This window comes from Roseitranquillus sediminis (assembly GCF_016918935.1).
GTDB lineage: Bacteria > Pseudomonadota > Alphaproteobacteria > Rhodobacterales > Rhodobacteraceae > Roseitranquillus > Roseitranquillus sediminis.
This window is the reverse complement of the sequence record NZ_JAFFOB010000008.1, coordinates 1-57170: the sequence shown is the minus strand read 5'-3', so window position 1 is coordinate 57170 and position 57170 is coordinate 1. Positions and strand designations below refer to the sequence as shown.

The window sequence follows — 57170 nt, the reverse complement described above, 5'->3', positions numbered from 1 at the left end:
GAGATCGGCGAGCGCGAGCAGGGCACACCCTACAACCGCGATTACCTGATCGCCTGTTGCCTGCTCCACGACGTCAGCAAGATCGTCGAGACCGAACCGGATCTGGAAGGTCGGCCGACGGATGGACCGGCCCTCCCCGCCCGAAAGAGCGCGCTCGGCGCAAAGATCCAGCACGCCGCCTATGCCACCCACAAGGTGTTCGAGAAGGGTTTGCCGCTCGAGATCGCGCATGTCGTCCTGACACATACGCATGCCTCGAACATGCGCAGCACGTCCGTCGAGGGCGCATACCTGTTCTATGCCGACTACGCTGATTCCGATGCCGCAATCCACAAGGTCGGAGGACGCACCTTTGCCGAACGCTGGCATCTCGGCTGACAGGCGGACGGCGGCGGGAGAGCTGGCATGATCCGCATCCTGACACTCGTCGAGAACGTGCTGATGGCAGGCTGCCTTCTGGCGGCGCTGGCAATCGGCACGATGCAGGTGGTCTTGCGCTACGTGTTCAACACCGGGTTCGTGTGGAGCGAACTGGCGCTGGTGACCCTGACGATCCTGGCGGCGATGGCAGGAGGGAGCCGTGCCGCGGCCGACAATATCCACGTGCGCATCACCGCCCTCGTCGAGCTGTTGCCGGCCGGCGGGCAGCGCCTCTGCAACGTGCTCGCCCTGCTCTTCGCGCTCATCTACTCGGCTTTCATGGCCTATGCAGGCTACCTCTACGTCGAGTTCGTGCGCATGACCGGCCATGTCGCCGTCGAGGCGAATTTTCCCTCGTGGATCATCTTCTCGATCGGACCGCTCGCGATGATCCTTTTCGGTCTGCGCTACATCCAGCGGTTGCCGCGCGCCTGGCGGGACGAGGACATCGGCCGAACCGAGTTCACCGACTGATGGGCCGCCAGCGATGACCCTCGCATTTCTCTTCGGCGCCTTCGTCGTGCTGCTGGGTGTCGGAACGCCGGTTGCCGTCGCGCTCGGCGGGTCGGTGGTCCTGGCGGCCCTCTGGGCGGGCACCATTCCGATCCCGATCCTGGGCCAGAAGCTCTACGCCAACCTCGACCACTTCACCCTGATGGCGGTGCCGTTCTTCTTCCTCGCCGCGGCCTTCATGGAGACCGGCGGGATCGTCCGCCACCTCGTCAACTTCGCCAACCTGCTCGTCGGCCGGTTCCGCGGCGGACTCGGCATGGCGGCGGTGCTGACCTGCATGTTCTTCGCCGCCATCTCGGGGTCGAGTCCGGCGACGGTGGCCGCGGTGGGCGGCATCATGATCCCGGCGCTGACCCAGCGCGGCTATCCGATCAACTATGCCGTAGGCGCGGTCACGGCCGCGGGCGGTCTGGGCATCCTGATCCCGCCCAGCATCCCGCTGATCCTCTATGGCTTCGTCACCGCGACCTCGATCCCCAAGCTCTTCATGGCGGGGATCCTGCCCGGCCTCCTCTATGGCGGGCTGCTGATGGCGATGGCCCGTTTCCTGGCCGGTCGCTTCGACGTCGCCGCGCCCGAGGCGCTGACCGCGCACGAAAAGGCGCGGACGGTGCGCATGGCAGTGCCTGCGCTCCTGCTGCCGATCTTCCTGGTGATCGGCATCTACGGCTTTCCGGCCATGTCGATCGGACCGTTCAACTTCGACGGCGGCGCGATCTTCACCCCGACCGAGGCGGCGCTGATGACCGCGACGGCGGCGCTGCTGATCGGCTTCTTCGTCTACCGCCAGACCACGCTCCGCTCGATGGTCGAGACGGTACTCCAGGTGACGCCGCGGATCGGCATGGTCTTCTGGATCGTCACCAACGCCGTGCTCTTCGGCTTCTTCCTGGCGCAGCAGGGCGTGCCGGACGCGCTGGCGGAATGGCTGGTCTCGATGGACATGCCGCAATGGCTGTTCCTGCTGCTCGTCAACCTCATCCTCATTGCTGCCGGCATGTTCATCGACGGCGTGCCGATGATCCTGATGTTCATGCCGGTGCTCTTTCCCGCGGCGCGCGCGCTCGGCGTCGACCCGATCCATTTCGGCATCATGGTCGTGGTCAACATCGAGCTCGGTCTCCTGACCCCGCCCGTCGGCCTCAACCTCTTCGTGGCGAGCACCGTCTCCGGCGTGCCGCTCGCCCGAGTGATCCGCGCCGTCCTGCCCTGGGCGGCGGTGACGGCGGTGATGCTCGTGCTCATCACCTACCTGCCCATCCTCAGCACGTTCCTGCCGAGCCTGATGGCCGGATGACAAACGAACCAAAATCAAGGGAGGACTGAAATGAAAGGCCTTACATCGACGCTTGCCGGCGCCGCGATCGCCCTGTCGGGACTCGCGGCTGCACCGACCGCCGCGCAGACCCAGGCGACGGCGATCAACGATATCCAGCAGGACACCGTGAAGGGGCGGACCTGGGACCGCTTCGTCGAGCTCGTCGAGGAGAAGCTCGGCGACGGGATGGACATCCGCGTCTCCCACGGAGAGGCGCTCTACGATCAGAAGACCATCGTGCAGGCGCTGCAGCTGGGGGCGGTGCAGTTCATCTCGCCGGTGGTCGGCGTCTATTCCGGCACGTTCCCCAAGCTCTCGGTCTTCGTGCTGCCCTACCTCATGCCCTCGCCCGAGGCGATCCGTGCGGTGATGGACGACCCCGAGCTCGGCGGTGCGCTCCTCGACGAGATGCGCGCCCAGGGGATCGAGCCGCTCGCGATCTGGCTCAACGGCCCGCGGGACATCGGGCGGACCGGCAGCACGCCGATCCTCGAGCCCGGCGACATGCAGGGGGTCAAGATCCGCGTGCCGCCGGGCCGCAACTACGTCGAGGCGTTCGAGCTTCTCGACGCCAACGTCACCACGATGTCCTGGGGCGAGGTGCCGACGGCCCTGCGCCAGGGCGTGATCGACGCGGTCGAGCCGGTGCCGCATGCCTGGCTCGCCAGCTCGATGTACGAGACCGCCCAGCAGATCACCAAGACCGAGTACATCTGGGACTTCTACATCGTCGCCACGAACAAGCCGTGGTGGGATGGTCTCGACGCCGAGACCCGTGACGCCCTGAGCGCCGCGATGGACGAGGCGACCGCCTGGAACTGGGAGAACACCAACGCCGAGAATGCCGCGGCGCTGGAAGAGATGGCCGCCGCAGGCGCGACCATCCACGACCTCACCCCCGAGCAGCGTGGCGCCTGGGCCGAGGCAATGCGTCCGCTCTGGGACGATCTCGGGCGGGAGCTCGTCGGTGACGGGCCGATGGACCGGATCATCGAGATCACCGACGAGTATCGCTGAGACCTCTCCGCCGGGCCGGCCGGCCCGGCGGCACACGCAGCAGAAGAAGGGCAGACATGATGACCATCCCTGCGCTGAAGCTCGTGGTGATGAAGGGCGACGGCATCGGCCCCGAGATCACCGAGGCGACCCTCGCCGTCCTCGACGCGGCGGCCGAGACCGGCGGCCTCGCCTTCGACTACGAGGAGGTTCTTATCGGTTTCGACGCGCTGCACCGCGACGGCAGCACCATCCCCGAAGCGGCCATCGAGGCCGCACGCGCCGCCGACGGTGTTATCCTCGGCCCGGTCTCGCACAACGAGTATCCGCCGGTCGCGGAAGGCGGGCTCAACCCGTCGGGCGTGCTGCGCAAACGGCTCGATCTCTACGCCAACATCCGCCCCGCCCGGAACATCCCCGGCCTTCCGACACGCTGCGGCGACGGCATTGACCTCGTCGTCGTGCGCGAGAACACCGAAGGTTTCTACTCGGATCGCAACATGTTCGCCGGCAACGGGGAGTTCATGCCGACGCCGGACGTCGCGCTCGCCGTCCGCAAGATAACCCGCGACGGCGTCATGCGCCTTGCGGAGACGGCCTTCCGCCTTGCCATGACCCGCCGGCGCAAGCTCTGCTCGGTCCACAAGGCGAACGTCTTCCGCCTGTCGGACGGGCTCTGGCTGGAATGCACGCGCGAGGTGGCCAGCCGCTATCCCGACGTCGAATACGAGGAACGGCTGATCGACGCGATGGCCGCCCTCCTCGTCCGCGATCCCGGCCAGTTCGACGTCATCGCGACGTCGAACATGTTCGGCGACATCCTGAGCGACCAGGCCTCCGAGATCTCGGGCAGCCTCGGCCTTGCGGCGTCGCTGAATGCGGGGGACGAGCATGCCGTGGCGCAGGCGCAGCACGGATCGGCCCCCGACATCGCGGGCCGGGGCATCGCCAACCCCGCCTCGCTGATCGGCTCGGCGGCGATGCTCCTCGACCGGCTGGGCGAGCGGCGCGAGCTGCCGGCCCTGCGCGAGACGGCGACCCGGATCGCCGACGCGCTGGAGGCGACGATCTCCGATCCCGCGACACGCACCCGCGACCTCGGCGGCCCCCTCGGCACCGGCGACTTCACCGCCGCCGTGGCAAAGGCCGTCACGCAATAGGCAATCCATACGGCATGAACGAGGCCCCACCGACATGAGCGCCCACGAGATCATCGAAGAGGCCGAGCTGAAGACCCTGGCAGAGCGCGGCCTCCGTGCCCTCGGTGTGCCGGAGGGTCAGGCCCGCGACTGCGCCACGATCCTGGTGCTCGCCGACCTGATGGGCATCGGCACGCACGGCGTCGCCCGCGTCTCGGCCTACGGCTCGCGGCTCAGGACCGGCGGCATCAAGGCCGCGGCCGACATGGTGATGGAGCGCCTGGCGCCGGGCATGGCCCGCCTCGACGGCGACAACGGCCTCGGCCCCGCCATCGGCATGCGCGCCCTCGATGAGGCACTGGATCTCGCCGGAGAGACCGGCATCGCCGCCGTCTTCTGCCGCAACTCGAACCATTTCGGCCCCATCGCCCCCTACGCCTACCTCGCCGCCGAGCAGGGCTTCGCGAGCCTCATCGCCAGCAACGCCACGACGACGATCGCGCCCACCGGCGGGCGCGAGGCGCGGCTCGGCAACAACCCGATGGGCTTCGGCTTCCCGAACCCCGGCGGCGACCCCGTGCTGCTCGACATGGCGATGAGCGTCGTCGCCCGCGCCAGGATTCGCAATGCCGCCAAGGCCGGGCAGCAGATCCCCGACAGCTGGGCGACCGACCGCGAGGGCCGGCCCACGACCGATCCGAACGCCGCGCTCGCGGGCTTCCTCGCCCCGATCGGCGGCTACAAGGGATATGGTCTGTCGCTGGCGGTGGACCTGCTGACCGGGCTTCTCTCGGGCGGCTCGTATCTCACGCATGTCAGCTCCTGGCAGGACAACCCGGAGGCGCCGCAGGATTTGGGCCATACCTTCGTCCTGATGGACGCCAGGCGCCTCGGCGCCCAGGCGTGGCTGGCCGAGCGGATGAACGACTTCGCGGCGATCCTTCACGACACGCCCCGCGCCGAGGCCGAGGTGCCGGTGATGCTGCCGGGCGAACGCGAGCTGGACCGCATGCGCCGCCAGAAGGCCGACGGCATCGCCCTCGACCCGGCGCTACTCGAGGAACTGCGCGCCCTCGCAGCCTAGCGCGACCAATCTGCGGTGCGGTCCGCTCCGATAGAGCTTGCGTTGCGGTGCTTGCGGAACCGCAGGAGATCCGCAGCCCTGCGCGGCCCCTCCCTCAATCCGGAAGCGCGATCTCGACCAGCGGCGCGTGCTGCTGGCCGCCATAGGCGTCGCCGTCCTCGGTGTCGCACTGGATGTACGGCCTCGGGATCGAGATCTTGAATGCCTTGGCCGCGTCGTGCTCGAAGAACATCACATCCTCGACCGGCACCGAGTAGAGCGCGGCAAAGGATTCGCGGGTCAGCACCCCCGCCTTCTTGACGCGCTCGTAGCTCTCGTCGTCGTCGAACATCACGTCGAAGGTCAGGGTGAACGGCCCCGCATTCTTGGACCGTATCAGGCGTGCGAGCGAACCCAGTTCAGGCATGGGCGACCTCCCTCATCTCGGTGCGGAACATCTCCCCCGGGTCGTCCGGCTCGACGACATGGTTGAGATGAAAGCGATAGACCTCCCCCCGATCGACCTCGGGCGGGCTCATCGGAAACGCGAGCCCGCTGATCAGGCCGCGCCATTCCGGGATCGGGTAGTGCAGCGCGAAATGCGCGAAGGTCTTGCCGATCGAGTTCGCGATCGCCTGCGTCGGCGCCGTGACGGTGAAGAGCAGCCCGACCTCGTGACCCAGCTCGTCCCGCCGCGGCTCGAGCTTGCCCATCACGCCGTCGCGGCCGTAGACGCGCGCGTGGATCGAATACTCGTCGGGCCCGAGCGTGCCGGGAAACATCTCCTCGACCCGGACGGCGAAGCGCTCGCGCATCTCGGTCAGCCAGGTGTCGAGCTGGCGCAGGATGTAGGGCTCGCGCACGCCGGCGACGATGATCGTCTGGTACCCGGCAAGCTCCGCCCCCTCGAGCTTGATCGTCAGCCGGTCGGCGGGCAGGAACTCGGACCCGCGCACGCGCACTCTGCGGTCGTCGAGCGCCTCGTAGGTCGAGTTGCGCGTGTCGAGCGTTCCGCCGGGCTCGCGGATCAGGAACGGATCGGCGTTCTCGTACAGCGTATGCGAGGCGATGGATTGCGGCGTGCAGCGGCATTCCATGTCCATCGGCTCGATGTCGAAATGGTCGTCGCGGATCCAGGCAAAGATGCTGTCCGGCCGCTTGCGCTGCACCGTCGCCGCCGTGCCGCATTCAAGGATCTTGGCGGCATGCCAGGCCGGTCCGGGCCCCGCCCCCTGCATCAGCGGCACCGCGGCGAAAAGCGCCGTGTCCGAGGCGCGCCCGGCCAGCACCACGTCCGCGCCGTCGGCGACGGCGGCCGCGATCGGCTCATGCCCCATCATGCCCACGACGTGCGCGCTGCGGTCGATGGCGTCCTCGTCGATCGACGGCGCGGGATCGAGCGGGTGGATCTTCCCGTCGCGCAGCTTCTGCTTGAGGTAGTCCTTGTCTTGTTCGCTGCTGACCAGCGCGAGACGAAAGTTCAGGCCCTCCTCCCGCGCGATCTCGAGGGCGATGTCGCGCATCCAGGCGAGGCCGGCATCGCCGCCCGCCATGCCGCACGAGCCGATGACGAGGGGCACGCCCAGCCTGTCGCGCCCCTTGAGCATCAGGCGCAGGTCGCGCTTGGTCCCCTCGCGCGAGAAGTGCGGCTTGCCCGATCCGAGATGCGCAGGCCCCGCGTCGGTCGAACCGCCATCGCAGGCGATGACGTGCGGCTTCAGCGAGAAGCCGCGCTCGATCGAGCTTTCGAGAAAGCCCGAGCCGATCTGGCCCGAGGCGGACAGGACACGGATTTCGGGCATCAGGAGCGCTCCTTCATCTCGCCACTGGCATCGAGGGTGCGGATCGGCGCGCCGTCCAGGTAAGCCAGGACGTTCTCGAGCGTCTCTCCGAAGTAGATCCGGTAGTTCTCCTCGATCACGAAGCCGATATGCGGCGTGGCGAGGACGTTCGGCAGGTAGCGGTAGGGATGGTCGCGCGGCAGCGGCTCGATGTCGAACACGTCGAGCCCCGCGCCGCCGATCCTCCGCTCGATCAGCGCCGTCAGCAGGGCATCCTGATCGACAAGGCCGGGGCGGGAGGTGTTGATGAGAAAGGCGTCGGGCTTCATCAGCGCGATCTCGGCGGCGCCGACGATGCCGATGCTGCGCTCGCTCTCGGGCATGTGGATGGTCACGACGTCGGAGTCGCGGAAGAGCTCTTCCTTGCTCACGCGACGCGCGCCGGCGGCGGCGGCACGCTCGTCCGTCAGGTTGGGGCTCCAGGCCGCCACCTCCATGCCGAAGGCGCGTGCGATCTCGGCAACCGGCGTGCCGAGCCTGCCGAGACCGAGGATGCCGATTGTCTTGCCGCGGACGCATCGCGAAAGCGACAGCTGCCATCCACCCGCGCGCAGCGATGCATGCTCGCGGTGGATGCCGCGGAACAGCGACAGGACCATGCCCCAGACGATTTCGACGGTCGGAAAATGGTGCGAGCCCGTCGCGCAGACGGTGATGCCAAGCTCCTCGGCGGCGGCGAGGTCGATCGACCGGGAATTGCGGATGCCGGTGGCGAGCAGCAGCTTCAGCCGCGGCAGGCGCTCGAGGACCGAACGCGGGAACGGCGTGCGTTCCCGCACGCGGCAGACGGCGTCGAAATCCGACAGGCGGGCGACAAGCGCGTCCTCGCCACCCGCATGGTCGGTGAAGGAAACCAGTTCGACGTTGTCCGGCAGCCGGCTCCAGTCGGCCATGTCCAGCGCGACGGACTGGTAATCGTCGAGGAACGCGATGCGCATCTGCTGCTGTCCTTCGCTCATCTCGCGGCCCGCTTCGACTCGTGCCCGTCGCGGCGGAACAGGCTGCATTCCTCGGGCGTCAGGCTGACGCTGATCGTGTCGACGCCGTCGGGGATTTCCTCGGCGCCGTCGATCCGCACCTCGGCGCCGGCGATCTCGGCGAGGTATTCGTAGCGGAAGCCCATGTAGGTCCGCTGCAGGATGCGGCCGTGGATGGTCGAGCTGTCGTCCCGGGCCGCCACGCGCAGGCTCGCCGGGCGGGCGGCGATGAGCACGTCGTCGCCGACCCCGACGCCGTCGGGCAGGACGAAGCGGAACTCTGCGTCGGCCACGCGGACCGTTCCGCTTCCTCGATCGCGCGACAGCACGGTGCCGTTGAGGAAGTTGCTGGTGCCGATGAAGTCGGCGACGAACGGTGTTGCCGGGGCACCGTAGATCTCCCTGGGCGTGCCGCGCTGCGCGATCCGGCCCTCGCTCATGACCGCGATCTCGTCCGACATGGTCAGCGCCTCGGTCTGGTCGTGGGTGACGTAGACGGTGGTCACGGCAAGGCGGCGCTGCAGGGCGCTGAGCCAGGCACGCGCGCGCTCGCGCAGCTTGGCGTCGAGGTTCGACAGCGGCTCGTCGAGGAGCAGGATCTTCGGCTCGTAGACCAGCGCCCGAGCCAGGGCGACGCGCTGCTGCTGTCCGCCCGACAGCTCGTGCGGGTAGCGCTCGAGCATCGAGCCCAGCTCGACGATGTTCGCGACGTCGGCAATGCGTCCCTTGCGCTCGCGGGCCGGAATGCCGCGCAGTTCCAGTGGAAAGGCGATGTTCCGCGCCACGGTCAGGTGCGGCCAGAGAGCGTAGGACTGGAACACCATGCCGACATCGCGTGCCTCGGGCGGGATGCCGCCGCGCGCGGTATCGAACAGCGTCCGATCCCCCAGCCGGATGGTGCCCGATTCCGGCGTTTCGAGGCCGGCGATGCAGTTCAGCGTGGTGGACTTGCCGCAGCCGCTGGGCCCCAGCAGCGTCAGCCATTTGCCGCTCGGCAGGTCCAGCGAAACGTCATCGACGGCGCGCGCGCCATTCTGGAACGACTTCACGAGGTTCGAAACGACAAGCTCAGCCATACATCTTCACTCCCAGCAGGCGGCGGCTGATCAGGACGACGGCGGTGACGAGGACGATCTGGATCACGGCGAGCGCGGCGACAGGCCCGCTCTTGCCCTGGACCCAGAGCGACAGGAGCGTCGTGCCGATGACTTCGGTCCCGGGAACGTAGAGGAACACCGCCGAGGTGTATTCGCGCAGAAAGCTCAGGAAGAGCAGGATGTAGGCGCCGAGGAAGCCGGGCGCGACGAGCGGCACCAGGATCCGGCGCACCGTGCCAATCCAGGTTGCGCCCGATGTCCGCGCCGCGCGATCCAGCTCGGGTCCGATGGCGCCGAGGGACGGCGCGATCGCCCCGACCGCCAGCGGGATGTAGCGCATCGTGAAGGCGATCATCAGGCCGATGACCGTGCTGCGGAAGATGTCGAGCCCCGGGACGAGGACGAACGCCCACAGCAGACCGACGCCGACGATGACGCCCGGCACCGCCTGCGGGAACAGCGACAGGAACCGGAGCGGCCGGCGCAGCGGGTTGTCCGAACGCTCTGCGACGAGGACGATGCCGAGCGACAGGCAAGCCGCGAAGAAGCCGCCCACCCCGGCGATCAGGAGACTGTTCCAGATCGAGCGGGCGTAGGTATCGACCTCGAAGATCTGGACGTAGTTGTCCCAGGTCAGGACCGTCAGCGGCGAGATGTAGGGCGTCAGCACCTGAACCGCGGAACGCGCGAGCAAACCGGCCAGAGGCAGCACGACGAGCACCGTCACCCAGATCCAGCAGAGTGTCGCGAGCGGCCAGCGGAGCGGTCCCAGCCGCAGCCGCTTGGGCGCCTGCGCCTTGCCCTGCACGGTGACGAAGCGGCGCGCGTCGCCGAGGACGCGGCGCTGCAGCATGATGAGCAGCGCCATGAAGACGAGCACCAGCATCGAGGCGCAGGCGACGAGGCCGTATTGCGGCTCGGTCTTGCCGATCTCGGTGTAGAGGAACGTCGAGAAGGTCCGGACGCCGCGCGGCTCGCCCAGAATCAGGGGGATCGAAAGCGTCTCGATCCCGGCCACGAAATTGATCAGCAGCGAATAGCTGAGCGCCGGTCTGAGGAGTGGCAGCGTGATGCGCCAGAGGGTGCGCATTCGGCCGGCGCCGCAGATCTGGGCCGCCTGCTCGTGCGACGGATCGGCCATCGTCAGCGCCGAGGTGCAGTAGAAATAGGGGATGGCGGCATAGGCGGTGCTGCCGATCAGGATCATGCCCCAGAGGCCGTAGAGATCCCACGCGGGCAGGCCCAGCACGTTGGCCCAGGTCGCCGTGAGATAGCCGCCCGGGCCGTAGACGGTGATCCAGGCGAAGGCGAGCACCAGGGACGAGGTGTAGATCGGAATGGTGAAGATCGTCCCGATCCAGCCGCGGCCGGGCATGTCGGTGCGCACTGTCAGGACCGCCATCAGGGCGCCCATTGCCGTCGACACCACTGCGATGCCCGCCGAGAAGAGGAAGGTCACCCAGAGGATGTCGTAGAAAGCGCGGCTGACGAAGAGGCGGGCGTAGTTCGACAGGGTGAAATCGAGGTCGTCGCGATAGAGCGGCTGCGCGATGAAGCTCTGGTAGAGGATCGGCAGCAGCGGAGAGACGACCAGGACCACCGTGAGCAGCACGATTCCGTACTGCGTCAGCGGGGTGGCAAGCCGGGTGCGAGTCACGTCTCGATGCGCCTGAGAGGCGTTACCTGCGTCGGTATCCGTCATCTAGCCTGAAGATCCGGAGAGGAATCCCCGGGCGGCTCTGCGCCGTCCGGGGGGGGTCTTTGGGAAGGCCTTGGCTCGGGCCGCGGCTGGCTCAGCGGCCCATGGCCTCGTTCCACCGGGCGACGAAGGCATCCAGCGTCTCCTGGTCGAGATAGACGTCGTCATAGGAGACGAAGAGCGCGTTCTCCTCTCCGACCTCGTCGAGAACGCTCTGCAGGTGCCACTTGGCTTCGCCCGCGACGTCCGGACGGTAGGCGGTGTAGTCGCCCTCGGCCACGGCGATCTGCCCGCCGCTCGACAGGATGCAGTCGAGCAGGAGCTTCGCCGCGTTCGGGCTGCCGCTCTCTTGCGGGATCGCGATCCCCCGCAGCCAGATCGGGGTGCCGTCGTCGATGAAGTTGTAGCCGAGCAGTTGCTCGCCGGCGGCCGTCGCGACGGCCCGGCGCGGGTTGCCGCTCGATGTCAGGTAGGCGGCGGCGTACTGGCCCGTCATGATCCCTTCGACCATCGGGCCGGACGACGACAGCGGTTGCGTCGAGGGTCCGAGCGTCTCGATCCAGGGCCAGGCCTCGCTCTCTTCCCAGGAGCCGCCCTCGGGCGTGTGGGAATTTATGAAGGGCCACCAGACCGTCAGGTATTCGGGAAGCGAATAGGTGCTGAGATTCCCCTGATACGCCGCGGGGTCCGCCTCGACCTTGGCGGCGAGATCGGCAACGCCGGTCGGGTTCTCGCCTTCGGAAAACTGGACCTTGCTGTAGGCGATCGTCGTGGGATCGGCCGAGTACATGTAGAGACCAGGCTCATAATACGACCAGTCGGGCAGATGCTCGAGCTCGGGCGATTGATACGGCAGGACGCCGTCCTGCTGGATGAAGCGCAGCCAGCCACCCGGATCGATCGACAGCATGAAATCCGCCGAGTCCGCGCCGCCCGCGGTTTCGGTGTAATAGCGTTCGAACACTTCCGTCGCGCCGAGGTCGAGCGTCTGGATCTCCGGCATCTCGGGAAACCTGGCGCTGCAATGGTCGATTACCGGCTGCCACGCCTCGCGCGCGATGTTGCCGTAGACCACAAGATCGTCCTCCTCTGCGGCGGCGGCGACGATCTGGTCGTAGTCCTCGGGATAGTAGTCGGGGATGGCGTTGTCTTGCGCCCAGGCCGCGCCGAATGCGACGGGCGACAGCGACGACAGGCACGTGATCAGGAGCGTTCGTCTCATGGCAGTCTTTCCTCCTCCTCGGACACTGGTAAGCCGGCTCTGGGGGGCCGTGCTTCGCCGGGCTTCCGGCTCTGTTGACCCGTTCAGACCGGGCTTGTAGTTGTGCAGTTGTCTAGTCGTTTTGCGACCCTAGGCGGTAGATTGTCGACATGTCAACGCGAGCAAGCGCAGCGGCCGGAGACGAGGAGCAGTTCGTTCCAGTCTACTATCGTATCCAGCAGCGGCTGCGCACGACCATTGCCGCGGGGGACCTGAAGGCCGGGGACCGGCTGCCGTCCGAATCCGACCTCTGCTCCGAATTCTCGACCACGCGCTCGACTGTCCGGCATGCTCTGTCGTTCCTGGTGTACGAGGGGCTGATCGTGCGCGAGATCGGACGCGGCACCTTCGTCGCCCCTTCGGTTTCCGTCACGGCCAGCCTCGATACGGGGCAGTCGGTATCCTTCGAGGAACAGGTGGCCGCCTACGGCGCCAAGGTCGTCTATCGCGAACCGAGCCTGACGCGCCGGCCGGGACCGAAGGCAGCGCTGGCACAGATGTCGCTGCCCGCCGGCACGGACGTCTATGTGGTGGAGCGGCTGCGCGTCATCGACGAACGGGCTGTCGGCCACGAGATACGCTACATCCGTCCCGATCTCGGTGAACGGGTGACCTGGGAGATGGTCGAGACGCGGCCGGTCCACGACTTCCTCAGCGAGATCATCGGCGAGAAGATCCCGACCACCAGCGTGTTTCTCTACGTCGAATCGGCGGATGCACGGCTGGCGCGCCGCCTCGACATCAAGGAGGGCAGTCCGATGCTCGTGCGCGAGCATTCCTACCACGACCGGGAGGGCAGGACGCTGCAATGCGGGGTGTCGACCTTCCGCGGTGACATGCGGCTCAGCTACACGCTGGGACAGCCCCTGCCGGCAGCCGACGCCAGCCGCCAGCATTCGGCGGGGCGGCTGCCACGGGAGTTGGACTAGAAACCGGGCAGCGCCAAGCCCTGCGGGAATGGCCACGGCGAAAGGCTTGGGAACCGCCGCGTGGAATGCTCGGCGCTAGCGGAAGCCGCCGCCGCCGCTGACATAGACGGTGTCGGCGGTCATGAACTGGCACGCGTCGGAGCACAGGAACAGCACCAGCTCGCCGATCTCGTCCGGTTCGGCATTCCGCTTCATCGGGATGTCCTGCATGAGCCGCTCGCTCATCTCGCTGGACGTGCCGGACGAGGCCTGGAAGGCCGTGTTCACCGCCGCGGGCGAGATCGACAGACAGCGGATCCCGCGGCCGGCGAACTCCCGCGCTACCCCCATCGTCATCGTCACGACGGCCCCCTTGGACGAAGCGTAGTGGACCGAGGTGCCGGGCCCGCCGCGCTTGTGCGCCATGCTGGCGACGTTGACGATCGTGCCCGATCCCCGTTCGAGCATGTGCGGCAGCACTTCCTGCATGCCGTAGAACGTGCCCTTGACGTTGAGGTCGAACGACTTGTCGAAGAGCGTGTCGTCGATCTCGAGGAAGCCGCAGCGCCTGAGCGCCGAGCCCGCCGAGTTGAAAAGGAAGTCGATCGCACCGAACTGTCCGATGCCCTCGGCCACGAACCGGCGGACGTCCTCGCGCCTTGTGACGTCGGTGCGGATGAAGGCAGCCTCGCTGCCCTCGGCCTCGACCAAGCGCACGGTTTCGGCACCGCCGGTCTCGTCGACATCGCCGCAGACGACGTTCGCGCCTTCACGTGCGAAGATCACCGCAGCCGAACGCCCAAGGCCGCTGCTGGCCCCCGTGACCGCGATGGTCTTGCCCTGGAAGTAGTCTGGAGTTCGCGCCATCCGCTTCTTTCTCCTGGTGCTTTCGTTCAGGTCGCGCTGCGCGTGGCGGCAGCGCCATGCTCGACCGCGTGACGACCGGCAATGCGTCCATAGACGGCGCCGCGCAGGACGGAGGTCGCCCCGGTGTAGCGCCCGTAGTAGAGTCCCATCGTCTCGCCGGCCGCGTAGAGGCCGTCGATGCACCGGCCGGACTGGTCGACGACCTGGGCCGAGCTGTTGCAGCGCAGGCCGCCGAAAGTGAAGCAGTTGGCTGAACTGATTGGCCAGGCCCGATAGGGCCCGCGCGTGATCGGGCGGGCCCAGTTCGACTTGGCCGGATCAAGTCCGCGCGTGCCGAGTCCATCCTTCTCGAGCGGCCTGAACGTGCCGTCGACGGTCGCCGCGTTGAATGCCTCGACGGTTGCCGCGAGTGTCTCCGCCGGAACACCGATCTGCTCGGCCAGTCCGTCGAGCGTGTCCGCGACGAAAGGCTTCTCGGACGAGCGTACCGTGCGTTGCCAGTTCGGGACGTCGTCGAGCCCGGCATCGGTGATCACGTAGGCGATCCCTCCCGGCAGCCGATTGATGACGCGCGAGATGTTCTCGTAGATCGCGTCGACGGCGTCCGACGCCTCGTCGATGAACCGGCGGCCGTTCTGGTCGACCAGGATGCCGTACGGAAACACGAAGACGATCGCCTCGGACTCGCCCGAGCGCGGATCGATCGGCTCGGCATGGTATTCGCTGAAGTCGCCGCAGGGTGCCGCGCCGATGTCCAGCGCCATCCGGATCCCCTCGCCGCGGTTGTAGTAGCCGCCGCGGGCGACCGGGCGGATGTAGCGGGCCGCCGGGCCGTAGTAACGCGCCTGCATCTCGGCGTTGCCCTCGAAGCCACCGCAGGCCAGAATCACGGCGCCCATGAAACGCTGATTGCGCCCTGCATGCGACGAGGCGCGGATGCCGCAGACCTCGCCGTCCGTCCCGAGGAGCAAGGCCTCGGCCGTCGTTTCGTAGAAGAAGTCGACCGACAGCCGCTCCGCCGCGGCGGCGAGCGCATCGATCAGGGCCTGGCCGCCCCCCACCGGGCTGATCCGGGTGGTCGACTGGGTGATCAGGTAGCTCGGCATCGCGGAGAAGGTGACGCCGTAGCCCTTGAGCCAGCCGAGCGTCGGCCCCGCCTCGGCCGCGAGCGTTCCGATCAGCTCGGGATCGGTGAACGACAGCGCCTTGACGATGGCCGGCCAGTCCTCGGGGGCGCGCATCGTCTCCTGCACGAGCCCGGGGTCGAGGTGAAACCCGGAATTGGCCATGAAATGCTCTTCGAAGTCGTCCGAGACCTCGTCCTCGCTCTTCATGCGCATGAACGCCTCGGTCCAGCGCGTGTTGCCGCCGCGCTCTTCCTCGGTCGCCCGCTCGAGCACGGCGACGCGCGCGCCCGCCTCGGCCGCCGAGACCGCGGCCGACAGCCCCGCGATCCCGCACCCCGCCACGACGACATCGTATGTGCCGCTCATTCGCGTATCCCCTCGCCGGTGTCCCAGCGCTTGAAGCCGAGCTGCGACGGGTCGGGCCGCTGGTCGGCATCCGAGCGCCGCTGCCTCAGGACCCAGCGGCCGGCTTCGCGGACCAGCGTGTCGGTGTAGACGGTCTGCAGGTGCAGCGCCGGCGCCTCGCCCGCCTTGACGCCGGCGAGCAGCACGTAGACCGAACCGGTGATCGTGCCGTCGCCGTTGTCGGTCAGCAGCACCTGATTGTTCCAGTGCCGGGTCTGGATGCCCTGGTCGAGCCAGCGCCGGTAGTGATCCGCGGCGAACTCGGCGAGTTCGCTTCTGCCGTTGCACTCGCCGAAGGTCGAGGACAGGTACTGCCCATCCGTGGCATAGCAGTTGGCCCAGCCTTCGCCGTCGCCGCTGTCGATGGCGCGCGCGTAGCGGGCGTAGAGTTGCATGATCGCGATGTAGTCGTCCGTCGACGGGTCCACTTGCGGTCCTTTCCTGAGAGGTTGTCGCCGGCGCGCGCTCGAAGGGACGCGCCGGCGCCGGGGTCACACCTTGATGGCGAAGGGATCGCGCTCCTCGTCGGAGTAGTCGATCATGACGTTCTTGGTGTGCAGGAACTCCTCGAGCGCGACGAGGCCCCGCTCCTTGCCGTAGCCGGAGTCCTTGTACCCGCCGAAGGGCGCCATGACCGAGGCGGCGCGGTAGGTGTTGACCCAGACGGTGCCGGCATGGATCGCCCGCACCATCCGCATCGCGCGCGACAGGTTCGTGGTCCAGACGCCCGAGGCGAGGCCGTACTTGGTGTCGTTGGCGATCCCGATCGCCTCCTCCTCGGTGTCGAAGGGGATGATCGACAGGACGGGGCCGAACACCTCCTCCTGCGCCAGCGTCATCGAGTTCTTCACGTCGGTGAAGATCGTGGGCTCGATGAAGAAGCCGTGGCCCAGATGCTCGCCCTTGGCGGCCTTGCCCCCGGTGGCGAGGGTCGCGCCCTCCTTCACCGCGTTCTCGACGGAGCCGAGGATGCGCTTGAACTGCGGCTCGTTCGCCGCCGTGCCCATCTCGGTCGTCTTGTCGAGCGGATTGCCCAGCTTGATCTGGCCGGCACGCTCGACCAGGCGCCGCGAGATCTCGTCGTAGACGCCCCGCTGCACCAGCAGGCGCGACCCCGCGATGCAGGTCTGCCCGGTCGCGGCGAAGATGCCGGCGAGCGCGCCGACCGTCGCCTTGTCGAGATCGGCGTCGTCGAAGATGATGTTGGGGGATTTTCCGCCCAGCTCCAGCGTCACCGGGACCAGCGCCTTGCCCGCGTCCGCGGCGATCTGACGGCCGACCGCCGGGCTGCCGGTGAAGCTCACCCGGTCGACGCGACCGCTCGTCAGCAGGGCCTGCCCGGTGCGGTAGTCGCCGGTGACGACGTTGACGACGCCGGGCGGAAAGCCCGCCTCCTTGACCAGGTCGGCGAATTCGAGCGTCGTGACCGAGGCGTGCTCGGAGGGCTTCACGACAACGGTGCAGCCGGCGGCGAGTGCGGGGGCGAGCTTGTTCGACAGAAGCCCCATCGGCGAGTTCCAGGCGGTGATCAGGACCGCCACGCCGATCGGCTCGCGCCGCGTGAAGTCGAAGACCTCGGTCTGGTCGAGCGGGATCGTGCTGCCGGTCAGCTTGTCGGCCATCCCGGCGAAGAAACGGTAGGCGCGGGCGGCAAAGCCCATCTGGCTGCGCGTCTCGCGGATGACCTTGCCGTTGTCGGTGGTCTCCATCTCGGCCATGCGGTCGGCGTTGGCGTCAAGCAGGTCCGCGAGGCGGTGCATCAGCTTTGCCCGCTCGTAGCCGGTCGTCCTGTTCCAGCCACTGTCGTAGGCCCGGCGGGCCGCGGCGATCGCCTCGGCGACCTGGGCGTCGCTCGCCTGCGGCACCGACGCCCATTCCTTGCCCGTGAACGGATTGACCGCCGGAAACCGCTCCTGGTCGGGAGCGCTGACGCGTTCGTTGTCGATGAAGAGGTCGTATTGAGTTCCCATCGCCGTGGTCCTTTCGGTCTTTCTGGGGGTCAGGCCGCCTGCGGCCGGAGAGTTTGGCGCACGACCTTGCCCGAGGAGAGCAGGTCGAAGCCGCGGTTGATCGTGTCGAAGCTGACGTCGCCTGTGCGCAGCCGGTCTACCGGCAGGCGCCCGGCAAGGTAGAGGTCGATGAAGCGCGGAATGTCGCGCTGCGGCACGCAGCTGCCCATGTAGCTGCCCTTGACGGTCTTCTCGTCGGAGACCATCGGCGCGTGGGCATAGGAGACGGTCTTCGTCGGGTCGGGCAGGCCGGCGCTGATGGCCGTGCCGCCGCGGCCGAGCAGCGAGTAGGCCGTCTCCATTGCGGGGATCGACCCGGCCGCCTCGAAGGCGAAGTCGACGCCGCCGCGCGTCAGGTCGCGCACCTCCTGCGCCGTCGTCCCGGTGCCGGCGAGCACGCCGTGGTCGGCGCCGAGCGACCGGGCGAGCTCGAGCTTCTCCGTCGAAAGGTCGACCGCCACGATCGGGTAGGCGCCCGAGGCCACCAGCCCGAGGAGCGCGTTGAGCCCCACGCCGCCGAGGCCGACGACGGCGGCGCTGCGCCCGGGGCGGATCTGCGCCGTGTTCATCACGGCGCCCACCCCGGTGACGACGGCACAGCCGAAGAGAGCCGCGACCTCGAGCGGCACCGAGCGGTCGATCGCGACCAGCGAGTTCTCGGCCACGACCGCATACTCGGCAAAGGTCGAGAGGCCGGTGTAGTGGTGCAGCGCCGTGCCGTTGCGGGACAGGCGTCGCGCGCCCGACTTTAGTGTCCCTTCGGCGCGGGCGGTCCACGACGAGGTGCAGAGGTTGGGGCGGCTGTCGGCGCAATAGCGGCACTCGCCGCAGCTCGACACGAAGACGGCGACGACATGGTCGCCTTCCCTGAGCCGCGTCACGCCCTCGCCCACCTCGCGGACGATGCCGGCCGCCTCGTGGCCCATCACGGTCGGGACCTTGCGCGGCCGCAGCCCCTCGATCGTGGAGAGGTCCGAGTGGCAGAGACCGGCGGCGGCGATCTCGACGAGGACCTCGCCCGGTCCCGGCGGGTCGAGCGTCACCTCCTCGATCCTGAGGGGCTGCGTCTCCTCGTAGGGGGTGGCGAGGCCCTGCTCGTAGAGGATTGCGGCTTTCATCTGCATCGCGTGCGTCCTGCCCTGCCTGTCACGGTTCGATCGGATCGGCGTCGAGCCGCACCGCGTCGCCTTCCAGCGCGCCGGAGACGGCCGGATATCGCCTGAGAACGAGGGGGTCGTGCCCGGGGATGACATGGTCGGGGCTGTCCGCCAGCTCGAGGCAGCGGTCCCACCCCTTCACCGTGTCCTGGAAGTTGTAGAGCACCGGAAACGGGTTCCGCTCGCGATAGTTGGCGTAGAAATGCGTCGCGTCCGAGGCGAGCACGACCCAGCCGCGGGCGGTGTTGACCCGGACGATCTGCATTCCCGCCGAATGGCCGCCGACCTCGTGGACGCTGATCCCGGAGGCAATCTCGCGCGAGCGCTCGTGAAACGTCACCCGGCCCTCGAAGAGCCGCTGCACCACGGTGCAGACATCGTCGACGAGAAAGAACGTGTTGATCGCCGGATCGGCCATGTCCTGCGAGGTGACGTTGCGCATCTCGGCCTGCTGCAGGTGGATATGCGCGTTCGCGAACCCGTCGATGTTTCCCGCGTGGTCCCAGTGCATGTGGGTGAGGACGACGTCGTCCACCCGGTTGGGCGCGACACCCAGGGCGTCAAGCCCCTCGATGGGCGAGCGAATGTACTCGTGCCCGCGCTGAACGCACTTCCAGTCGCGGGAGCCAGTGTCGACGACGATGGTCCGCTGGGCGTTGCGGATCACCCAGACGTAGAAGTCCATCGGCATCGCGTCGTGAACGTCGCCGGGCGCGCAGTGCAGGCAGTTGTGGAACCGCTTGCGATCGGGGCTCGTCGCGTAGCGAACGGCCTGTACCTCGTAGACGTCCTCGCCCATGTAGGGCCTCCTCCCGTCATTGTTCCCACATCTTCCGTCGCCGCCGCGCATCGGGCGGCCTGGCTCACCTCAGCATGAGGGTCGGCAGATAGAGGGTGATCTGCGGCACCAGGATCAGGATGCTGAGCGTCACGACCTCGAGGAAGACGAACGGCAGCACACCGCGATAGACCTCGCGGATCGACACCAGCCCCTTGGTCGTCCCCGCCACCACGAAGAGGTTGAGCCCCACGGGTGGCGTGATGCACGACAGCTCGATCAGCTTGACCATGATGATGGCGAACCAGATCGGGTCGTAGCCCAGGCCGGTCACGATCGGATGCACGATGGGGACCGTCATCACCATCATCGAGATCGGGTCCATGAGCATTCCGAGGATCAGGTAGACGAAGACCATCACCAGGAGCAGCAGGGCCGGCGAAAGCCCCAAGGCCTCGATCCCTCCCAGAACGTCGTTGACGAAGCCCGTGACCAGGAGCAGCCGCGAGAAGGCGAGGCCGCCGATCACGATGAAGAACATCACCGCCGTCGTCGCAGCCGAGTCCGCCATCGCCCTGGAGAAGGTCGGCATGTCCATGCGGCGCATGACGATCGTCACGAGGAGCGCGGCCAGCGCGCCCACCGCCCCCGCCGCCGACGGCGAGACGGTGCCGGAATAGATGCCGCCCACGACGATGAAGGCGATTATGCCGATTGGCCACACCGACTTGAGGCTGCGCACCCGCTCGCCCAGCGAGAACGAGCGGTCGGACGGCGGCGCCCATCTCGGCGAGATGCGCACGAAGACCATGATGCCGACGAGGTAGACCACCGCCGTCAGCACCCCCGGGAGGAGGCCCGCGATCAGGATCTGGCCGATCGATTCGTTCGTCAGGATTCCATAGAGGACCATGGTGATCGACGGCGGGATCATTGCCGCGAACGTCCCGGCCGCGGCGATGCAGCCGGCCGACGCGGCCCGGTCGTAGCCGAGCTTGATCATCTCGGGCAGCGCGATCCGGGTGAAGAGCGCCGCCCCCACGATCGTGGAGCCGTTGATCGCGCCGAACCCGGCCGATGCGCAGGTCGTCGCCATGTAGAGGCCGCCGCGCATCCGCGCGAGCCACATGTCGGCCGAGCGGTAGACGTCGGCGACGATCCCGGACGAGCCCGCGATGATCCCCATGGCCACGAAGGTCGGCACCGCGGCGAAGGCGTAGGAGCTGCCGGTGGCGAAGGGCAGCGTGCGGAACGTGGTCAGGGTGAAGCCCAGCCCCACGCTCGAGAGCATCCCCGCGGCCGAGGCGGCGATCATCGCGACCGCGACCGGGATGCCTGCCGCCATCAGCACCAGCATGCCGACGATGGCGAGGAGGGCGACGGTAAAGGGATCCATCACTCGCTTCCCATGTGCGCGGCCTCGGGATTGGTCGCGTCGCCGCCGCTCTCGAGGTCGGGCCAGGCGATGGCGAAGACGATCTGGCGGAAGGTCTCCACGGCGGCGATCGCGAGGCCTGCGGTCGCGAGGGACTTGGCCAGCCAGATCGGCACCGCCACGGCGCCCGACGACACTTCTCCCACCGACCAGGAATGCAGTGCACCCTGCAGGCTCTGCAAGAAGAGCAGCGCGAAGGCGGCGAAGGTGAAGACCAGCGCGACGAAATGCGTGATCCGCCTGGCTGCCCGCGGAACGCTCTGGATGACGATATCGACGATGACGTGACGGTGCTGCCGCTGCGCATAGGGAAGCGCGAGGAAGATCGTGGCGGCCAAAAGCGACTCGGTCATCTCGACCGCGCCGAGAAGGGGTTTGGCCATGAGCCGTCCCACCGTGTCCCATGCCCCGATGACGACGATCCCGGCGACGCAGGTCGCGGCCACGACGAGGGCGGCACGGACCAGCTCGGCCATGATCCGGTCGATCGCCGCAGCCCATCCCCGCGGCCTGGCCGCCGCGGGGATCTCCGACGGCCCGCGCTGCGAGCCGCCTGGTGTCACTGCTGCTCTTCCATCACGCGCTTGGTGTCGGCGACGACGCTCCTGGCCTCCTCGCACATGCCCTCGTCACACATGGCCTGTTCCCATGTGCCGAGCATGTCGGGGAACATCGCCTCGAGCTTGTCCTGCTCCTCGAACTCGATCACCTCTGCGCCCGCCTCGCGCGCGTCGGCGAGGTGCTGCTCGGCGAGGGGGGCGAAGTTTGCCTTCTCGTACTCGACCGCCACCTCGTAGGCCTCTTCGACGATCTGCTTGAGGCTGTCGGGCCAGCTCTCCCAGTTCTCCTGGCTGGTGAAGGTCGAGTAGGCGGCGATCGCACCGAAGTTGATGTCGATCCAGTACGGCGCGACCTCGTAGAGCTTGAGGAAGCCGGCGTTCTCGACGGGGTTGTAGCCGCAATCGAGGCTGCCCCGCTGCAGGCCTTCATAGACCTCGCCGAGCGTGACGCTGACCGGGATGGCGCCGATCTGCTCCATCACGTAGGGGGGCCACGAACCGAAGGTGCGGATCCGCAGGCCCTCGAGGTCCTCCATCGTCCGCACCGGCTGGGTGCATTGCAGGCGGTAGGGCGGCAGGCCGTGGATCAGCAGGACCTTGAGCCCGTTGTCCGCGAGCTCCTGCTGGACCGCCTCGTTGTTCTCGATCTGGTATTCCTGGACGTCCATCGCCATGTCGGCGTCGTCCCAGGTCATGGGCAGGCTGTTCGTCAGGCCGATCATCGGCCACTGGGCCGGGTAGTAGGTCGGCGGGAAGCTCGCGATGTCGACGGCGCCCGTCTGCACCATCTCCATGAGCTCCGACGGCCCCCCCAGCGATCCGTTCCAGAAGAACTGGACCTTCACCTTGCCGTCCGTCCGCTCCTCGATCTCCTTCGCGAAGAGCTGCTCGGCCTTGGCCGAGCCCCAGGCGTCCGGGGCGAAGTGCGCCCAGCGAAGCGTCATGTTGGGAATGTCGTCCTGCGCCACGGCTTGCTGGCCGAGGCCGCCGGTCAGCACGAGGGCTGCGGCGCCTAGGGTAGTGATCTTCATCTTGTATCCTCCCTTATTGTCGACATTTGACAGTCGACTCTTGCCCGTATCAGGATGCAGCGCCCCGATCAAGCGGCGAGCTGGCTCCGGGGTCAGCCGAGCAGGAAATCCTCCAGCACGGCGGCCAGCGCCGGGGCGTGCCCTTCGAGGGTAACGCCGTCGCCGTTCGGCGTCTCTATCTCGGCGACCCTGGCGCCGGGGATCAGCGCCTGCACATCGGCGGCGCGGCGCCCGATGAGCTCGTCCTCCTCCGGCGTGACGATCTCGAGCACCAGGGTCGGCACGGGAATGCCCCGGTAGCCTGATTCGAGGTCGTAGGCGGTATTCGCGGCGTAGAGCCGGCCGGATCCTCCGTGAGCCTCGATCGCGTCCAGCGCGGCGTTGCGCCCGCGGGCGCGGTGTTCCTCGTGCGCCGAAACGCCCGGCTGCCACCAGGCGGCGCTGGCGGTGCGAAACGTGCCTGCCCACTTCTCGACCGCGGCCAGGGCGGGGTCCGGCATCGCCGCGACCGACGTGTAGGGATCGGTGAACTTGGCGATGGCGGCGTTGCGCTCTGCCCTGTCGGGGATGATGCTGTGGCTCTGCCCGGCCAGGACCAGCCGCAGGAGCCGATCCGGCCTGCGGCCAGCAAGCGCGGCGGCGATCTTGTTTCCCGAATGGTGCCCGTAGACATGCGCCCGGCCGAGGCCGAGGCCGTCCATCACCTCCACGAGAAGATCGGCCAGCTCCTCGATCGTGGTACCTTCGGGCAGCGGATCGGAGCCGCCGAACCCGGGCAGATCGACCGCGACGGCTCGGAACCGGCGGCCAAGCAACGGCAGGACCTCCGCGAACATCCGCGAGGACCGGCCGGACTGGTGGATCAGCAGCAATGCGGGGCCGTCCCCCTCGACCCGGCACAGGATGTCCCCGAACCGCGTCGCCACGTAGGTTCTGCTCATGTCGCCTCCCTCGTGACAACTGTAGACAGTTGGCCGAATCCCCGTCAACTAATCTCCCGAGGATGGAGGAGATGTCATGCGACTGAGCCTGGGAGACGCGCGGGAGCTGGTGATCCGCTCGATGAGGGTCGTCGGCCACGACGAACACGACGCGGGCGTCATCGCCGATCACCTGATGGATTGCGAGTTGCGCGGCGTGGATTACGGCGGCCTCGCCCGCGCGTTGTCGGTGGTCGAGCGGATACGCAAGCGGCCCGAGGGGCGCAGGCCCATCTCGGTCGTGCGCGAGACGCCGGTCTCGGTGATGCTCGATGGCGGCGACCAAGCGGGATATCTCGTCGGCCATCGCGCCACCCGCCTCGGCATCGGCAAGGCGGAGGCGGCGGGCTTTGCGGTGGCCGGCGTCACCAACACCTGGTTCACCGGCATGTTCGCCCACTACATGGAGATGGCGACGTCGCGCGGCCTGATCGCCATGGCGGCCGGCAGTTCCGACTGGCGGGTAGCCCCCAGCGGCAGCGCCGAGGGGCGCTTCGGCACCAACCCCGTGGCCTTCGGCTTTCCCAGCGATGGCGACCCGATCATCATGGACACGGCGCTGTCGTCGGTCATGGTGAGCGAGGCCACGCTCGCCGCCCGTCTCGACCGCAAGCTCGACGAGGGGAAGGCCTATGGCCCCGACGGACAGCCGACGCGCGATCCGACCGAGGCGCTGGCCGGCGCCTTCACCGTCTGGGGCGGCCACAAGGGGTCGGCGCTCGGCGTGATGATCCAGCTCTTCGGGCTTCTCGCGGGCGGCGCGGTCAGGCCGGACCCGCTGTCGGACTGCTCGCTCTTCCTGATGTTCATGCGCCCCGACCTTCTCGTCGGCGAGGCGGAGCTGCGCCGCAACGTCAGCGCCTACGCCGATGCCCTGCGGCAAGCAGCGCCGATCGATGCGGCGCGGCCGCCGCGCATGCCCTTCGATCGCTCGGCCGCGGAACGGCGTGCCCGTCTGGCCGACGGCCATGTCGAGGTCGCCGACCATGTCGTCGAGCGCCTGCGGACGATCGCGGCGGGCGGCACGTAGCAGGCGGGCGGGCGAGACCGCCCGCCCCACCACGTCAGGGAACCCAGTGGGTCTCCGCCAGGTGGTCGGCCTGGCCGCCCTTCAGGGCCTGCGGGCGCGAAGCGGGTTTGACCGGCGCGGCCGCGGCCATCAGCATCCGCCCCACGGCGGCCATGTCCTTGACGGTATCGATCGTCTCGAGCCGCTCGAAGAGCGCGGCGACGCGATCCGACGGCAGCGCCCGCTCGGCGCAATCCTCGAACTTGTCGAAGAGCGAGGCAGGCGAGGCAGGCATCGTCCGCCCGCCGGCCATCAGGTCGTCGATGCGGTGAGACAGGGTGCGCCCGTCCTTCGTCCGCACCACCACCTCGGCGGCCCATTGGCTGGCGGTGGTGTCGTCCATCTCCGGGTGACCTCTCGCCTCCAGCCGCTCGAGCAGCGCGACGATCCGCGGCTCCGTCACCGCGTCGGGCTCGAAGTGCCTGAGCGACACTGCGCCGTCCGCAAGGGCGCGGGCCACCACGTACTGCACGCTGAACTTGCCCTCGAGCGGGGTCCGCGGCCGTGGCGTGTCAGTGTGGCGCAGCCGCCGTGGATGCGGCATGACCTCGATCGCGTCGATGTCCTCGGCCGTGAGGCTCTCGGCCTTCCGCAGCTCCAGCGCCGCGGCGATGGCGGCGTGGGCGCTGCCGCAGCAGGGCCAGAGCTTGAGCGCCAGGCCGTCGTCCTCAAGCTCCATCGGAGCGCCCCAGCCGTCGAACAGCCGCGCGGCATCGTATTTGCCGGCGCCGTTGAAGACCTCGAAGAAGCCCTGCCGGTGCTCGAAGGCCTCGGCGCTGGCGGTGAAGCCCTGGCGTGCCAGCAGCGCCGAGAACAGACCCGCGCGGCCGCAGAGGCCGACATGCAGCGGCTTCGTCATGGTGCCGAAGTTCGCCTTGACCCCCGCCGATTGCGACACCGCGATCGACAGGGCCGCCGCGGTCCGCTCGTCGTCGAGGCCCATCATGTGAGCGCAGGCGCCGGCGGCAGCGATGGTGCCCAGCGTCGCCGTCGGATGCCAGCCCTTGTCGTAGTGATGCCAGTGAACCGCGCGCGCCAGGCGGCTCTCGATCTCGACACCGGCGGCGTAGGCCGCGACGAGATCGGTTCCGGACTTCTCCTCGGCCTCCGCCAGCGCGAAGAGCGGCGCGACCAGCGGCACCGACTGGTGTCCGCCGAGCACCGCCGAGAAGTCGTCGTAGTCGAGCGCGTGCGACGCCGTCCCGTTGATCAGCGCGGCGTCGAGCATCGAGACGCGCCCCTCGCCCCCCATGAGCGCCGACGGCCCCGGCGCGTCCGCGATGCCCGGGGTTGCCTTGAGGATGCGGACGCAGTCCTCGCCGCTGCCGGCCAGCGTCACGCCGATGGTGTCGACGATGCCGATGACGGCGCGGCTGCGCGACTTCTGCGTCAGGTCCTTGGCCTGGATGGCGCGGATCCTGCGCGCCAGCCCCAGGGCGATGGGTTCATTATCGGTCATCGGGCACCTCCCTTCAGGCTGCCGCAGCCTCGCCGGCGGCCGCGCTCGCCGCGCGTGCGGCACTGCGTCCGGCGATCCGTCCGAAGGTCGCACCCGAGACCAGGCCCGTCCCCGCGGGATAATTGTCGTAGAACAGGCCGCCTACCATCTCGCCGCAGCAATATAGCCCGTCGATGGCGCGCCAGTCGGTGCCGACGACCTGCGCCTCGTCGGTGATCTTCAGACCGCCGAAGGTGAAGGTGATCCCGCCCGTCGCGCTGTAGGCATGGTAGGGCGGCTTGTCGAGCTTGAGCGCCCAGTTGGTCTTGGGCAGCTCCATCCCGTCGGTCGTCGCCAGCCCGTCCTTCTTCGACGGGTCGTACCCCTCGTCTTCGTCACGGGCATGTGCGTTGTATTCCTTCAGCGTCGCCAGCGCCTGCTGCGGATTCTCGAAGTCGAGCTTCTCGACCAGCTCCTCCAGCGTGTCGGCGACGATCGGGTCCGAGGTCGAGTAGCGCGGCTCGAGCAGGTGCAGCACCTTGCTGTCGAAGATCTGCCAGGCCTTCGCGCCGGGCTCGGCCAGGATCGCGCGACCGAATTTTGCGTAGGTGAAGAGCGCCGCGTCCTCGCCCTCGTCGACGAAGCGGCGGCCCTTGCGGTTCAGCATGACGGCGTAGACGTAGCTCAGGCGGTTGGAGCGGTCGGTCATCTCGCGCGGCGCGAATTCGCCCCAGTCGGCGCTGATCGGGGTGGCATGGCAGCCGGACCACTGGCCCCAGGGCATCGCGCCAACGTCCATGGCCATCCTGAGCCCGTCGCCCTGGTTGTGCGGCGTGCCGCGCACCTTGGCTCCGCCGATGTTGGTTCCGATGTGCTGCGTGCGCATCTGGACGTTGGCCTCGAAGCCGCCGCAGCCCATCACGACGGCATGTGCGGTCAGGACCGAGATGCCGTCGTCGTCGCGGACCTTCACGCCGCAGACGCGCCCGCGCTCGTCCACCTCCAGCGACCGCGCCGCGGTGCCGTAGCGGATTTCGACGCCCATCTCCTCGGCCGTGCGGAACCACGAGCGAGAGAGGCCCACACCCTCGTGCTTGGCGCGGACGACCAGGCCGCGCGCCCAGATCACCTTGTTGTCCTTCTTGACCGCCGAAAGGGACAGCGCCGGCTCCATCGGAACCTTGCCGACCTCATTCATCCAGAACACGGTGTCCTTGGAATTCTCCACCAGGATCCTCGACAGGACGGGATCGGTGCGGCCGCCGGTGACGCGCATCAGGTCGCCGTGATAATCGTCCCTCGAGTAGGGCATGATGCCTTCGTAGAAATCCTCGATCTCCTCCTCGGCCTTCGGCACCAGCGGGCCGATCTCCCGCGGGTCGTCGAAGGCGAAGCGAAGAACGCCGCCGCTCCAGTGCGTGTTGCCGCCGCGCATTTCCCGCGGTGCCTTCTCCAGAACGACGACGCGCTCGGCGCCGGACTCCTTTGCGGAAACCGCAGCGGCCAGCGCCGCATTGCCTGCCCCCACGACGATCACGTCATACTGCGGCATCATCTCCTCCACTTTCATCCTGCGAAACGCGCCCTGCCCGGCAAGACGCCGGCTCGGTCGGCGCGAAAGAAACGCGGTGGCGGCAGAATGTCAACAGTTTACATGGAGGCTCCGCCGGGGGTATGTGCTCTGCATACACTCGCAGCCCGTTGGAGACGTAGGAATGGCACTGGACAGAAGCAGGGAAGCGGCGCAGCAGACCGGTCCCTCCCACGCGCTGGCGCGCTTCGCCACGGAACTCCGCTTCGAGGACATTCCGTCGAACGTGCTCGAACGAGCGCGGCTGCACGTGCTCGACGGCCTCGGGCTCGCCCTCGCGTCGAGCCGCCAGCCCTTCGCCGCCTCCACGCTCGCGGCGGTGGAGGAGCTCGGCGGCGGCGGCCCCTGCTCGATCATCGGCAGCGCCGTCACCGCGACCCCGCGCGACGCGGCGATGGCGAACGGCGTGCTGGTCCACGGCCTCGATTACGACGACACCCACCAGCAGGCGATCGTCCACCCGACGGCGGCGGCCCTGCCCGCGGTCCTCGCCCTGGGCGAAAGCCGCGGGATGTCCGGGCGCGACGCCCTCCTCGCCTACTGCATCGCCATGGAATGCGCCGTTCGCATCGGCGCGGCGGTCAAGGGCGGGTTCCACCACACCGGCTTTCACGCCACCGGCGTGGTCGCGCATTTCAGCGCCGCGCTGGCTGCCGGTCGCCTGATGGGCAACAACGCGGACGCTCATGTGGCCGCCCTCGGCATCGCCGCCAGCACCGCCTCGGGTGTGCAGGTCTTCCTCGAGGAAGGCGCCTGGACGAAGCGGCTGCATCCGGGCTGGGCCGCGGTCGCCGGCATCACCGCCGCCACGCTGGCGCGGCACCGCTTCAAGGGGCCGACCCGTGCGCTCGAGGGGCGGTTCGGCCTCTTCGAGACGCATCTGCACAGCTACCGCGACGATGTCGACGAGAGCTTCCTCACCGACGGCCTCGGCACCACCTGGATGATGGCCGACACCGCGCTGAAGCCCTACCCGGTCTGCCACTTCATCCACGGCGCCGCCGACGCCGCCACGCAGCTCCACGCCGAGATCGCCGGCGCCGGGATCGAGGCCGTCGAGATCCTGCTGCCCAGGGAGACGCTGCCCATCGTCGCCGAGCCGATCGAGCGGAAACGGCGCGCCGAGAACGAGTACGAAGGCAAGTTCAGCGCGCCGTTCGTGGTGGCGAGCGCCCTGCTCAAGGGGCGCTTCGGCCTGCCGGACCTGACCGACGACGCCCTCGCCGATCCCGAGGTGCGGGCACTCGCGCTCAAATGCGACTGCAGCATCGATCCGCAGAGCCGGTTCCCGCAGTTCTTCTCGGGCGGCGTCCGCGTGCGCCTGTCGGACGGCCGCGAGCTTGAACGCCATGTGCCCGTCAACAGCGGCGCCGGCGAACGCCAGCTCGATACCCAGGCGGTGTCCGCCAAGTTCGCCGCGAACGCCGGGCTGGCCATCGACACGCAGCGGGCCGACGAGATCCGCTCGATCGCCCTGGCGCTCGAGGACCATCCCGTGGCCAATCTGATGGCGCATCTGCGGGCATGACCAACGGCCTGACCGGCGCCTTCTGCGACGTCCTCGCAAAGCGGCACGCCTGTCTCGACCCAGTGCCCGACGGACTTGCGGAGCTCTTCGTGGACGGAGTCGCCGTGGCGATCGCCGGCGCGGCCGAGCCCGCGCCGGCCCTGCTGCGCACCGATCCGGCCGGCGCCGGACCGGGGCCCGTGACGGCGATCGGCGGATCCGGCCGGCTGCCGCTTCTTGCCGCGGTACGGGCCAACGGCGCGGCGATGCATGTGCTCGACTACGAGCCGATGTGGTCGCCGGCCAACCATTCGGTCTCGACCGTGCTGCCGGCGCTGCTCGGTCTCGTGGAGGCGCGGCCCGACCTGGCGATCGACGGCCCTGCCCTGCTGCGCGCCTTCGCCATCGGCATCGAGGCGCAGGCGCGCCTGCGCCGTGCGTCGCGGCAGCTCGAGCCGGCGGAACTGAACTTCCACCCGCCAGGCGTCGTCGGGCCGATCGGGTCGGCGGTGGCCGCGGGTCTTCTCCTCGGGCTCGACGGCGCGGGGCTGGCCCATGCCGTGGGCATCGCCGCCTCGCGCGCCGGAGCGTTGCTGGCGAACGTGGGCAGCATGACCAAGTGCCTGCATTGCGGCGCCGCGGCTGCCGACGGACTCGAGGCCGCCCTGCTCGCCGCCGCCGGGTTTCGCGCCGATCCGGATGCGCTCGCCGGCCCTCGCGGTTATCTGGCCAGCTTCTTCGGCCCCGACACCGACGACTCCGCCCTGACCGCGGACACCCCCCTCGCCGCGCAGGATCCCGGGCCCGCCTTCAAGTTCTACCCCAGCCAGTACGGCACCCATTTCGTCATCGAGGCGGCGCTGGCCGCCCGCCGCGACATGGCCGACGGCGCCGCGATCGAGGCGGTCACCATCACCGCGCCGCCGATGCCCTACGTCGACCGCCCGGCGCCCCCTAGCGGACTCGCCGGCAAGTTCAGCTTCCAGTACGTCGCCGCAGCGGCGCTTCTCGACGGCTCCGTCGGGCTGCCCACCTTCTCCGACGACCGTCGCTTCCGGTCCGACATGGAAGACCTGCTTCCGCGGATCGCGGTGAATCCCGATCCGGCCCGCCAGGGCCGCTTCGACCGCATGACCGTCAACGTCTCGGTGCGGACGACGCTGGGAACCGCAGAAGGCGCCTGCGATGGCCCGCCGGGCATCTGGGGCCGCCCCGCCGCGCCGGAACGCGTGTCGGCCAAGGCGGCAGACTGCCTGCGCGGAGCCGGTGCCGACCCCGCCCTCCTGCCCCGCCTCCAGGGTGTGGGCAGGCTCGACGCGGCCGCACTGGCGCAACTCGTCGCCGCGCTCTAGCTCGTCTCGGCCTCTTTCTCGGCCTTCTCGAGCGCCATCTGGGCGTAGAGCCGGGCGTTGCGGATATGCGTTCGCATCGCCTGCTCGGCCTGGTCGGGATCGCGCGAGGCGAGCGCCTCGACGATCGCCCGGTGCTCCTCCAGCGCCTGGCTCGTGCGGCCGGTCATCGTGGACGACTTGTAGCGGTAGACGCGCAGCAGATCGTAGAGGTCCCCCGTCACCATCGAGGTCAGGAGCTCGTTGCCCGAGGCCGCGGCGATGCGGAAGTGAAAGTCGACATCCCCGGATTCCTGGTAGTAGCCCTCGCCCAACGCGATCTCGCGCCTGCGGGAATGCGACGCGAGCAGCTTGCGCATGTCGTCGATTTCGGCGTCGCTCATCCGTTGCGAGGCCAGCCGGCACGCCATCCCCTCGAGCGACTCGCGGACGGTCAGCAGGTCATCCAGCCGCTGTGGCGACAATTCGGTGACGCTGACGCCCACATTCGCCTTGCGATCGAGCAGACGCCGCCCTTCGAGGCGACGGATCGCCTCGCGCAGCGGCCCGCGGCTGACCCCAAGTGCGGTCGCAAGCGTCTGCTCGCGGATCCGCTCTCCCGGCGCCAGCTCTCCCGCTATGATCGCGGCCTCCAGTCGCTCCGTCACCGCATCGACGAGTGACTTCGCCACGACCTTTGTGGAAAAGCTTTCGGCCACCGCGTTCTCCTTCTGCAAACTGTCTTCTTGCCCTCCATATAACCCACCGGCGCAAGCCGCGCACCTTCAAGTTGTCGATTGTTGACATTCGACGGGCGGAGTGGTTGACCCGCTACACAAGAGGCCGGCCTGCCCGGCCCGTCCAGCCGGGAGCGAACATGGGCTATATCCGCATTCCATGCACATTCATGCGCGGCGGCACCTCCAAGGCGCTGGTGTTCCGCAGTACGGACCTGCCCGCCGACCAGGCCGAATGGCCGGCGATCTTTCGCGCCGCAATGGGCTCGCCCGATCCCAACGGTCGGCAGCTGAACGGCATGGGCGGCGGCATCTCGTCGCTCTCCAAGGTATGCGTGGTCGGCCCGTCCAGTCGGGACGACGCCGATCTCGACTACAGCTTCTTCCAGATCGGTGTGGAGAACGACCTCGTCGATACCAGCGGCAATTGCGGCAACATGTCCTCCGCAATGGGTCCCTTCGCCGTCGATGAGGGTATCGCGCCTCGGCCCGAAGGGAACGAGGCGGCGGTGCGGATCCATAATACGAACACCTCCAGGATCATCCTGTCGCGCTTCCCGATGGAGAACGGCCAGGCCGCCGTCTCGGGCGACCAGGCGCTCGACGGGGTCGCGGGCACCGGCGCGTCGATCCGGCTCGAGTTCCTGGCGCCGGGCGGCGCCGGAACCGGCCACCTGCTGCCCGCGGGCGGCGAGGTCGAAAGCACCCTCGACGTCCCCGGCGTCGGGCCCGTGACCGTCACCATGCTCGACGCCGCCAACCCTTGTGTCTTCCTCGAGCCCGCCGCGGTCGGAAAGACCGGGACCGAGCACCCCGAGGCGCTGGAGGCCGACCGCGACTGCGCCGAAAAGCTCGAGGCGATCCGGTGCGCGGCCTCCGTCGCCATGGGCATCGCCAGGGATACCGACGAGGCGGCGCGCATCCCCAGCATCCCGAAGATCGCGCTGATCTGCGCCCCGGTCGACTACCAGACGCTGTCCCGCCGTACCGTCGCTGGCGATGCGCATGACATCGGCGTTCGCATGGTCTCGATCGGCAAGCCGCACCGCGCGGTGCCGCTGACCGGCGGCCTCTGCCTCGGCGTCGCGGTCCGGACCCCGGGCACCCTGCCCCACCGCATCGCGCGGCAGCGCGACGGCGCCATACGCATCGGCCACCCTTCGGGCACGCTCGAGGTCGATGCCGAGGTCGTCGACCGGGGCGACGGCCCCTATGCCGTCCATGGCGCAGTCTACCGGACCGCGCGGCGCCTCTTCGAGGGCCATGTCCTGATCCCCAGCTGAGGTGCTGCGATGAGGCAAACCGAGATCCCTTACGTGATGATGCGCGGCGGCACGTCCCGCGGCCCGTTCATGCGCCGTTCCGACGTGCCGGAGGATCTGGACGAACTCGCCCGCGTCCTCATCGCGATCATCGGCGCCGGGCACCCGCAGAACATCGACGGGCTGGGCGGCGGCACCCCGGTCGCGACGAAGACGGCGATGCTGTCCGTCTCGCAGGAGGAGGGTATCGACGTCGACTACTTCTTCGCCCAGGTCGCGGTCGACAAGGAGGTCGTCGACTTTGCCCCCACCTGCGGCAACATGCTCTCCGCCGTAGGTCCCGCGGCCGTCGAGCTCGGGCTGATCTCGCCGCCGGACGGTGAAACGACAACCCGCATCCGCTGCGTCAACACGGGCGCCTACGCCGAAGCGACGCACCGGATCGAGGACGGCCTGCCCGTCTATGACGGCAACGAGGCGATCGACGGCGTGAACGGCACCGCGGCGACCGTCGTCCTGCGCTTCGAGGGCACGGTCGGCTCCCGCACCGGTGCGCTGCTGCCCACCGGCAACGTCATCGACAGGATCGGCGGCATCGACGTCACCTGCATCGACGTGGCGATGCCGATGGTGATGGCGCGCGCCACGGACCTCGGCGTCACCGGTCACGAGCCGAGCGCGGAGCTCGACGCCGACGCGGACCTCTTTGCGCGGTTCGAGCCGATCCGGCGCGAGGCCGGGCGCATGATGGGCTTCGGCGACGTTTCCGACAAGGTCGTCCCCAAGTTCGGCATCGTGGCCGAGCCGCAGCGCGGCGGTGCCGTCGCCGCGCGCTACTTCATGCCGTGGAAGACGCACCCGACGATGGCCGTGACCGGCTCGCAATGCTTCGCCGCGCTCTCGGTCCTGCCCGGCTCGGTTGCCGACGGCATCGCCCGGACGCCGCCGGGCCTCGGCGACGGCCCGGTCCGGATGACGATCGAGCACCCGATCGGCGGCATCCATGTCGAGCTTGACGCAAGCATCACCAATTCCGGCCTCGACCTGCGCTCGGCAGGTCTCATCCGCACGGCGCGGATGCTTGCAAAGGGCGTCGCCACCATTCCCGCCGCGATCTGGCGCAACTGACGGCTCCACCCGCCCCCCTCGTCCGGGTCCGCCCGGCACCGGGCGGGCCCACGCCCTTCCCCCGCGGGCTCAGCCGCCGGTCGGTTCGTCCTGCTGGCGCCCTACCCTGGACAGCCGGCCGCCGATGTTGGCCCGCATCGTCACGACCAGCAGCAGCGCCGCGGCGCCGGCGAGGCCGATCGCGACGGGCGAGCCGAAGAGCGCGTCGCTCCACTCGCCGCGCGTGATCAGCAGCGCCCGGCGCAGGTTCTGCTCCAAGAGCGGCGCGATCAGGAAGGTGATGATCAGCGGCGCCTCGGGCATGCCGACCTTGCGCATGCCGAAGCCCATGAAGGCCAGGCCCAGCATCATCAGCACATCATAGGGGTCGCTGCGCGCGGCATAGGCGCCGATCACCGACATCACCATGATCGTCGGCACCAGGATCTCGCCTGGCAGCTGCCCCAGCCGTGCGTAGAAGAACGCGAACATTCGCCCGATCGCAAGATTGAAGAAGTTGCCCAGGATCAGGATGATGAACAGCGCGTAGATCACCTCGGGATACATCTGGAACATCCGCGGCGACGGCGTGATGCCCTGCAGCATCAGCGCGGCCCCGATCAGCGCCGCCGTGGCACTGCCGGGGATGCCGAAGGCCAGCAGCGGCACCAGGGTCGGACCCACCGTGGCGTTGTTGCCCGCTTCCGCCGCCGCGATGCCGTAGATCGACCCCTCGCCGATCCGCTTCTTCGGAAAGAGCTGCTTGGCGATGCCGAAGGAGAGGAATGCCGCCACCGTCGCGCCGAGCCCCGGCAGGATGCCCACGAACGTGCCGACGCCGATGCCGATGCCCATCTCGCGCCAGGCGCTCAAGTACTCTCGGAACGTCAGCCCCTCGGTGTTCCGCCCGAAGAGGTCGCCCAGCTTCATCGTCGCCTCGCGCACCGCGCGCGTGCGTCGCAGCAGCTCCAGTCCCTGCTCCAGCATCTGGCTCATCGCGAAGACGCCGATCACCAGCGGCACCAGGTGGATACCGTCGCGCAGCCAGTCCTGCCCGAACGTGTTGCGCGCCACGCTGCTGACGGGATCGGCCCCGATGGTGCCGAGGAAGAGCCCGATCGCCGCGCTGAACAGCCCCTTGGCCAGATGCCGGCCGCTGAGCGCGCCCAGGAGCGCGATGGCCAGGACCATCAGCCACAGCCGCTCGGTCGGGCCGAACTGCAGCGCCAGGAGCGCGATCGTCGGCGCCACCAGGATCACCACGATGTCGCTCGCCGCGTCGCCCGTGACCGACGAGTAGAGCGCCATCAGGATCGCCTTGCGCCCCTTGCCTTCCTTGGTCATCCGGTAGCCGTCGAACACCGTCGCGGCGCTGTCGGGAGAGCCGGGCGTCGCGAAGCTGATGGCGGAGATCGACCCGCCGAAGACCGCGCCCTTGTAGAGCCCGATCAGCAGGCCGAGGCTGCCGGTGATGTCCAGCATGAAGCTGAGCGGCAGCACCAGCGCGATGCCGGTCGACGCCGTCAGCCCCGGGATCGCACCCAACCCGACGCCCAGGGCCACGCCGATCACCAGCCACATGATGGTCTTGAACGTGAAGACCAGTGACAGCGCCTCGTAGAGAGCGTCCGTGTTCATGTGCAGCCTCTGCAGGTTGTGATCATCAGCGGCGTCACAGCAGCGAGGACAGCGGCCCCAGCGGCAGCGACACGCCGAGAATGGTGAAGAGCGCGAAGGTGCCGATGGGGATCAGCACGCCGAGCAGCACCGCCGACCGGACCGGCCGGAAACCCATCCACAACATGTAGAGGATGGTGAAGATCGGCGTCGCCTCGAGAAAGCCCACGGCCTGCATCGCCACGGCGTAGGCCGCGATGCCTGCCAGCATCGCCAGCGCCAGCACCGCATCGGACCATTCGGCGCCGGCCAGCCCGTCGGGCACCTCCCGACGGAGCGGGTCGAAGAGCATCACCGCCGCACAGAGGACCATCGCTCCGGCACCGATCAGGGGAAAAAACCCGAGGGTGAAACCGTCACGCATCTCGCGGTGGGCCCACGGGCTGAGCCAGATGTAGGCGAAGAGAAGACAGGCCCCGATCAGCAGGACCAGGCCCACGAACCTGTTGGAGCGGCGAAAGTCCGTCATGTCGGCACCTGCGGATGCGGGCACGCCACGGGCGGCGTGCCCCTTTGCTTCACTGAAGCAGGCCGACCGCCGACCGCATGCGCTCGACCAGGCCCTCGTAGTCCTGGGCCGCCTCCTCGCGGCCGACATAGTCGATGGGAGAGCCCGCCGTGGCGAAGGCTTCCTTCACCGCCGGATCCTGGGCGACCTCGCCGACCAGCTCGGCCACCCGAGCCTTGACCTCCTCGGGCGTGTCGGGATGGACGCCGACCCAGCGCGGGAACGAGATGCCGTCGAACCCGAGATCCTTCGCATCGACCACGTCACCGCCGAGCTGCTCCTCGATCTCGGGCAGCAGCGGCCGGCTCGAGCTGTTGACGATCACCCGGCCGTTCTCCGGCACGATGGTCACCGCGGTGGATTCAGTCGTGGCCACCGTGTCGATGTGCCCGCCGAGGTAATCGGTCACCGCCTCGCCGGTGGAAGTGTAGGGCACGAAGACGACCTCGACCCCCGCCTGGTCCATCAGGTTCGCGATGCCGAGCAGGGTCGAGTTCGTCCCGCCGACGGTGATCGCGCGGTCCTCGGCCGCCTGCTTGAAGCTCTCCCAGTCGGGAAACGCCTCTTCGCCGCCAATCAGCAGCGCCGAGTAGCTGGAGAGGTAGCCGACGATCGAGATGTCGGTGGGCTCGATCGGCGGGTTTTCCTCGCTGACCAGCGTGATGATCGGCGTCGGCGAGGCGTTGAAGATGGTGTAGCCGTCCGCCGGCTGGTCCAGGACGTACTCCCATCCCGCGACGCCGCCGGCACCGGCGTGGTTCTCGACCGTCACGCGCTCGCCGAAGATCCTGTCCGCCTCGGCGGCAAGCAGCCGCGCCAGCTGGTCGGTCCCGCCGCCGGCGCCGAACGGGATCACCCAGGTCACGGGCTGCTGGGGATAGTTCGTGTCCTGCGCCTGCGCCCCCGCGACGGCGCCGAACAACGCAGTCGCCGCCGTGACAGCCTTGATCGTCATGGTCTTCATGTCTTCCTCCCTTTGTCGCGCTTCTTTTTGACGGCTCAGTCGCCGCTTTTCCGATAGCGCTCATCCAGCGCGTCCCACCGCTCCTTGTCCACGGTAGTCTGCCGCTCCTCGAATCCGGCGAGCAGGTGTTCCCCGCCTGCCAGGCTCCCGGTCTCCCGCAGATGCGTCAGAACCTCGTTCGCGCCGCGGATCGTCGCCTGCAGCACCGCGTTCGCGTAGAGCGCAACGGAGAAACCCATCTCGCGCAGCCGGCCCGGACCGGGATCGGGCGTCCGGCCGCCATGCACCATGTTGGCCAGCTGCGGCACCGGGAGGCGGCGCGGGATTGCCGCGAGCTCGTCCTCGTCGAGCGGCGCCTCCACGAAGGTGACGTCGGCGCCCGCCTCGACGAATGCCTCGGCCCGTTCGATGGCGGCCTCGAACCCGTCCACGGCGCGCGCGTCGGTGCGCGCGATGATCTGCAGGTCGCCGTCCTGACGCGCGTCGACCGCGGCCTTGATCTTCTGCACCATCTCCGAGGCCGGGATCACCTCCTTGCCAGCGAAGTGGCCGCAGCGCTTGGGGAACACCTGGTCCTCGAGCTGGATACCCGACGCCCCTGCCCGCTCCAGCAGCCGGACGGTACGGACGACGTTGAGCGCGTTGCCAAACCCGGTGTCGCCGTCGACGATCAGTGGCAGCGGCGTCGCGTCGCTGATCGCCGCCGTGATCTCGCCGAGTTCGGTGACCGTCGTCAGTCCGATGTCCGGAGCGCCGAGATGCATGTTCGCGACTCCGGCCCCGGTGACATAGACGGCCTCAAAGCCCTGCCGCTCGACGATGCGCGCGAACATCGCGTTCGCGACTCCGGGAACGATCACCGCATCGCGGCGCTGCATCAACTGCTTGAGCTTTGTCGTCTGGCGCATGGGTCCCCCTTTCTTTCAGCAAGAACCAGTTGGCACGTGGGTTGTCAACACTCTACAGTTGGCATCAAAGCGGGCGACGATGTCGTCGATCATCGTTCGTCCGACATCCACGGGAGGCGCCGAATGCGGATTCACATTCTTGACGACTACTTCGACACCCTTCGAACGCTGCCGAGCTTCGCCAAGCTCGACGGTCACGAGGTCACCGTCTGGACCGACCGGCCGCGCGACGAAGACGAGCTCGCCCGGCGCATCGCCGATGCCGAGGCGCTGGTCCTGATCCGCGAGCGCACGCGCGTGACGGAGAGCCTGGTCGACCGCCTGCCGAGGCTCAGGCTGGTCAGCCAGCGCAGCGTCTATCCCCACATCGATGTCCCCGCCCTGACCCGCCGGCGGATCCTGCTCTGCTCCGACCTGCACATGGACTCGCACTGCGTCGCCGCAGCCGAGCTGACGTTCGCCCTCCTCCTCACGGCGGCGCGGCAGCTCCCCGATCAGATCGCGTCGGTTCGCGCCGGGCGCTGGCAAGCCGGCGTGGGCCGCACCCTGCACGGCCGCACGCTTGGCCTCTACGGCTACGGCCGCATCGGCCGCGCTGTCGCCGGTTACGCGCGGGCCTTCGGCATGAACGTCGTCTGGTGGAGTTCCGAAGAAGGCCGCGCCCGCGCCCGCGCCGATGGGGAGCCTGTCGCAGACAGCCGCGAGGCATTCTTCTCAGGTTGCGACGCGATCAGCCTGCACCTGCGGCACAAGCCCGCGACCCAAGGCATCGTCACCCGCGAAGACCTGATGGCGATGCGGCCAGACGCCATCCTGGTGAACACCTCCCGCGCGGGCCTCATCGCGCCGGGCGCCCTGCTTGCCGCGCTCGACGCCGGCCGGCCCGGCACCGCCGCACTCGATGTCTTCGACGCCGAGCCGGTGACCGACCCCGACGACCCGATCGTCTCGCATCCCCGCGTCATCCCGACGCCGCATATCGGCTACGTCACCGCCGAGGAACTCGACGTGCATTTCCACGACATCTACGATCAGATCATCGCCTTCGAGCGTGGCGACCCCATCAACGTCATCAATCCCGAAGTGCTGGATGCACCAGTACGATAAGCTGCGCTGGCCGCCGGCCTTCCGACTTGCCAGTACGAACTGCAATCGGCCCCCATCCGATCGAGGGGGTCAAGTCAGGCCTCGCTGCTCCTGACAGCAGTTGGCTGAACCGCGAGCACGTCCCGTCTCCGGTTCGCTCATCGGACCGCTCCCGAGCGGGTTGCGCGACGGCGCCCGCGGCGGACCCCGAGCGCGAAGTCGCGGCCGCGTATCCGGGCAGGTCCCGCGCACCAGCTCTGGTGCATTGGGCGTCGCCGGACCTTTCCGGCGCGCAGCCGGCGCGGGACAGGTGGCGTGGATCGAGTGCCTTGGGGGGCTTTGTATTTCTCGTGGGCTTTCCTTGATGGACGTTGCGAAGACTCGCCTCGAGCTCTTCCCCGGCCTCTCCGGCCGGACGGCTCGACAACCTCAGTCGTGACCTCACTCAGCCCGATGCACGCCATGCGCGTCGCGCCACACCGCACCCGAAAGCGGCCTGCTCCGCACGATCCAGATCAAGGCGACGGTCCGGGAATCGGCTATGATGAGCGAACGTCATCTGACAGGGGGAGTGATCCAAGTGAGTCTCGAACGTACCATCCTGCTCGTCTCGGGCATCGTCGTCCTCGTGGGCCTGCTGCTCGGCATATTCGTCGCGCCCGGCTGGTTCTGGCTGACCGGCCTGATGGGGGCGCACCTGGTCCAGGCCAGCTTCACCGGCTTCTGCCCGGTCGTCCGTCTGCTCAAGCGGATGGGCTTTCCCGAGCGGTCGGGCTTCGCCTGAGACCGGCGCGCCTCAGATCGGGTAGCCGTGCCGCCGGGCCACCGCCCAGAAGCGGGTGTTAAGCTCGGCCAGCCCCGCCAGCGTCTCCTCGATCTCCGACAGCGCCGCCGCATCGAGCAGGTGGCTCTCGCCGACGCGGATGTCCTTCTTGCGGTCGGCGATGCGCATCATGATCGTCCGCGTGCTGCCGTTCTCGGGGTCGAAGGCGTAGATGCAGTGGTTGTAGCGGTTCCGCAGCCCCGCGAGCCGGGTCATGTCGCGGGTCAGCGTCAGCACCGCGTCGCGCTCCGCGTCGCCTACCCGCGGCAGCTTGGCCAGCCGCTCGACCAGGTCGAGGCGCGCCCGCGAGGTGTTGAGCGTCAGGAAGACGATCGTCGCCGTCTCCTTGTCGCACTTCGCCAGCCCCGCGATGAAGTGGATCAGCAGGCTCTCGGTGTTCGTCCAGGCATAGTTCAGCCTGCCGAGCTTCAGCAGGAACTCGTCGAAGCCCGGCCGGTCGCCGCCCGTCTCCATCGTGCCGGACCTAGGACGCCGAGCGTGCGTTCGAGAGGTACCATTTCGCGGCGCCGGTCCGGTTGGTGACCCCGAGCTTGGCGAAGATGTTGTGGGTGTGCAGCTTGACCGTGTTCTCCGACAGGCCGAGATCGCCCGCGATCGCCTTGTTGCGCATCCCGCTCGCGATCAGCGGCAGGATCTGCAGCTCGCGCGGTGTGAGGAACGTCTCAGGCGCCCTGCCCCCGGCCACGTCCGGCGCCGCGCCAGCGGGCTCTTCCCCGTGGTGCCAGTGCTCGACGAGCTCCGCCGGGATGTAGTCCTGCCCGCAAAGCAGCAGCCGGAAGACCGACATCCAGACGTCGAGCTGCGCGTTGATCTGCAGCACGCTGACCCGCCGCCGCGGGTTCCAGGGCCAGGTCCCGCGCAGCGCGGCGACGTCGCGGCAGGCGACGGCGACGCGTGCGCCCGGCAGCGCCTCGCCGATCTCGTCGATCAGGTCGGCGAGATCGGCGAGATCCTCGTGCAGGATGACGAGCATGATCGACGACGCCTGGTCCAGGAGCTCTTCCAGAGAGCCGGCCCTGACGAAGCTCGGCCCGGCGAACTCGGCATCCAGAAGCCTCAGGAGACGGTCGGAAAACTGCAGCTGCGACCCGATCAGCGCCACCACGGGTGACGACGATCCTCCGCCGGTCCGGCCGACGGTCTCACGATCCAAAATCATAGAAGAACTCCCCCGCTAAAAAATACTGGGTTCGCCCGAAAGAATATTCCTGCCTGCAATGGTCTTGGTCTGAAGCGGTGCTCCTCCCGCCGATACAGTCTAGTACAAAAATGAGGCTTTTTCGATTCGCTTCCGGGCAATCGCTGCATTTTGCAACCTCAGGACGAGGTACGCTCCGGCCGGCGATCGCGCAACGGCGCCCGATATCTCTTCTCCGCTGCAATCCATGGAGGCAGCCGCTTCAACCATGACGAATGCGTCATGGGCGTGCGGACCCACCCCTTCGTCCAGATAGGCGCGCGCCGCCCCGGCTGGCAGCCTTGCAATGCGGCGCCGGGCGAGGCTCGCGGCCGCATTACCGGGCGAGGGTCTCCGTGATGCATGGGCATGCGGATGCCTTCCGACCAGAACGGAAGGAGGCGCGCCGAAACGAAGACGAGCGTTCGGAGCACCAGATCTCCGCACGCGGAACGAACTTCTCGAAATCAACGGCAAGGCACGTGTCTCCGCTTTGGATGGACTGGCGGAGGATGGCCTGCCTCGACCAGGAGAAAGTGAATGTCTGAACGTCATCCCCAATTCATATTCGATGTCGGAGACGTGACACTGAACGTCGATCCCGAGACCGATGATCTGTCCCTGAACGGCAATCTCAACGGAAACCTCAACGGCAACCTGAACGCCAACAAGAACAAGAGCGATACGGAAGCCGAGGCAGAAGCCGAGAGCGAGTCCGAGAGCGAGTCCGAGAGCGAAAGCGAAAGCGAAAGCAGCAGCGACAGCAGCAGCGACGCCGAGGCCGAGGCCGACGGCGAGGCCGACGCGAACAGCGAGAGCAACGCCGACAGCAGCAGCAGCAGCGACAGCGACGTCGACGTGGACGTGGATGTCGACGTGGAGCTCGACACGCTGCCCACCGACGACGACTTCGCCGACTTCGACCTCAGCAAGGGCGGCAAGATCGACGGCGACGTGATCATGGCCCAGGGCGACCTGGACTATAACCCGGGCCACGACATGGAGCTGGGCGACATCCTGACCGGCACCACGTTCGGCGCCGGCAACAACGCCGCCTTCGTCAACGCCCAGTCGAACGCCCTCGAGGACAACGACTGGCTCGAGAACGCCAAGGTCGTCAACGACGGCGACTTCAAGCAGGAAGGCAAGGCCGAGGGCGGCTGGGCCAAGGCCGAGGAAGGCATCTCGGTCGACTCGAACGGCGGCACCGGCGGCAGCCACGCCGACAGTGATGGCGGCGACGCCAAGGGCGGCTTCGCCATGGGCGGCGACGCCAAGGCCGAGAACGAGTCAGGCGACAACGACGAGGTCGAGGCCAAGGGCGGCGACAGCGGCGACACCGGCGAGGCCGAGGCCGAGGGCCACGAGGTCGATGCCGGCGACGTCGAGTCCGAGGCCGAGGGCGACGGCGGCGACAGCGGCGACAACAAGGCCGAGGTCGAGGCCGAGAGCGACGCCGACAACGAGTCCGATGTCGACGGTGAAGGCGGCGACGGCGGCGACGCCGACTCCGAGAACGACTCCGACTCCGACGTGAGAGCCGATTCCGAGTCCGATGACGAAGGCGGCGACAGCGGCGATGCCGATGCCGAAGCCGAGGTCGAGGGCGACGTCGAGGCCGACGCGGAGAACGACTCCGAAGGCGGCGACACCGGCAACGCCAATTCGGACGCCGACGCCAACGCCGACGCGGATTCCAACTCGGATGCCGACGCGACCGGCGGTGACGGCGGCGACATCGACGGCGACGTCGACGTCGAAGCCAGGGCCGAGGCCGAAGGCGATGCCGACGGCGAAGGCGGCGACGGCGGCGACATCGACGGCGACGTCGACGTGAAGGGCGAAGCCGAGACCGACAGCGACGCCGAAGGCGAAGGCGGCGACTCGGGCGACGTCGAGGCCGAGGGCGAAGGCGAAGCCGAGGGCGAAGCCGAATCCGAAGCCGAGACCGACGGCGGCGACTCCGGCGACATCGACTCCGAGACCGAGGCCGAAGGCGAAGGCGAGAGCGACGTCGAGGCCAAGGGCGACGCCGAGACCGACAGCGACGCTGAAGGCGAAGGCGGCGACGGCGGCGAAGGCGAAGGCGAAGGTGAAGGCGACGCCGAGGGCGAAGCCGAGACCGAGGCCGAAGGCGAAGGCGGCGAGTCGGGCGAGATCGAGTCCGAGAACGAAGCCGAAGGCGAGGCCGAGGGCGAAGGTGAAGGCGAAGCCGACGCCGATACCGAAGCCGAGGGTGACGGCGGCGACGCCGATGCCGATGCCGATGCCGACTCCGAGGCCGAGGCCGAGAACGAAGCCAACGCCGAGGCGGTCGAAGGCTTCGATCCCGAGGATGGCGACGCCGAGGAGGTCTCGGCCCAGGCCGACACGGCCGACGCGAACGCCGACGGCGATGCCAACGCCACCGGCGGAACCGGCGGCAACGGCCCGGCGACCAGCGGCGACGCCAACTCGACCGGCACCGGCACCGGAACCGGTACCAACAACAGCACCGCCAACTCGACCGACACGACGGGCGCGGGCGGGGCTGGCACCGGAACCTCCGGCGACGCCAACAACACGTCGACCGGAACCGGAACCGGAACCGGAACCGGCGGCGCGGGCGCGGCCGGAACCGGCATGACCGATGACGATGCCTCGAATACGACCAACGGCACCGGCACCGGCACCGGCACGGGTACCGCCAACTCGACCAACACCGGCGCGGCCGGCGGTGCGGCCAACTCGACCAACGGGCCGAGCACCAACACGTCGACCGGCACGGGCACCGGCACCGGCACCTCCGGGACCGCCGGCCTCGGCACCGGCACCACGGACGACGACGCCAACGGCACCGGGACGGGCAGCACCGACTCCGAATCCGGGGCGGGTGCGGCAGGCACCGGGGCGGCCGACAACGACGCGACCAACACCGGGACCGGAGGCACCGACTCCGAATCCGGCGCGGGCGCGGCGGGGACGGCCAGCAACGATGCCGACGCCACGACGACCAACGCGTCCGACTCCGCCGCCAACAGCGGCGCGGGCGGGGCGGGCACCGGCACGTCGACCGGCACGGCGAGCAGCGCCGACAGCGCGACCGGGACCGGCACCAGCGGTGACGGCGGCGCTTCCTCGTCCGACACCGACTCGACGGCGACGGGCACCAACAGCGGCTATGCCGATGGGGACGCCGGCTACGGCGGTCTGTCGGAGATCGCCGCCGAGGCGCTCGCGCAGTCGACCGGCGAGGCCAGCAATACCCAGACCTCGGGTACGGCCGGCGCGGGCGACGCCATGAGCAGCGCCACCAGCAACGGCGCGGCGACCGGTGACGGCATGGCCACGAGCGGCATGTCGGGCGACACGATGGCGCAGGCCACCGGCGGCACGACCGGCGCGGCGACCGGCGGCTCGACCGTCGGCGGAGCCGGCTCGAACGGCGACGTCACGGGCGGCATGGGCGGCACGGCGACCAACGGCGCCGGCGGCGCGGGCGGCAACGCCGGCAGCTGGGGCTCGGGCAACGGCGACGACGGCATCGTGACCGGAGAGTCCTACGCCTCGGCGGCGGCCTCCAACTCGATGTCGGCCTTCAACATGGAGATCGTGATGGGCGCGAACGTGCTCGGCAACACGGTCGACATGAACGTCGTCGGCGGCTCGTTCAGCTCGACCTACGCGGGCGAAGACGACGTCTGACGCGATACGGGGCGGGGCCGGATCAGATCCGGCCCCGCCCACCTTTTTCGGACCTGCCGCAAGGTGGCGGCGCATGGGTCCAAGGTGAAGTGGTGACGGGATGATGATGGATCCGACGACCGAGTCGATCGCGCATTTCATCGGCCTGTTCGAGCTCAAGATGGAAGAGCTCCGCCTCCGCCAGGACTACCTGGAATTCCGCCTCAAGCAGTCGCTGCCCGACGAGACCCCGCCGATGGAGGTCGTGGGGGTGCGGCTGGAGGCTCCCTACCAGCTCCGGCCCTACGACCCGGGCCTGGACTACGACCCGCAGGCATCGGCGCTGCCGCCGCTGCCGCCGATCCATTCCGCGACATGGCACGAGATCGAGATCCCCCCGGTGCCGGGCCTGCCGCCGGCCGAGTTCCCCGAGCTCGACCACCCCCGCATCGCGCCGGCCATGGCGTGGGGCTTCGTGATCGGCCCGCCGATGTCGATCGTCACCGTCACCCTGCAGTCGGCGCGGCTCTACGACGACGACGTGATGGTGAACGGCCTCGGCGCACATTTTCTCGCCCCCGCCGCGCTGCACGCGACGCTGGCCGGCCTTGCGGGGGCCGCCGAGGCGCTGGAGGTGCTCGGCCCTCCCGACATTCCCTGGGACGGCGCGTGGCTGGCCTTCGCGAGCGAGGTGCTGGCGCAGATGGAGGCGGCGGAGGTTCCCGCCGGCGGCCCGGCCGAGGCCTGGCTCTTCCGCGGCGAGACGGCGCAGGGCGTCATCATCGACGGCGCCGCCGCCGAGGAGGCGCCGGACTGGCAGGACCTGATGCCCCACTACCTCCGCCCGGAGGAGGAGCTCGAGGAGAGCATCCCTGGCGACGACGCGGACGGCGCCGCCACCGACGGCGAGACCCTTGCCGCGCGCACCGAGGACGGCAGGGCCGCTTCGGAAACGGTCCGCGAGCACGACTTCTCGCGCGACTTCAGGGGCCACCAGGACGACCCCTTCGCGCTCGAGCCGGGGCACGAGGTCGTCGCCGGCGCCAACACCGCCATCAACGAGGCCGTGCTCGCGTCGAAGTGGCTCGACGCATCGCTCTTCGTCGTCCTGGGCGACGTGGCGCGGCTCGACGCGATCAGCCAGGTGAACGTCCTCGTCGAGCACGACACGATTGACGGGCTCGCGACGTACCAGCCGTCGCTGGCGGCGAACATCGCCGAGATCACCACCGTCTCGTCGCACGACCCCGACGACCCCGCGTCGCCCGACGTCCTGCCGCTGGTCTGGGACGTGGTCCGGATCGAGGCCGACCTGATCCAGGTGAACTGGGTCAAGCAGTTCACCTTCGCCTCCGACTTCGACCGCGCCGAGGTGACCTTCACCGCCAGCGCGACGTTCCTCGGCTTCGGCGAGAACGAGATCGTCAACTCGACGGTCCTGAACGAGTTCGGCTACCTCTACGACCTGGTCTTCGTGGCCGGAAACATGGTCGACGCCACGGTCGTCACGCAGAAGAACGTCCTCTACGACAGCGACCGCATCACCACCACGGGCGGCGGCCTCGAGGCGGCGGCCGCCATGCCCGAGCCGGAGCCTGCGGAGCCGGAGCCCGCCGCAGTCGCGGAGATCGGCGCGCCCAAAGCGGAGGCGGTTACGCCGGCGGTGGAGGTCGCGGAGGCTCCGGCGGACGAGGCGCCCGACCCCGCGCCTGCGATCGAGGAACCGCAGATCGCGCAGCCGGAGCCGCCCGCGGTCTCGCTCGCCGACAACCTGCTCCTCAACAAGGCGACGCTCGAGACCACCGGCGCCGACAGCTTTGCCGAGATGACCGAGAAGTTCGCCGCCGCGGCCGAGAAGCTCGCCGAGGGCGCCGAGACGATCTCGCGCGAGGTGGCGCAGGACGCGATGTTCGCCGGCCGCGAGGCGCTGCGCGTGCTGCAGGTCGACGGCGACCTGGCCAAGGTCAACCTCTTCGAGCAGACCAACATCGTCGGCGACGCCGACCAGATCCACATCGCGATGGAGACGCTGCGCGGCGAACTCGAAGCCGAGATGAAGCTGATCGCGGGCTCGAACGCGCTGGTGAACCTCGCGACGGTGATCGAGCGCGGCGTCGATTCCAAGATCATGGCCGCGGGCGAGGTCTATGACGAGGCCCTCATCCACCAGGCCGGGCTGATCGACACCGATGCCGTCCCGAACGGCGTGGCGATGTCGGCGCTCGTGAACGAGGCGATGGCCTTCCTCGCCGACGGGATGCTCGAGCCGGAGCCGATCGGGGACGAGATCGTCCCGACCGGCAGCTCGGAAGGCCCGGCGCCCGTCGACGTGATGCAGACCCTCCTCGCCTGACTGTAACCAGGGAGCGTTTTCTTGAAGGATTTTCCGAACGACGCCGAAGCCGCCGGAGCCCGCACCGCGCGCCGCGAACCCCCGCTGAAGCTTACCCCGGACGACCTTCTGAGGCAGCCGCCCTCGGCGCGCGAGACGGGCAAGCCGCTCGGCGTCGGCGCCACCATCGAGGGCACCGCGGGCCCGGTGCCGAAGGCGCCCGAGCGGCGCGAGCCGACGGGTGGCGGGGGCGGCGGCAACGGCGGCGGCAAGGGGCCCGGTTTTCACCGCCGCCTCGGCCCCGAGAACTTCGAGGCGAGCCTGCAGAAGGGCATGGCCGCCGTGCGCGCGAACCTCGCGCACGTCATGCTGATGACGCTCGCCACCAACATCCTGATCCTGGCGATCCCAATCTACCTCTTCCAGATCTCCGACCGGGTGCTGACCAGCCGCTCGGTCGACACGCTGATCATGCTGACGGTGGTGATCGGCGGCGCGGTGATCCTGCAGGCGGTGTTCGACGCGATCCGCCGGTTCATGCTGATGCGCACCGCGGTCGAGGTCGCGGCGCAGCTCGGCGCGCCGATCCTGAGCGCCGCGGCGGCGGCCTCGCTGCACGGCTCGGGGCGCGAGTACCAGACGCTGGGCGACCTGCAGCAGCTCCGCGGCTTCCTGGTGTCGGGCACGCTGATCTCGTTCCTCGACGTGCCGTTCGCGCCGCTCTTCATCTTCGCGATCTACCTCGTGCACCCGCATCTCGGCACGATCGTGGTCGTGACCTCGATCCTGCTGCTGGTGATCGCGCTCATCAACCAGCGCCTGACCGAAACACCCTTCGCGCAGGCCAACATGGCGCAGAGCCGGGCGAACCTGCACCTCGACTCGATGGCGCGGAACAGCCAGATCATCAACGCGCTGGCGATGATCCCCGAGGCGGTGGCGATCTGGGGCCGCGACACCGCCGCCTCGCTGACGGCGCAGGTCCGCGCGCAGGACCGCAACATCGTCTCGGCCGCCTTCAGCCGCGCTGTGCGGCTGCTGACGCAGGTCGCGATGCTGGGCTGGGGGGCGAAGCTCGCCATCGACGGAGAGATCACCGGCGGCATGGTGATCGCCGCCTCGATCATCGCGGGCCGGGCGCTGGCGCCGATCGAGGGGTCGATCGAGGGGTGGAACGCGTTCCTCCTGTCGCGCGCGGCCTACGGGCGGATCGCGAAGCTGCTGACCTCCTCGGCGCTGCAGTGGGAGCGGCTGCACCTGCCCCGCCCCGAGGGCCGGCTCGACGTCGAGCGCCTGCTCTACATCCCGGGCGGCACCAAGCAGGTCGTGCTGAACGGCATCAGCTTCTCGCTGAACCCGGGCGAGAGCCTCGCGATCATCGGCAACTCGGGCGCGGGCAAGACCACGCTCGGCAAGATGCTGGTGGGCTCGATCCTGCCCACCTCGGGCAACGTCCGGCTCGACCTGATGGACCTCAGGAACTGGGACCCGCGGCAGTTCGGCGAGTCGATCGGCTACCTGCCGCAGGACGTCCAGCTCTTTCCCGGCACCATCAAGCAGAACATCGCCCGGATGCGCGAGGACGCGACCGACGAGCAGATCCACGCCGCCGCGGTGCTGGCCGACGTGCACGAGATGATCGCCTCGCTGCCGCAGGGCTACGAGACGATCGTGGCCGCCGACGGCTCGCCGCTCTCGGGCGGGCAGAAGCAGCGGATCGCGCTGGCCCGCGCCTTCTTCGGCAACCCGCGGATGGTGGTGCTCGACGAGCCGAACTCGAACCTCGACACCGCGGGCGACCGGGCGCTGGCCCGCGCGCTCCAGCACGCCAAGGAACAGAAGATCACCGTCGTCGTGGTGACGCAGAAGCCGTCGCTGCTCTGCGTCGTCGACAAGATCATGCTGCTCGCCGACGGCAGCGTCGGCATGTTCGGCGAGCGCGAGCCGGTGCTGCGCAAGCTCGCCGGCAGGAAGTCGGGCGGCCAGGTCGCCGACCAGGGAGGCCAGAATGGGTGAGCTCGCAACCATCGGCCGGCACGAGGAATGGTACCGCGACGTGCCGCGCTCGATCCGCCGCCAGGCCCTGTTCGGCATCATCCTGCTGGCGGTCGCCTTCGGCGGCTTCGGCGCCTGGGCGTTCCGCGCGCCCCTCGCCGCGGCGGTGATCGCGCAAGGCTCCTTCGTCGCCACCGGACAGAACAAGATCGTCCAGCACCTCGAGGGCGGGATCATCGAGGAGATCCTCGTCAAGGAAGGCGACCGGGTCGAGGTGGGCGAGGTCCTCCTGCGGCTCGACGAGACCGCCTCGTTCGCCAACGAGCGCGAGCTGCTCCTGCGCCAGCACCGGCTGGAGGCGACGGAGGCGCGGCTCCTGGCCGAGTACGCCGAGGAGGAGGCGCTGGATTTCCCGCGCCATCTCGAGGCGCTCAGGGAGGACAACGAGATCGAGGCGATCCTCGCCGGCCAGACCCTCTCCTTCAACGTCTCGCGCCGGTCGCTGGCGCAGGACGTGACGCTGCTGGAGCGGAACGCGGACGCGCTCGACGTGCGCCGGGTGGGCTACGCGACCCAGCTCGCCTCGCACCGCCGCCAGCTCGAGCTCCTGACCGAGGAGCACGCCGCCAAGGCCGAGCTCCTCGCCAAGGGGCTGTCGCGGCGGCCCGAGGTGATCGCGGTCGAGCGCGTCATGGTCGAAGCCGAGGGGCAGATTGGCCGGCTCGAGGCCGAGATCGCCGAGATCGACCAGATCCAGCGCAAGTACGAGGTCCAGATCGAGAAGGCGCGCAGCGAATACCGCCAGGCTGCGCTCGACGAGCTGCAGGTGGTGCAGGCCGAACTCGAGAGCATCCGCGAGAAGGCGCGCAAGGCGCAGAACGTCCTCGCCCGCTCCGAGGTGACGGCCCCGGTCTCGGGTACCGTGGTCCGGCTGCACTACCACACGCCCGGCGGCGTCATCGAGACCGGCAAGGCGATCCTCGAGATCCTGCCGGCGGGCGAGCCGCTGATCATCGAGGCGATGATCTCGCGCACCGAGATCGACAGCGTCCGCACCGGCCAGCACGCGACGGTGCGCCTGACCGCGCTGAACCAGCGGACGACGCCGGTGCTGGACGGCGAGGTCTTCTACATCTCGGCGGACGCGATCGCCGATACCGGGGCCGGCGATGTGCGCGAGGTCTATCTCGCCCGCGTCTCGCTCCCGCCCGACCAGATCGCCCGGGTGCCGGGCTTCACCCCGACGCCGGGGATGCCCGCCGAGATCATGATCCAGACCGAGGAGCGGACCTTCGCGCAGTACCTGGCGAAGCCGGTCGTCGACAGCATGTCGCGGGCCTTCCGTGAGCAGTGACGCCGGAAGCCGGGAGGGTGCCGCGACGCGCCCCGCCGCCGTACCCGCGTTCGAGCGGCTGCCCTTCGCGCTCGCCCCCGACGCGGACTTTCTCTACTGGACCGACAGCCACCGCGCGGCGGCCGGGATCCTCGAGCGGGGGCTCGACCGGCAGGCGCCGATCCTCCTGCTGACCGGCGGGACCGGCACCGGCAAGACCACCCTGGTGCAGTACCTGCTGGGCACGTCTCCCGCGGACCTGACCGTGGGGCAGCTCTCCTATCTCGGGCCGTTGCGCGGCGACCTCTGCGACTGGTTCCTGCTGGCGTTCGACGTGGCGCCGCAGGGCGACGGGCCGGCCGCGCGGCTCAAGGCGCTGCAGGGCTTCGTCATGGCCGAACATGCGGCGGGACGGCGCTGTCTCCTCGTCATCGACGAGGCGCAGGGGGCGACCGACGACGAGCTCGAGGGCCTGAGGCAGCTCGTCAACATGGACACCGCGCGGAACACGATGCTGCAGATCCTGCTGGTCGGTCAGCCGTCGCTGCGCGCCCGGCTCGAGGAGTCGCGCCACGCGCCGCTCCTGACCCGGCTTGGCGCCGACGCGCAGATCGAGCCGATGCGCGCGGCCGAGACGGCGGCCTATGTCCGCCACAGGCTCGCCCTCGCGGGCGGGACCGCCGGCATCTTCGATGAGGCGGCGCTGGCGCTGGTGCACGAGGTCGCGCGCGGCGTGCCGCGGGTCGTGAACCTGCTCTGCGACCTCTGCCTCGACCACGCCGTGGTGTCGGGCCGGCCCCGCATCGACGCCGGGCTCGTCCGCGAGGTCGTCGCGCGCGCCGAGCGCACCGGCACCTTCGCCAGCCTCTCCGGCCGCCGCGCGCCGCACCCGCCCCTGCCGGACGAGCCGCCGACGGGTGCGACGGCGGGCGGCGGGCGGGACCGGGCGCCGGCGGAAGGCCAGGAGGCGCGGCCCCCGGCGCCCATGGCCGCGAACGTCCCGGACCGGCCGCGCGCGCGCCCGGCGGCCGGCCCCGAGCCTCCACCGGAACCACGTCCCGAGCCGGCGGCGCGGCCGGAGCCTGCCGCCGCCAAGCCCGCACCGCCACCTTGCAGCCCTGCCCCCGCGCCCCCCTCGAACGGTGCGTCTCCCGCAACAGCCTCCGGCGACAAGGCCTCGTTCGCGCCGCCATCCAGCGACGACGCCGAACTCGTCCGGCAGCTGGCCTACAGCGCGATGGCCTCCCTCCCCGACTACGCGGACGGCAGGAAGCGCCGCCGGTGCGGAGCGACGGGCCCCGTGGAGCGGCGGCAGGCACCCGCGCCCCCCGCGCCATCGGCCCCTGCCGCCCGGCGCACGCTCCGTCTGGCGCTGGCCTCTGTCGTGGTCGTGCTCGGCGCGGGCGGCATCGGCCTGACGAGCCTCATCTCGGCTCCGTCGCCCGACCCGGTTCCCATCGCCGCCGCGCCTGCTTTCCCGCAGGAGGCCGCCGCGGCGGCGCCGGCGGCTGTCGAAGAGGCGGACGCTCCCACGCCGCCGCGTCTCGACGGCAGCCGCTACCTGACCACGCCCGCCCTGCCGACGGTCGCGCCTCCCGACGCCTCGGCGGCCGAGCTGCACGACTTCGCGCTCGACCTCGCGCTGCTGGACCGGGAGACGGCGGCGGTCGCCCTCGCCCGCGCCGCGAGCCGCGGTCACGGGCGCGCCGCCTACTATCTCGGCCAGATCTACGAAACGGGTGACGGCGTGCCGCTCAACCGCGCGCTGGCCCGCGCCTGGTACGCGGCCTCGGAACAGCCCGGCGCGCTCCGCCGGCTACCGTCGCTCGCCCCGCCGCCGCGGGCCGCGGCGCTGGCCCCGCCGCGCCTGCTCTCGGCCGCGCGGACGGCCGACGGGATGCTGGAACTCGTCTGGACGGGCATGACGGACGGGGACGGCGTGACCTACCGGGTCGAACTGCTGGGCGCCGACGGAAGCGTCCTGGCCGACGAGCGGCTGCCCGCCTCGGCCCTGCGCCTGGCGGCCCCCGCGGACGAGCTCTTCTGGCGCGTCACCGCCGAGGACGGCACGGCCACCGCCCCCTCCCGCCTCCAGCGCATCCCCGCCGCGCCCGCGCCCCGCTGAGCCATCGGGCGCGTCGCCGATCGAATGCTGACGGACAACGAACGGCGATCGCGCGGCAGGATTTCGCCCCGAAATCCTCGCCCGTTCCATCGCCGATACCGGCGTTCAGCATCTGATCGAAAACCTGTCCCGAATTCGAACAAAGTTGTATCAAGATTCAGGACCAGGGAGAGGCTTAACAAGAATAACGCGAAAGACGTTGTATGAGTGCAATTCAAAGTTTCAAACAGATCACTTTCGGAATTCTGCACGACACCCTCAATCGTTTCCGATACGGGATCGCGGCGCCAGGCAAGAACCAGATCGTCTGGGTGGATCCACAGGCCATAGGAACGCAGATCGATTCCTTCGACGAAGGTTTCCAGCGGGCGATCCTGGGAAAGGCCTTCGCGCACATCCCTCCGCATATCTCCGCGGGCAATCGCGCGCACCAGGCGCGCATGGCTCTGCATCGCGCTCCGGGAATGGTGCTCTGGTCCGACTTCGATCGCCATGTCGTCCCGTTTTCCGAGCATGGCACGTTCCGGATGATGTGCCGGATGTTCGATCAGGGCCTGGATTGGGAGGCAGCGGGCTTTTACGACCGGATGATGAAACGCACCCGAAAGGGGCCGGGCAAGCTACCCTCGACGCGGGATGACGTGGTGGCGCGCTATGCCCGCCTCGACCCGCTGGTGGAGCGGATGCGGGCCGGCGGGTGCTTCGATCCGCCTCCGGGCGGCCTTGCGCGGTATCGCGGCGTCGATGGCGTGATGGTGGCCGTCGGCCGCGGAGGCGAGCTCATCTTCGCCCATAGCGGCGCCCATCGCCTGTCGCTCGCGAAATGTTTCGGACTGCCGCGCATTCCGGTCAATGTCTGCGCGGTTCACGGCGAGGCTCTGAGGTCCGGCGCCTGGAAGCGGCTCCTCCTCGCCTCGAGACGCGAACCGGGCAGTCCGCGCGGCGCAGACGGTCCTGCGGACGACGCGTCGCGGGAAGCTTCGTCCCGCGACATGACGGCGCTGCTGCCGACGCGGGTGCCGTCCCGGATGTAGCGGGTCCGCTCTGCCGCCCGGCCCGGCCGTCGTCAGGCCGAGGGCAGGTGGCGCAGCAGCACCTCCTCGAGCCGGCGGGTGGTGGCCGCGCTGTCGTAGGTGCGGGCGACCTCGCGGGCGCGGGCGCCCAGGCGGCGGCGGAGGGCTTCGTCGGTGGCGAGGCGGCGCATCGCAGTCGCCTGGGCCGTGACGTCGTCGGGCTCGATCAGGACGCCGTTCTCGCCGTCGAAGACCTGGTCGGGGGTGCCGCCGACGCGGGTCGCGATCAGCGGCAGGCCCGCGGCGCCCGCCTCGACCAGCGTCGTCGGGAAGCCCTCCATCCAGCCGCCCTCGGGACGCGAATGCTGCAGGTAAACGTGGGCCGCGGCCAGCTCCTCCGCAACGCGGTCGGAAGGCAGGAGGCCGGTCAGCCGCACCCGATCGCCCACCGGGCTCTCGGCGACGCGGGCGCGGAGCGTCGCCATCTGCGGGCCGTCGCCCACCAGGACGAGGCGCGCGTCCGGCACCTCGGTCGCGACCCGCTCGAAGGCGGCGAGCGACTGCAGCTGCCCCTTCTCGGGCGAGACGCGGCCGACGCTGATGAAGACCGCCGGGTCGCCCGCGTCCCGCTCGGGCAGCGGGCGGGCCGCGAAGACGGAGGTGGGGGCGCCGCAGGGGATGAGGCTGCTCTCCACCCCCGGGGCGAGGCCGGCGATCACGTCCTGCTGGTAGCGGCCGACGGCGATCACGTGGGCGAAGCGGGGCAGAGCGCGGGCCAGCGCCCGGCGGTAGTGGCGAAAGCGCAGGAGCGAGGTGACGTCGCGGCCGTGAACATGGGCCACGACCGGAATCCGGCCCCGCACCGCCTCGACGAGCGGGATGGCGTTCCAGGCGAAGTGCGCCAGCACCATGTCGATGCGCGCCTCGGCCAGCATCTCGTCCATGCGGCCGAGCGCGGCGGGGGCCGGCAGCGCACCTGCGGCCAGACCCAGCTTGCGCTGCATGCGGCGCAGCGGCCCGCCCCCGCCGGCGCCGAAGAGGTGCAGCTCGCGCCCCTCGGGCAGGGCCAGCCCGTCCGCGCGGCGCCCCTGCGCGAAGTACACCGGCTCGAACGCCGCGAACGCCTCGGCCTGGCGGATCGACCAGACCTCCGAGGGGATGCCGAACTCGGTCACGACGATGCCGAGGCGCGGTTTCGTCATGGGCGGCCTCTCACTTGCGCGGGGTCAGGCGGAACGGGTGGTTCCACGGCCGCACCACGTGAAGGAGCGGCGTCAGCGGAACGCGCCAGACGTAGCGCCAGAGCCCAGCCGCCGCCAGATAGCGCCCGTGGCGAAGGTAAAGCCGGTAGGCCAGCGCGGGATGCCCCGCGGCGAAGAGCTCCCGCATCCGGCGGACCAGGCGGCGGGCGATCAGCCGCGCCCGCTCGGCCCGGGTGCCGGTATAGGCGCCGCGCGCGTCCTGCGCCGCCAGCCAGTCGATGCCCTGGACCATGTACGCCACGTTGCCGGTGAGCGAGTCGCCCCTCAGCGTGCGCACCGCCACGAGCGGCGGCGCCGTCAGCAACGCCACCGGGCCGCCGAGGCGCATGAAGAGGTCGGTATCCTCCTGCTGGCGCACGCCCTCGGCAAATCCGCCCACGGCCTCGAACCGGTCGCGGCGAATGGCGACGTTGGCCGACTTGAACTCGATCGCCGTCTCGGCCTCGGCCGCGGCGTAGAACGACGGGTGGATCCGGCGGGCGGGCGCGGCGCGGGCGATATCCGCCAGATCGGCCGCCTCGGCGAAGGGCACGTGGGCCAGGAACGCCATCCCCACCTCCGGCGGGAGCGCGGCGAGCTCGGCCCGCAGCACCTCGATCGTCCAGGGAAACCACATGTCGTCGCTGTCGATGAGCACCAGCCAGCCGCCCTGTGCCCTTGCGGCGGCGGCGTTGCGGGCCGCGCCGGGGCCGGCGTTGGCCTGCTCGACCACCTCGATGCTGGCGCCGCCCCCCATGCCGGCCGCCGCCTGCCGCGCGACCCCGGCCGAGCCGTCGGTCGAGCCGTCGTCGACCACGATCACCTCGACCGAGCCGTCCTGCGGCAGGGCGATGCTGCCGAGGCAGTCGCCGATCGACCAGGCGCGGTCGTAGAGGGGAACGAGGACGGAGAGCGCAGGCATGGAGACGCGTTTGACAAACCCCACCCCTGCGGACAAGGCGTATCGCCGCGCCGTGGTTTATCCGATCCTGGCCGGCCCTCCGGTTTCGGCGACGGATCTCGAAGCCGCCTCGCAGGCGGCGGCCGCGGCACAGCCGAGCGAGGCCAGGATCATCTCGCCGCCGTCCTCGATCACGTGCAGCGCGCCCACGACCACCGCTTTCGGCACCCCGTCGAGCGCGAATATCGCCGCGATCGCCGCCATGTCGGCAACCCCTCCGCAGAGGACCAGCAGCGCGAGCATCCCGACGAAGGCCGCGCCAACGCCCCAGTGGCGACGCTCCGTCCAAAGAAAGCCCCAGGCCAGCGCCAGCCCGACCGCCGTGCCAAGGACGCCCCAGACCAGGATCTCGCCCAGGTCCTGCCCGCGCATCAGGCCGATGCGCTCGTCGAGGTCCAGCGCCGCGCCCAGGACGGCGCCCAACCGCTCGTGCACCATCAGCATGTCGTCCGCGAGCAGCACGGCGAACATGAAGGCCAGCGCCAGCAGGAGCGGAATGCGCGTCTGCCGGAAGGCCCGCGCCAGCAGCACCGCGGCAGCCGCCCACTTGCCGTAGCTGAAGACCTCTCCCGCGCTCCAGTCCAGCGTGAGGTCGAGCACCGGGGGAATCACCCGGTCGCTTGCCGACATCGAGTAGAGGCCCGCCCCGACGTAGCCCAGGATGAGGATCGCATCGATCGCGACCAGAACCGTCAGCACCCTGAAGAGCACGGCCTCCGAGATCGAGGCGCGAAAGGACCTGAGGGAATCACCAAACATCGAAACCGCCCTACTGAAAAAGTAACGGTAGCATGACAGACCCGGGGCCAAACCACCCCGCCGTCTCGCCGAGCGGCCGTTTGCCAAGACCTGCCTGCGCGTTTGGCAATTTGCCGCGAAGTGCGCCAAGGATGACCGCGTCGGCCACGGGCCGGGGCGAGACAGGCAGCCGGAGGCGCGGATGGACGACGCGAAGGTCTACAAGGACGACAGGAGCAGGTTCCGGCGGTTCCTGAGGCTGGTCTTCTCGCTGCTCGACCCGCGGGCCTATGCCCACGCCCTGAAGGTCGTGAACTACTACAACTACACCCATGTGGCCGAGCTGCGGAAGGCGACGCTGGGGCGCGGCGTCCAGATCAGCCCGACCGCGAGCTTCGCCAATGCGCAGAACCTGACCATCGGCGACCGCGGCCGGATCGGGGCCAACACCAGCCTCTGGGCGGGCCCGGGAAGCGGCCGGATCGTCCTGGGCGAGGACATCCTGATCGGTCCGGGCGTCATGCTGACGGCGGCGAGCTACAGGTTCGACGACGGCAGCCCGGTCACGCGGCAGGCGATGGACGAGAGCGACATCATCGTGGGGCGCGACGTCTGGATCGGCTACGGTGCAGTGATCCTGCCGGGCGCCCGGATCGGCGACCGCGCGATCGTCGCCGCGAGCGCCGTGGTGCGGGGCGAGGTTCCTCCGGGCGCCATCGTGGCCGGCGTTCCGGCCAGGGTCGTGGGACACCGCGCGGAGGCGCCCGCGGAGGTGTCCCCGCCCGCCGCAGGGCCGTAGGACGCGGGCCGCGTCCGGCCGCTCTTAACCGAGGCGGTCCGCGCCGGTTGCGGCACCGGGCGGTTCCGCCTATGCGCTCGCCGACCTCCGCTTCACGAAGGACCTACCCCATGCAAGCCCACGCGCCGATCCCGGAGCTCTACGTGTCGTCGGAGAGCGCGCGGAAGCTGAAGGCGGAGGCGGCGG

General features: G+C 69.3%; 49 protein-coding genes (1 of these 49 running past the window's edge). 21 read left to right on the top strand and 28 right to left on the bottom strand.

All coding sequences use genetic code 11. From position 1 onward, the window contains the following. The 6 genes in view from JM664_RS05115 to JM664_RS05090 are tightly spaced (at most 56 nt apart) and all read left to right on the top strand, a layout consistent with a single transcriptional unit that may run on beyond the window. Positions 1-378, top strand: partial view of an HD domain-containing protein gene (locus JM664_RS05115; protein WP_227418844.1) — the 3' portion only. It extends 219 nt beyond the left edge of the window; the window shows 378 of its 597 coding nt (coding positions 220-597); its start codon lies beyond the left edge, outside the window; its stop codon occupies positions 376-378. 27 nt (positions 379-405) lie between these two features. Continuing rightward, positions 406-894: a TRAP transporter small permease gene (locus JM664_RS05110; RefSeq protein ID WP_227418843.1), complete on the top strand. Its 489-nt coding sequence runs from the start codon at positions 406-408 to the stop codon at positions 892-894. A 13-nt stretch (positions 895-907) separates the two neighbouring features. After that, positions 908-2230 (top strand): TRAP transporter large permease, encoded by a 1323-nt coding sequence (locus tag JM664_RS05105; RefSeq protein ID WP_227418842.1) that lies wholly within the window; start codon positions 908-910, stop codon positions 2228-2230. Positions 2231-2260: 30 nt separating this feature from the next. Next, positions 2261-3268 carry a TRAP transporter substrate-binding protein gene (locus tag JM664_RS05100; protein WP_227418841.1) on the top strand — a complete coding sequence of 336 codons (1008 nt, stop codon included), beginning with the start codon at positions 2261-2263 and terminating at the stop codon, positions 3266-3268. A gap of 56 nt (positions 3269-3324) precedes the next feature. Next, on the top strand, positions 3325-4407 hold the full coding sequence (locus tag JM664_RS05095) for an isocitrate/isopropylmalate dehydrogenase family protein (RefSeq protein WP_227418840.1): 1083 nt from the start codon (positions 3325-3327) through the stop codon (positions 4405-4407). 34 nt (positions 4408-4441) lie between these two features. Then, on the top strand, positions 4442-5470 hold the full coding sequence (locus JM664_RS05090; RefSeq protein ID WP_227418839.1) for an Ldh family oxidoreductase: 1029 nt from the start codon (positions 4442-4444) through the stop codon (positions 5468-5470). 94 nt (positions 5471-5564) lie between these two features. Here JM664_RS05090 and JM664_RS05085 read toward each other — a convergent pair whose 3' ends face one another. The 6 genes from JM664_RS05085 to JM664_RS05060 all read right to left on the bottom strand — a co-directional run bounded on the left by JM664_RS05085 (position 5565) and on the right by JM664_RS05060 (position 12285). Then, positions 5565-5876 (bottom strand): DUF4387 domain-containing protein, encoded by a 312-nt coding sequence (locus JM664_RS05085; RefSeq protein WP_227418838.1) that lies wholly within the window; start codon positions 5874-5876, stop codon positions 5565-5567. After that, positions 5869-7251 carry an acyclic terpene utilization AtuA family protein gene (locus tag JM664_RS05080; RefSeq protein ID WP_227418837.1) on the bottom strand — a complete coding sequence of 461 codons (1383 nt, stop codon included), beginning with the start codon at positions 7249-7251 and terminating at the stop codon, positions 5869-5871. The genes JM664_RS05085 and JM664_RS05080 overlap by 8 nt, the downstream gene beginning before the upstream one ends. Continuing rightward, positions 7251-8249, bottom strand: coding sequence for a D-2-hydroxyacid dehydrogenase family protein (locus tag JM664_RS05075; RefSeq protein WP_227418836.1), 999 nt, complete (start codon positions 8247-8249; stop codon positions 7251-7253). Before JM664_RS05075 ends, JM664_RS05080 begins: the two co-directional genes overlap by 1 nt. Then, the gene (locus JM664_RS05070; RefSeq protein ID WP_227418835.1) at positions 8246-9343 is read right to left on the bottom strand and encodes an ABC transporter ATP-binding protein; all 1098 of its coding nucleotides are present in this window, start codon (positions 9341-9343) and stop codon (positions 8246-8248) included. The genes JM664_RS05075 and JM664_RS05070 overlap by 4 nt, the downstream gene beginning before the upstream one ends. Next, complete coding sequence (locus JM664_RS05065; RefSeq protein WP_227418834.1) at positions 9336-11021, bottom strand: ABC transporter permease; 1686 nt, start codon at positions 11019-11021, stop codon at positions 9336-9338. Before JM664_RS05065 ends, JM664_RS05070 begins: the two co-directional genes overlap by 8 nt. Before the next feature lie 136 nt (positions 11022-11157). Continuing rightward, positions 11158-12285, bottom strand: a complete 1128-nt coding sequence (locus JM664_RS05060; protein ID WP_227418833.1) for an ABC transporter substrate-binding protein — start codon at positions 12283-12285, stop codon at positions 11158-11160. Positions 12286-12434: 149 nt separating this feature from the next. Here JM664_RS05060 and JM664_RS05055 point away from each other — a divergent pair, with 149 nt between their 5' ends. Further along, entirely contained in the window at positions 12435-13253 is an 819-nt protein-coding gene (locus tag JM664_RS05055; RefSeq protein WP_227418832.1) for a GntR family transcriptional regulator, read from the top strand. 75 nt (positions 13254-13328) lie between these two features. Here the strand turns inward: JM664_RS05055 and JM664_RS05050 are convergent, their stop codons facing one another. The 10 genes from JM664_RS05050 to JM664_RS05005 form a co-directional block, all read right to left on the bottom strand. Beyond that, positions 13329-14099 carry an SDR family NAD(P)-dependent oxidoreductase gene (locus JM664_RS05050; protein WP_227418831.1) on the bottom strand — a complete coding sequence of 257 codons (771 nt, stop codon included), beginning with the start codon at positions 14097-14099 and terminating at the stop codon, positions 13329-13331. 26 nt (positions 14100-14125) lie between these two features. Beyond that, positions 14126-15592 (bottom strand): FAD-dependent oxidoreductase, encoded by a 1467-nt coding sequence (locus JM664_RS05045; protein WP_227418830.1) that lies wholly within the window; start codon positions 15590-15592, stop codon positions 14126-14128. After that, on the bottom strand, positions 15589-16059 hold the full coding sequence (locus JM664_RS05040; RefSeq protein WP_227418829.1) for a nuclear transport factor 2 family protein: 471 nt from the start codon (positions 16057-16059) through the stop codon (positions 15589-15591). The genes JM664_RS05045 and JM664_RS05040 overlap by 4 nt, the downstream gene beginning before the upstream one ends. A gap of 63 nt (positions 16060-16122) precedes the next feature. Beyond that, entirely contained in the window at positions 16123-17601 is a 1479-nt protein-coding gene (locus JM664_RS05035; RefSeq protein WP_227418828.1) for an aldehyde dehydrogenase, read from the bottom strand. Between the two features lie 29 nt (positions 17602-17630). Further along, the gene (locus JM664_RS05030; protein WP_227418827.1) at positions 17631-18764 is read right to left on the bottom strand and encodes a zinc-dependent alcohol dehydrogenase family protein; all 1134 of its coding nucleotides are present in this window, start codon (positions 18762-18764) and stop codon (positions 17631-17633) included. A 22-nt stretch (positions 18765-18786) separates the two neighbouring features. Further along, on the bottom strand, positions 18787-19596 hold the full coding sequence (locus JM664_RS05025; RefSeq protein WP_227418826.1) for an N-acyl homoserine lactonase family protein: 810 nt from the start codon (positions 19594-19596) through the stop codon (positions 18787-18789). Positions 19597-19660: 64 nt separating this feature from the next. Then, positions 19661-20971 carry a TRAP transporter large permease gene (locus JM664_RS05020; protein ID WP_227418825.1) on the bottom strand — a complete coding sequence of 437 codons (1311 nt, stop codon included), beginning with the start codon at positions 20969-20971 and terminating at the stop codon, positions 19661-19663. After that, on the bottom strand, positions 20971-21486 hold the full coding sequence (locus JM664_RS05015; RefSeq protein ID WP_227418824.1) for a TRAP transporter small permease subunit: 516 nt from the start codon (positions 21484-21486) through the stop codon (positions 20971-20973). The genes JM664_RS05020 and JM664_RS05015 overlap by 1 nt, the downstream gene beginning before the upstream one ends. Positions 21487-21569: 83 nt before the next feature. After that, entirely contained in the window at positions 21570-22601 is a 1032-nt protein-coding gene (locus tag JM664_RS05010; protein ID WP_227418823.1) for a C4-dicarboxylate TRAP transporter substrate-binding protein, read from the bottom strand. Positions 22602-22693: 92 nt separating this feature from the next. Further along, on the bottom strand, positions 22694-23542 hold the full coding sequence (locus JM664_RS05005; RefSeq protein WP_227418822.1) for an alpha/beta fold hydrolase: 849 nt from the start codon (positions 23540-23542) through the stop codon (positions 22694-22696). A 76-nt stretch (positions 23543-23618) separates the two neighbouring features. Between JM664_RS05005 and JM664_RS05000 the strand changes: the two genes are divergently transcribed. Beyond that, on the top strand, positions 23619-24611 hold the full coding sequence (locus JM664_RS05000; RefSeq protein ID WP_227418821.1) for an Ldh family oxidoreductase: 993 nt from the start codon (positions 23619-23621) through the stop codon (positions 24609-24611). A gap of 34 nt (positions 24612-24645) precedes the next feature. On the opposite strand, the gene JM664_RS04995 is transcribed toward JM664_RS05000, so the two are convergent. Further along, a complete protein-coding gene (locus JM664_RS04995) occupies positions 24646-26109 on the bottom strand; it encodes an MmgE/PrpD family protein (RefSeq protein ID WP_227418820.1) in 1464 nt (487 codons plus the stop codon). 13 nt (positions 26110-26122) lie between these two features. Continuing rightward, positions 26123-27658, bottom strand: coding sequence for an FAD-dependent tricarballylate dehydrogenase TcuA (gene tcuA, locus JM664_RS04990; protein WP_227418819.1), 1536 nt, complete (start codon positions 27656-27658; stop codon positions 26123-26125). A gap of 145 nt (positions 27659-27803) precedes the next feature. Between tcuA and JM664_RS04985 the strand changes: the two genes are divergently transcribed. Both JM664_RS04985 and JM664_RS04980 read left to right on the top strand, forming a co-directional pair. Beyond that, on the top strand, positions 27804-29207 hold the full coding sequence (locus JM664_RS04985; RefSeq protein ID WP_227418818.1) for an MmgE/PrpD family protein: 1404 nt from the start codon (positions 27804-27806) through the stop codon (positions 29205-29207). Further along, a complete protein-coding gene (locus JM664_RS04980; protein ID WP_227418817.1) occupies positions 29204-30538 on the top strand; it encodes an MmgE/PrpD family protein in 1335 nt (444 codons plus the stop codon). Before JM664_RS04985 ends, JM664_RS04980 begins: the two co-directional genes overlap by 4 nt. Here the strand turns inward: JM664_RS04980 and JM664_RS04975 are convergent. Then, on the bottom strand, positions 30535-31233 hold the full coding sequence (locus tag JM664_RS04975) for a GntR family transcriptional regulator (protein ID WP_227418816.1): 699 nt from the start codon (positions 31231-31233) through the stop codon (positions 30535-30537). The two genes, JM664_RS04980 and JM664_RS04975, sit on opposite strands and share 4 nt — an antisense overlap. A gap of 158 nt (positions 31234-31391) precedes the next feature. On the opposite strand from JM664_RS04975, the gene JM664_RS04970 reads away from it, so the two are divergent. After that, entirely contained in the window at positions 31392-32534 is a 1143-nt protein-coding gene (locus JM664_RS04970) for a 2-methylaconitate cis-trans isomerase PrpF family protein (protein ID WP_227418815.1), read from the top strand. Between the two features lie 9 nt (positions 32535-32543). Further along, positions 32544-33641: a 2-methylaconitate cis-trans isomerase PrpF family protein gene (locus JM664_RS04965; protein WP_227418814.1), complete on the top strand. Its 1098-nt coding sequence runs from the start codon at positions 32544-32546 to the stop codon at positions 33639-33641. Between the two features lie 69 nt (positions 33642-33710). On the opposite strand, the gene JM664_RS04960 is transcribed toward JM664_RS04965, so the two are convergent. Genes JM664_RS04960 through JM664_RS04945 form a run of 4 tightly spaced genes read right to left on the bottom strand, consistent with a single transcriptional unit; the run spans position 33711 to position 37677 of the window. Beyond that, the gene (locus JM664_RS04960) at positions 33711-35258 is read right to left on the bottom strand and encodes a tripartite tricarboxylate transporter permease (RefSeq protein ID WP_227418813.1); all 1548 of its coding nucleotides are present in this window, start codon (positions 35256-35258) and stop codon (positions 33711-33713) included. A 34-nt stretch (positions 35259-35292) separates the two neighbouring features. Further along, positions 35293-35766 carry a tripartite tricarboxylate transporter TctB family protein gene (locus tag JM664_RS04955; RefSeq protein ID WP_227418812.1) on the bottom strand — a complete coding sequence of 158 codons (474 nt, stop codon included), beginning with the start codon at positions 35764-35766 and terminating at the stop codon, positions 35293-35295. Between the two features lie 49 nt (positions 35767-35815). Next, on the bottom strand, positions 35816-36769 hold the full coding sequence (locus JM664_RS04950) for a Bug family tripartite tricarboxylate transporter substrate binding protein (RefSeq protein WP_227418811.1): 954 nt from the start codon (positions 36767-36769) through the stop codon (positions 35816-35818). Between the two features lie 35 nt (positions 36770-36804). Then, positions 36805-37677, bottom strand: a complete 873-nt coding sequence (locus tag JM664_RS04945) for an isocitrate lyase/PEP mutase family protein (RefSeq protein WP_227418810.1) — start codon at positions 37675-37677, stop codon at positions 36805-36807. A 123-nt stretch (positions 37678-37800) separates the two neighbouring features. Here JM664_RS04945 and JM664_RS04940 point away from each other — a divergent pair, with 123 nt between their 5' ends. After that, a complete protein-coding gene (locus JM664_RS04940; protein ID WP_227418809.1) occupies positions 37801-38784 on the top strand; it encodes a D-2-hydroxyacid dehydrogenase family protein in 984 nt (327 codons plus the stop codon). Positions 38785-39334: 550 nt separating this feature from the next. Continuing rightward, positions 39335-39547 (top strand): YgaP family membrane protein, encoded by a 213-nt coding sequence (locus JM664_RS04935; RefSeq protein WP_227418808.1) that lies wholly within the window; start codon positions 39335-39337, stop codon positions 39545-39547. A 12-nt stretch (positions 39548-39559) separates the two neighbouring features. Here JM664_RS04935 and JM664_RS04930 read toward each other — a convergent pair whose 3' ends face one another. Both JM664_RS04930 and JM664_RS04925 read right to left on the bottom strand, forming a co-directional pair. Then, complete coding sequence (locus JM664_RS04930) at positions 39560-40060, bottom strand: hypothetical protein (RefSeq protein ID WP_227418807.1); 501 nt, start codon at positions 40058-40060, stop codon at positions 39560-39562. 10 nt (positions 40061-40070) lie between these two features. Continuing rightward, a complete protein-coding gene (locus tag JM664_RS04925) occupies positions 40071-40766 on the bottom strand; it encodes a helix-turn-helix transcriptional regulator (RefSeq protein WP_227418806.1) in 696 nt (231 codons plus the stop codon). 558 nt (positions 40767-41324) lie between these two features. On the opposite strand from JM664_RS04925, the gene JM664_RS04920 reads away from it, so the two are divergent. The 6 genes from JM664_RS04920 (at position 41325) to JM664_RS04895 (ending at position 53266) form a co-directional block, all read left to right on the top strand. Then, positions 41325-44468 carry a putative sodium/potassium/calcium exchanger gene (locus tag JM664_RS04920; protein ID WP_227418805.1) on the top strand — a complete coding sequence of 1048 codons (3144 nt, stop codon included), beginning with the start codon at positions 41325-41327 and terminating at the stop codon, positions 44466-44468. Positions 44469-44568: 100 nt separating this feature from the next. Beyond that, on the top strand, positions 44569-46800 hold the full coding sequence (locus JM664_RS04915) for a hypothetical protein (protein WP_227418804.1): 2232 nt from the start codon (positions 44569-44571) through the stop codon (positions 46798-46800). Positions 46801-46821: 21 nt separating this feature from the next. Then, entirely contained in the window at positions 46822-48795 is a 1974-nt protein-coding gene (locus JM664_RS04910; RefSeq protein ID WP_227418803.1) for a type I secretion system permease/ATPase, read from the top strand. Beyond that, positions 48788-50128, top strand: a complete 1341-nt coding sequence (locus JM664_RS04905; protein WP_227418802.1) for an HlyD family type I secretion periplasmic adaptor subunit — start codon at positions 48788-48790, stop codon at positions 50126-50128. The genes JM664_RS04910 and JM664_RS04905 overlap by 8 nt, the downstream gene beginning before the upstream one ends. Next, positions 50118-52232, top strand: a complete 2115-nt coding sequence (locus JM664_RS04900; RefSeq protein WP_227418801.1) for an AAA family ATPase — start codon at positions 50118-50120, stop codon at positions 52230-52232. The genes JM664_RS04905 and JM664_RS04900 overlap by 11 nt, the downstream gene beginning before the upstream one ends. A 203-nt stretch (positions 52233-52435) precedes the next feature. After that, positions 52436-53266: a hypothetical protein gene (locus JM664_RS04895; protein WP_227418800.1), complete on the top strand. Its 831-nt coding sequence runs from the start codon at positions 52436-52438 to the stop codon at positions 53264-53266. Positions 53267-53298: 32 nt separating this feature from the next. On the opposite strand, the gene JM664_RS04890 is transcribed toward JM664_RS04895, so the two are convergent. From JM664_RS04890 to JM664_RS04880, 3 genes are read right to left on the bottom strand one after another with little or no spacing between them, the layout of a single operon-like run. Further along, positions 53299-54447, bottom strand: coding sequence for a glycosyltransferase (locus tag JM664_RS04890; RefSeq protein WP_227418799.1), 1149 nt, complete (start codon positions 54445-54447; stop codon positions 53299-53301). Positions 54448-54457: 10 nt separating this feature from the next. Then, positions 54458-55408 (bottom strand): glycosyltransferase family 2 protein, encoded by a 951-nt coding sequence (locus JM664_RS04885; RefSeq protein WP_227418798.1) that lies wholly within the window; start codon positions 55406-55408, stop codon positions 54458-54460. Between the two features lie 57 nt (positions 55409-55465). Next, the gene (locus JM664_RS04880) at positions 55466-56206 is read right to left on the bottom strand and encodes a hypothetical protein (RefSeq protein ID WP_227418797.1); all 741 of its coding nucleotides are present in this window, start codon (positions 56204-56206) and stop codon (positions 55466-55468) included. 181 nt (positions 56207-56387) lie between these two features. Between JM664_RS04880 and JM664_RS04875 the strand changes: the two genes are divergently transcribed. Continuing rightward, positions 56388-56984 carry an acyltransferase gene (locus JM664_RS04875; RefSeq protein WP_227418796.1) on the top strand — a complete coding sequence of 199 codons (597 nt, stop codon included), beginning with the start codon at positions 56388-56390 and terminating at the stop codon, positions 56982-56984. Positions 56985-57170 lie beyond the last annotated feature (186 nt).

Excerpts from the sequence above, each read along its gene's own strand:
- JM664_RS05110 (WP_227418843.1), top strand. The coding sequence starts at position 406 with ATGATCCGCATCCTGACACTCGTCGAGAACGTGCTGATGGCAGGCTGC.
- JM664_RS05105 (WP_227418842.1), top strand. The coding sequence starts at position 908 with ATGACCCTCGCATTTCTCTTCGGCGCCTTCGTCGTGCTGCTGGGTGTC.
- JM664_RS05100 (WP_227418841.1), top strand. The coding sequence starts at position 2,261 with ATGAAAGGCCTTACATCGACGCTTGCCGGCGCCGCGATCGCCCTGTCG.
- JM664_RS05095 (WP_227418840.1), top strand. The coding sequence starts at position 3,325 with ATGATGACCATCCCTGCGCTGAAGCTCGTGGTGATGAAGGGCGACGGC.
- JM664_RS05090 (WP_227418839.1), top strand. The coding sequence starts at position 4,442 with ATGAGCGCCCACGAGATCATCGAAGAGGCCGAGCTGAAGACCCTGGCA.
- JM664_RS05085 (WP_227418838.1), bottom strand. The coding sequence starts at position 5,876 with ATGCCTGAACTGGGTTCGCTCGCACGCCTGATACGGTCCAAGAATGCG.
- JM664_RS05080 (WP_227418837.1), bottom strand. The coding sequence starts at position 7,251 with ATGCCCGAAATCCGTGTCCTGTCCGCCTCGGGCCAGATCGGCTCGGGC.
- JM664_RS05075 (WP_227418836.1), bottom strand. The coding sequence starts at position 8,249 with ATGAGCGAAGGACAGCAGCAGATGCGCATCGCGTTCCTCGACGATTAC.
- JM664_RS05070 (WP_227418835.1), bottom strand. The coding sequence starts at position 9,343 with ATGGCTGAGCTTGTCGTTTCGAACCTCGTGAAGTCGTTCCAGAATGGC.
- JM664_RS05060 (WP_227418833.1), bottom strand. The coding sequence starts at position 12,285 with ATGAGACGAACGCTCCTGATCACGTGCCTGTCGTCGCTGTCGCCCGTC.
- JM664_RS05055 (WP_227418832.1), top strand. The coding sequence starts at position 12,435 with ATGTCAACGCGAGCAAGCGCAGCGGCCGGAGACGAGGAGCAGTTCGTT.
- JM664_RS05050 (WP_227418831.1), bottom strand. The coding sequence starts at position 14,099 with ATGGCGCGAACTCCAGACTACTTCCAGGGCAAGACCATCGCGGTCACG.
- JM664_RS05045 (WP_227418830.1), bottom strand. The coding sequence starts at position 15,592 with ATGAGCGGCACATACGATGTCGTCGTGGCGGGGTGCGGGATCGCGGGG.
- JM664_RS05035 (WP_227418828.1), bottom strand. The coding sequence starts at position 17,601 with ATGGGAACTCAATACGACCTCTTCATCGACAACGAACGCGTCAGCGCT.
- JM664_RS05030 (WP_227418827.1), bottom strand. The coding sequence starts at position 18,764 with ATGCAGATGAAAGCCGCAATCCTCTACGAGCAGGGCCTCGCCACCCCC.
- JM664_RS05025 (WP_227418826.1), bottom strand. The coding sequence starts at position 19,596 with ATGGGCGAGGACGTCTACGAGGTACAGGCCGTTCGCTACGCGACGAGC.
- JM664_RS05020 (WP_227418825.1), bottom strand. The coding sequence starts at position 20,971 with ATGGATCCCTTTACCGTCGCCCTCCTCGCCATCGTCGGCATGCTGGTG.
- JM664_RS05015 (WP_227418824.1), bottom strand. The coding sequence starts at position 21,486 with ATGGCCGAGCTGGTCCGTGCCGCCCTCGTCGTGGCCGCGACCTGCGTC.
- JM664_RS05010 (WP_227418823.1), bottom strand. The coding sequence starts at position 22,601 with ATGAAGATCACTACCCTAGGCGCCGCAGCCCTCGTGCTGACCGGCGGC.
- JM664_RS05005 (WP_227418822.1), bottom strand. The coding sequence starts at position 23,542 with ATGAGCAGAACCTACGTGGCGACGCGGTTCGGGGACATCCTGTGCCGG.
- JM664_RS05000 (WP_227418821.1), top strand. The coding sequence starts at position 23,619 with ATGCGACTGAGCCTGGGAGACGCGCGGGAGCTGGTGATCCGCTCGATG.
- JM664_RS04995 (WP_227418820.1), bottom strand. The coding sequence starts at position 26,109 with ATGACCGATAATGAACCCATCGCCCTGGGGCTGGCGCGCAGGATCCGC.
- tcuA (WP_227418819.1), bottom strand. The coding sequence starts at position 27,658 with ATGAAAGTGGAGGAGATGATGCCGCAGTATGACGTGATCGTCGTGGGG.
- JM664_RS04985 (WP_227418818.1), top strand. The coding sequence starts at position 27,804 with ATGGCACTGGACAGAAGCAGGGAAGCGGCGCAGCAGACCGGTCCCTCC.
- JM664_RS04980 (WP_227418817.1), top strand. The coding sequence starts at position 29,204 with ATGACCAACGGCCTGACCGGCGCCTTCTGCGACGTCCTCGCAAAGCGG.
- JM664_RS04970 (WP_227418815.1), top strand. The coding sequence starts at position 31,392 with ATGGGCTATATCCGCATTCCATGCACATTCATGCGCGGCGGCACCTCC.
- JM664_RS04965 (WP_227418814.1), top strand. The coding sequence starts at position 32,544 with ATGAGGCAAACCGAGATCCCTTACGTGATGATGCGCGGCGGCACGTCC.
- JM664_RS04960 (WP_227418813.1), bottom strand. The coding sequence starts at position 35,258 with ATGAACACGGACGCTCTCTACGAGGCGCTGTCACTGGTCTTCACGTTC.
- JM664_RS04955 (WP_227418812.1), bottom strand. The coding sequence starts at position 35,766 with ATGACGGACTTTCGCCGCTCCAACAGGTTCGTGGGCCTGGTCCTGCTG.
- JM664_RS04950 (WP_227418811.1), bottom strand. The coding sequence starts at position 36,769 with ATGAAGACCATGACGATCAAGGCTGTCACGGCGGCGACTGCGTTGTTC.
- JM664_RS04945 (WP_227418810.1), bottom strand. The coding sequence starts at position 37,677 with ATGCGCCAGACGACAAAGCTCAAGCAGTTGATGCAGCGCCGCGATGCG.
- JM664_RS04940 (WP_227418809.1), top strand. The coding sequence starts at position 37,801 with ATGCGGATTCACATTCTTGACGACTACTTCGACACCCTTCGAACGCTG.
- JM664_RS04930 (WP_227418807.1), bottom strand. The coding sequence starts at position 40,060 with ATGGAGACGGGCGGCGACCGGCCGGGCTTCGACGAGTTCCTGCTGAAG.
- JM664_RS04925 (WP_227418806.1), bottom strand. The coding sequence starts at position 40,766 with ATGATTTTGGATCGTGAGACCGTCGGCCGGACCGGCGGAGGATCGTCG.
- JM664_RS04920 (WP_227418805.1), top strand. The coding sequence starts at position 41,325 with ATGTCTGAACGTCATCCCCAATTCATATTCGATGTCGGAGACGTGACA.
- JM664_RS04915 (WP_227418804.1), top strand. The coding sequence starts at position 44,569 with ATGATGATGGATCCGACGACCGAGTCGATCGCGCATTTCATCGGCCTG.
- JM664_RS04905 (WP_227418802.1), top strand. The coding sequence starts at position 48,788 with ATGGGTGAGCTCGCAACCATCGGCCGGCACGAGGAATGGTACCGCGAC.
- JM664_RS04895 (WP_227418800.1), top strand. The coding sequence starts at position 52,436 with ATGAGTGCAATTCAAAGTTTCAAACAGATCACTTTCGGAATTCTGCAC.
- JM664_RS04890 (WP_227418799.1), bottom strand. The coding sequence starts at position 54,447 with ATGACGAAACCGCGCCTCGGCATCGTCGTGACCGAGTTCGGCATCCCC.
- JM664_RS04885 (WP_227418798.1), bottom strand. The coding sequence starts at position 55,408 with ATGCCTGCGCTCTCCGTCCTCGTTCCCCTCTACGACCGCGCCTGGTCG.
- JM664_RS04880 (WP_227418797.1), bottom strand. The coding sequence starts at position 56,206 with ATGTTTGGTGATTCCCTCAGGTCCTTTCGCGCCTCGATCTCGGAGGCC.
- JM664_RS04875 (WP_227418796.1), top strand. The coding sequence starts at position 56,388 with ATGGACGACGCGAAGGTCTACAAGGACGACAGGAGCAGGTTCCGGCGG.